The 56,988-nt window shown below is 64.6% G+C and carries 57 protein-coding genes (1 of these 57 only partly in view); 22 read left to right on the top strand and 35 right to left on the bottom strand.

Features of this window, described 5'->3' with window-relative positions:
• Together G455_RS0102885 and G455_RS23200 are read right to left on the bottom strand one after the other, a co-directional pair.
• Positions 1–266 (bottom strand): transposase (locus tag G455_RS0102885; protein WP_028092298.1); only part of this gene is annotated, 266 nt, incomplete at its 3' end.
• A gap of 107 nt (positions 267–373) precedes the next feature.
• Positions 374–1,900 carry an MFS transporter gene (locus tag G455_RS23200; RefSeq protein WP_035366049.1) on the bottom strand — a complete coding sequence of 509 codons (1,527 nt, stop codon included), beginning with the start codon at positions 1,898–1,900 and terminating at the stop codon, positions 374–376.
• A gap of 102 nt (positions 1,901–2,002) precedes the next feature.
• Between G455_RS23200 and G455_RS23205 the strand changes: the two genes are divergently transcribed.
• The 4 genes from G455_RS23205 to pdeM all read left to right on the top strand — a co-directional run bounded on the left by G455_RS23205 (position 2,003) and on the right by pdeM (position 6,645).
• Positions 2,003–2,701 carry a MarR family winged helix-turn-helix transcriptional regulator gene (locus tag G455_RS23205; RefSeq protein ID WP_084436998.1) on the top strand — a complete coding sequence of 233 codons (699 nt, stop codon included), beginning with the start codon at positions 2,003–2,005 and terminating at the stop codon, positions 2,699–2,701.
• Positions 2,702–2,708: 7 nt separating this feature from the next.
• The gene (locus G455_RS0102900) at positions 2,709–5,129 is read left to right on the top strand and encodes a ligase-associated DNA damage response DEXH box helicase (protein ID WP_028092299.1); all 2,421 of its coding nucleotides are present in this window, start codon (positions 2,709–2,711) and stop codon (positions 5,127–5,129) included.
• A gap of 106 nt (positions 5,130–5,235) precedes the next feature.
• Positions 5,236–5,913 carry a ZinT family metal-binding protein gene (locus tag G455_RS0102905; RefSeq protein WP_028092300.1) on the top strand — a complete coding sequence of 226 codons (678 nt, stop codon included), beginning with the start codon at positions 5,236–5,238 and terminating at the stop codon, positions 5,911–5,913.
• A 69-nt stretch (positions 5,914–5,982) separates the two neighbouring features.
• Positions 5,983–6,645: a ligase-associated DNA damage response endonuclease PdeM gene (gene pdeM / locus G455_RS0102910; RefSeq protein ID WP_028092301.1), complete on the top strand. Its 663-nt coding sequence runs from the start codon at positions 5,983–5,985 to the stop codon at positions 6,643–6,645.
• A 71-nt stretch (positions 6,646–6,716) separates the two neighbouring features.
• Here pdeM and G455_RS25480 read toward each other — a convergent pair whose 3' ends face one another.
• From G455_RS25480 to ruvC, 20 genes are all read right to left on the bottom strand, one after another.
• Positions 6,717–7,553 (bottom strand): LytTR family DNA-binding domain-containing protein, encoded by an 837-nt coding sequence (locus tag G455_RS25480; RefSeq protein ID WP_051312122.1) that lies wholly within the window; start codon positions 7,551–7,553, stop codon positions 6,717–6,719.
• 276 nt (positions 7,554–7,829) lie between these two features.
• On the bottom strand, positions 7,830–8,714 hold the full coding sequence (gene folD, locus G455_RS0102920) for a bifunctional methylenetetrahydrofolate dehydrogenase/methenyltetrahydrofolate cyclohydrolase FolD (protein ID WP_028092302.1): 885 nt from the start codon (positions 8,712–8,714) through the stop codon (positions 7,830–7,832).
• Positions 8,711–9,007 carry a chorismate mutase gene (locus G455_RS0102925; RefSeq protein ID WP_084436975.1) on the bottom strand — a complete coding sequence of 99 codons (297 nt, stop codon included), beginning with the start codon at positions 9,005–9,007 and terminating at the stop codon, positions 8,711–8,713. Before G455_RS0102925 ends, folD begins: the two co-directional genes overlap by 4 nt.
• Positions 9,008–9,100: 93 nt before the next feature.
• Entirely contained in the window at positions 9,101–10,771 is a 1,671-nt protein-coding gene (locus tag G455_RS0102930) for a formate--tetrahydrofolate ligase (RefSeq protein WP_035366053.1), read from the bottom strand.
• 82 nt (positions 10,772–10,853) lie between these two features.
• Complete coding sequence (locus tag G455_RS0102935; RefSeq protein WP_161629383.1) at positions 10,854–11,456, bottom strand: hypothetical protein; 603 nt, start codon at positions 11,454–11,456, stop codon at positions 10,854–10,856.
• A 64-nt stretch (positions 11,457–11,520) separates the two neighbouring features.
• Positions 11,521–12,117, bottom strand: a complete 597-nt coding sequence (locus G455_RS0102940) for an MOSC domain-containing protein (RefSeq protein WP_028092306.1) — start codon at positions 12,115–12,117, stop codon at positions 11,521–11,523.
• Positions 12,118–12,156: 39 nt separating this feature from the next.
• Positions 12,157–12,939: a methyltransferase domain-containing protein gene (locus G455_RS0102945; RefSeq protein ID WP_028092307.1), complete on the bottom strand. Its 783-nt coding sequence runs from the start codon at positions 12,937–12,939 to the stop codon at positions 12,157–12,159.
• A 129-nt stretch (positions 12,940–13,068) separates the two neighbouring features.
• Positions 13,069–14,979, bottom strand: a complete 1,911-nt coding sequence (ftsH, locus tag G455_RS0102950; protein WP_028092308.1) for an ATP-dependent zinc metalloprotease FtsH — start codon at positions 14,977–14,979, stop codon at positions 13,069–13,071.
• A gap of 76 nt (positions 14,980–15,055) precedes the next feature.
• Complete coding sequence (gene tilS / locus G455_RS0102955; RefSeq protein WP_051312123.1) at positions 15,056–16,288, bottom strand: tRNA lysidine(34) synthetase TilS; 1,233 nt, start codon at positions 16,286–16,288, stop codon at positions 15,056–15,058.
• 33 nt (positions 16,289–16,321) lie between these two features.
• Positions 16,322–17,158: a tol-pal system protein YbgF gene (gene ybgF, locus G455_RS0102960; RefSeq protein WP_028092310.1), complete on the bottom strand. Its 837-nt coding sequence runs from the start codon at positions 17,156–17,158 to the stop codon at positions 16,322–16,324.
• An 18-nt stretch (positions 17,159–17,176) separates the two neighbouring features.
• On the bottom strand, positions 17,177–17,695 hold the full coding sequence (pal, locus tag G455_RS0102965) for a peptidoglycan-associated lipoprotein Pal (protein ID WP_028092311.1): 519 nt from the start codon (positions 17,693–17,695) through the stop codon (positions 17,177–17,179).
• Positions 17,696–17,769: 74 nt separating this feature from the next.
• Positions 17,770–19,089 carry a Tol-Pal system beta propeller repeat protein TolB gene (gene tolB, locus G455_RS0102970; RefSeq protein ID WP_028092312.1) on the bottom strand — a complete coding sequence of 440 codons (1,320 nt, stop codon included), beginning with the start codon at positions 19,087–19,089 and terminating at the stop codon, positions 17,770–17,772.
• Positions 19,086–20,267 (bottom strand): hypothetical protein, encoded by a 1,182-nt coding sequence (locus tag G455_RS0102975; protein ID WP_028092313.1) that lies wholly within the window; start codon positions 20,265–20,267, stop codon positions 19,086–19,088. The genes tolB and G455_RS0102975 overlap by 4 nt, the downstream gene beginning before the upstream one ends.
• Before the next feature lie 6 nt (positions 20,268–20,273).
• The gene (tolR, locus tag G455_RS0102980; RefSeq protein WP_028092314.1) at positions 20,274–20,747 is read right to left on the bottom strand and encodes a protein TolR; all 474 of its coding nucleotides are present in this window, start codon (positions 20,745–20,747) and stop codon (positions 20,274–20,276) included.
• A gap of 3 nt (positions 20,748–20,750) precedes the next feature.
• Positions 20,751–21,446 (bottom strand): protein TolQ, encoded by a 696-nt coding sequence (tolQ, locus tag G455_RS0102985; RefSeq protein ID WP_028092315.1) that lies wholly within the window; start codon positions 21,444–21,446, stop codon positions 20,751–20,753.
• 92 nt (positions 21,447–21,538) lie between these two features.
• A complete protein-coding gene (gene ybgC / locus G455_RS0102990; protein ID WP_028092316.1) occupies positions 21,539–21,940 on the bottom strand; it encodes a tol-pal system-associated acyl-CoA thioesterase in 402 nt (133 codons plus the stop codon).
• Complete coding sequence (locus tag G455_RS0102995; protein ID WP_028092317.1) at positions 21,937–22,560, bottom strand: hypothetical protein; 624 nt, start codon at positions 22,558–22,560, stop codon at positions 21,937–21,939. The genes ybgC and G455_RS0102995 overlap by 4 nt, the downstream gene beginning before the upstream one ends.
• 339 nt (positions 22,561–22,899) lie before the next feature.
• Positions 22,900–23,928: a Holliday junction branch migration DNA helicase RuvB gene (gene ruvB / locus G455_RS0103000; RefSeq protein WP_028092318.1), complete on the bottom strand. Its 1,029-nt coding sequence runs from the start codon at positions 23,926–23,928 to the stop codon at positions 22,900–22,902.
• 110 nt (positions 23,929–24,038) lie between these two features.
• The gene (ruvA, locus tag G455_RS0103005) at positions 24,039–24,725 is read right to left on the bottom strand and encodes a Holliday junction branch migration protein RuvA (RefSeq protein WP_028092319.1); all 687 of its coding nucleotides are present in this window, start codon (positions 24,723–24,725) and stop codon (positions 24,039–24,041) included.
• On the bottom strand, positions 24,722–25,225 hold the full coding sequence (ruvC, locus tag G455_RS0103010) for a crossover junction endodeoxyribonuclease RuvC (RefSeq protein WP_028092320.1): 504 nt from the start codon (positions 25,223–25,225) through the stop codon (positions 24,722–24,724). The genes ruvA and ruvC overlap by 4 nt, the downstream gene beginning before the upstream one ends.
• 341 nt (positions 25,226–25,566) lie before the next feature.
• Between ruvC and G455_RS0103015 the strand changes: the two genes are divergently transcribed.
• The gene (locus G455_RS0103015) at positions 25,567–25,785 is read left to right on the top strand and encodes a DUF1127 domain-containing protein (protein ID WP_028092321.1); all 219 of its coding nucleotides are present in this window, start codon (positions 25,567–25,569) and stop codon (positions 25,783–25,785) included.
• A 140-nt stretch (positions 25,786–25,925) separates the two neighbouring features.
• On the opposite strand, the gene G455_RS0103020 is transcribed toward G455_RS0103015, so the two are convergent.
• The 4 genes from G455_RS0103020 to G455_RS0103035 all read right to left on the bottom strand — a co-directional run bounded on the left by G455_RS0103020 (position 25,926) and on the right by G455_RS0103035 (position 31,040).
• A complete protein-coding gene (locus G455_RS0103020; RefSeq protein ID WP_028092322.1) occupies positions 25,926–26,270 on the bottom strand; it encodes a hypothetical protein in 345 nt (114 codons plus the stop codon).
• Between the two features lie 105 nt (positions 26,271–26,375).
• Complete coding sequence (locus G455_RS0103025) at positions 26,376–27,248, bottom strand: 50S ribosomal protein L11 methyltransferase (protein WP_028092323.1); 873 nt, start codon at positions 27,246–27,248, stop codon at positions 26,376–26,378.
• Between the two features lie 84 nt (positions 27,249–27,332).
• Entirely contained in the window at positions 27,333–28,568 is a 1,236-nt protein-coding gene (locus G455_RS0103030) for an MFS transporter (protein WP_028092324.1), read from the bottom strand.
• Positions 28,569–28,859: 291 nt separating this feature from the next.
• Positions 28,860–31,040, bottom strand: a complete 2,181-nt coding sequence (locus G455_RS0103035) for a primosomal protein N' (protein ID WP_407636233.1) — start codon at positions 31,038–31,040, stop codon at positions 28,860–28,862.
• Positions 31,041–31,152: 112 nt separating this feature from the next.
• On the opposite strand from G455_RS0103035, the gene fsa reads away from it, so the two are divergent.
• From fsa to G455_RS0103055, 4 genes are all read left to right on the top strand, one after another.
• Positions 31,153–31,806, top strand: a complete 654-nt coding sequence (gene fsa / locus G455_RS0103040) for a fructose-6-phosphate aldolase (RefSeq protein WP_028092326.1) — start codon at positions 31,153–31,155, stop codon at positions 31,804–31,806.
• Positions 31,807–32,036: 230 nt separating this feature from the next.
• Entirely contained in the window at positions 32,037–32,747 is a 711-nt protein-coding gene (locus tag G455_RS0103045; protein WP_028092327.1) for a DUF484 family protein, read from the top strand.
• A complete protein-coding gene (locus tag G455_RS0103050; protein ID WP_028092328.1) occupies positions 32,744–33,667 on the top strand; it encodes a tyrosine recombinase XerC in 924 nt (307 codons plus the stop codon). Before G455_RS0103045 ends, G455_RS0103050 begins: the two co-directional genes overlap by 4 nt.
• 123 nt (positions 33,668–33,790) lie before the next feature.
• A complete protein-coding gene (locus tag G455_RS0103055) occupies positions 33,791–34,495 on the top strand; it encodes a CDP-alcohol phosphatidyltransferase family protein (protein ID WP_028092329.1) in 705 nt (234 codons plus the stop codon).
• A 14-nt stretch (positions 34,496–34,509) separates the two neighbouring features.
• Here G455_RS0103055 and G455_RS0103060 read toward each other — a convergent pair whose 3' ends face one another.
• The 3 genes from G455_RS0103060 to irrA form a co-directional block, all read right to left on the bottom strand.
• A complete protein-coding gene (locus G455_RS0103060; RefSeq protein ID WP_028092330.1) occupies positions 34,510–34,977 on the bottom strand; it encodes a hypothetical protein in 468 nt (155 codons plus the stop codon).
• A gap of 73 nt (positions 34,978–35,050) precedes the next feature.
• Positions 35,051–35,509 (bottom strand): methylated-DNA--[protein]-cysteine S-methyltransferase, encoded by a 459-nt coding sequence (locus G455_RS0103065; RefSeq protein ID WP_028092331.1) that lies wholly within the window; start codon positions 35,507–35,509, stop codon positions 35,051–35,053.
• Between the two features lie 249 nt (positions 35,510–35,758).
• Positions 35,759–36,196 (bottom strand): iron response transcriptional regulator IrrA, encoded by a 438-nt coding sequence (gene irrA, locus G455_RS0103070; RefSeq protein ID WP_028092332.1) that lies wholly within the window; start codon positions 36,194–36,196, stop codon positions 35,759–35,761.
• A 198-nt stretch (positions 36,197–36,394) separates the two neighbouring features.
• On the opposite strand from irrA, the gene fabA reads away from it, so the two are divergent.
• From fabA to G455_RS0103085, 3 genes are all read left to right on the top strand, one after another.
• The gene (gene fabA / locus G455_RS0103075) at positions 36,395–36,907 is read left to right on the top strand and encodes a bifunctional 3-hydroxydecanoyl-ACP dehydratase/trans-2-decenoyl-ACP isomerase (RefSeq protein WP_028092333.1); all 513 of its coding nucleotides are present in this window, start codon (positions 36,395–36,397) and stop codon (positions 36,905–36,907) included.
• Positions 36,908–36,980: 73 nt separating this feature from the next.
• Entirely contained in the window at positions 36,981–38,210 is a 1,230-nt protein-coding gene (fabB, locus tag G455_RS0103080; RefSeq protein ID WP_028092334.1) for a beta-ketoacyl-ACP synthase I, read from the top strand.
• Between the two features lie 8 nt (positions 38,211–38,218).
• Positions 38,219–39,010 (top strand): enoyl-ACP reductase FabI, encoded by a 792-nt coding sequence (locus tag G455_RS0103085; RefSeq protein WP_028092335.1) that lies wholly within the window; start codon positions 38,219–38,221, stop codon positions 39,008–39,010.
• 36 nt (positions 39,011–39,046) lie between these two features.
• On the opposite strand, the gene G455_RS0103090 is transcribed toward G455_RS0103085, so the two are convergent.
• From G455_RS0103090 to G455_RS0103100, 3 genes are all read right to left on the bottom strand, one after another.
• Entirely contained in the window at positions 39,047–40,111 is a 1,065-nt protein-coding gene (locus tag G455_RS0103090) for an NAD(P)H-dependent flavin oxidoreductase (protein ID WP_028092336.1), read from the bottom strand.
• Positions 40,112–40,170: 59 nt separating this feature from the next.
• Positions 40,171–40,758 (bottom strand): hypothetical protein, encoded by a 588-nt coding sequence (locus G455_RS0103095; RefSeq protein ID WP_028092337.1) that lies wholly within the window; start codon positions 40,756–40,758, stop codon positions 40,171–40,173.
• A gap of 101 nt (positions 40,759–40,859) precedes the next feature.
• Positions 40,860–41,291, bottom strand: a complete 432-nt coding sequence (locus G455_RS0103100) for an FKBP-type peptidyl-prolyl cis-trans isomerase (protein WP_028092338.1) — start codon at positions 41,289–41,291, stop codon at positions 40,860–40,862.
• Between the two features lie 153 nt (positions 41,292–41,444).
• Here G455_RS0103100 and G455_RS0103105 point away from each other — a divergent pair, with 153 nt between their 5' ends.
• The 9 genes from G455_RS0103105 to G455_RS0103155 all read left to right on the top strand — a co-directional run bounded on the left by G455_RS0103105 (position 41,445) and on the right by G455_RS0103155 (position 50,632).
• Entirely contained in the window at positions 41,445–42,134 is a 690-nt protein-coding gene (locus tag G455_RS0103105; protein ID WP_028092339.1) for a haloacid dehalogenase type II, read from the top strand.
• Complete coding sequence (locus G455_RS0103110) at positions 42,131–42,970, top strand: alpha/beta fold hydrolase (protein WP_028092340.1); 840 nt, start codon at positions 42,131–42,133, stop codon at positions 42,968–42,970. The genes G455_RS0103105 and G455_RS0103110 overlap by 4 nt, the downstream gene beginning before the upstream one ends.
• A complete protein-coding gene (locus G455_RS0103115; protein ID WP_028092341.1) occupies positions 42,967–43,941 on the top strand; it encodes a threonine ammonia-lyase in 975 nt (324 codons plus the stop codon). Before G455_RS0103110 ends, G455_RS0103115 begins: the two co-directional genes overlap by 4 nt.
• Before the next feature lie 176 nt (positions 43,942–44,117).
• Complete coding sequence (locus G455_RS0103120; protein WP_028092342.1) at positions 44,118–45,329, top strand: calcium-binding protein; 1,212 nt, start codon at positions 44,118–44,120, stop codon at positions 45,327–45,329.
• A gap of 111 nt (positions 45,330–45,440) precedes the next feature.
• Positions 45,441–46,229 carry a 3-oxoadipate enol-lactonase gene (gene pcaD, locus G455_RS0103125; RefSeq protein ID WP_028092343.1) on the top strand — a complete coding sequence of 263 codons (789 nt, stop codon included), beginning with the start codon at positions 45,441–45,443 and terminating at the stop codon, positions 46,227–46,229.
• Positions 46,230–46,257: 28 nt separating this feature from the next.
• On the top strand, positions 46,258–46,971 hold the full coding sequence (locus tag G455_RS0103130) for an alpha/beta fold hydrolase (RefSeq protein ID WP_028092344.1): 714 nt from the start codon (positions 46,258–46,260) through the stop codon (positions 46,969–46,971).
• Positions 46,972–47,088: 117 nt separating this feature from the next.
• Positions 47,089–48,291, top strand: coding sequence for an MFS transporter (locus G455_RS0103135; RefSeq protein ID WP_028092345.1), 1,203 nt, complete (start codon positions 47,089–47,091; stop codon positions 48,289–48,291).
• A gap of 81 nt (positions 48,292–48,372) precedes the next feature.
• Complete coding sequence (locus G455_RS0103140) at positions 48,373–49,461, top strand: Zn-dependent alcohol dehydrogenase (RefSeq protein WP_028092346.1); 1,089 nt, start codon at positions 48,373–48,375, stop codon at positions 49,459–49,461.
• A gap of 868 nt (positions 49,462–50,329) precedes the next feature.
• Positions 50,330–50,632 carry an ArsR/SmtB family transcription factor gene (locus tag G455_RS0103155; protein ID WP_051312124.1) on the top strand — a complete coding sequence of 101 codons (303 nt, stop codon included), beginning with the start codon at positions 50,330–50,332 and terminating at the stop codon, positions 50,630–50,632.
• Between the two features lie 62 nt (positions 50,633–50,694).
• Here the strand turns inward: G455_RS0103155 and G455_RS0103160 are convergent, their stop codons facing one another.
• On the bottom strand, positions 50,695–53,628 hold the full coding sequence (locus G455_RS0103160) for an ABC transporter transmembrane domain-containing protein (protein ID WP_229861730.1): 2,934 nt from the start codon (positions 53,626–53,628) through the stop codon (positions 50,695–50,697).
• A gap of 281 nt (positions 53,629–53,909) precedes the next feature.
• Here G455_RS0103160 and G455_RS0103165 point away from each other — a divergent pair, with 281 nt between their 5' ends.
• Positions 53,910–54,299 (top strand): DUF3307 domain-containing protein, encoded by a 390-nt coding sequence (locus G455_RS0103165; RefSeq protein WP_028092350.1) that lies wholly within the window; start codon positions 53,910–53,912, stop codon positions 54,297–54,299.
• A gap of 57 nt (positions 54,300–54,356) precedes the next feature.
• Here the strand turns inward: G455_RS0103165 and G455_RS25490 are convergent, their stop codons facing one another.
• Positions 54,357–56,069: an adenylate/guanylate cyclase domain-containing protein gene (locus G455_RS25490; protein WP_051312125.1), complete on the bottom strand. Its 1,713-nt coding sequence runs from the start codon at positions 56,067–56,069 to the stop codon at positions 54,357–54,359.
• A gap of 7 nt (positions 56,070–56,076) precedes the next feature.
• On the bottom strand, positions 56,077–56,988 hold the end of the coding sequence (locus G455_RS26335; RefSeq protein ID WP_028092351.1) for a PKD domain-containing protein. The gene runs 3,957 nt beyond the window's last position; 912 of the gene's 4,869 nt are visible here — the last part of the coding sequence; its start codon lies off the right edge, out of view; the stop codon is at positions 56,077–56,079.

The raw sequence follows: 56,988 nt of genomic DNA on the forward strand, positions 1-56,988 counted from the left end.
AGCAGGTTATAGTCCATCTGCTCCATCAACTGCCGTTCCGAGCGGATCGAGAACAGGATCTGGAGAAGGCTCGCCCGGATCAGGCGCTCCGGCGCAATGGAGGGGCGGCCAAAGTCGGTATAGAGCGCGTCAAACTCGGCATCGAGGCTCGTCAGTGCATCGTTCACGATCTGCCGGATCTTGTGAAGCGGATGACCCACAGGGATCCGCTCCTCAAGGTCAACATAGCTGAACAGCGACTCGCTCGCTTCGTCCGTCCCACGCATCGTCACCCTCACCACCGCTGCCGTGCCGGAAGTGAATCATGTTCTCAAAACCGCGTCGAGACCGGCCTTTTTCAGCAGCCTGTTAACCCCCGAGGGCGCGATGCGGATCATTCCGCCGGCGCGGCTTCCTTCGGCAGCGGCACCCGCGCATCCAGCGGCTGTTCGACCATCAGAAGCGAAATCAGACAAGCGATCACCGCCATGACGGCGGCGATCCAGAACACCGGATGCAGCGCCAGGGCGATGCCGTGGGTGACGGTTTCGCGCAATTCCGGTTCCATCGCGGCGATCATCTCATTGCTCAGCGCGCGGGGATTGATGCCCCCCAGGGCCCCGCCCAACTGCCGCGACAGCCCCATGGAGAAAATCGCCCCGAAGATTGCCGTCCCGATCGACCCGCCGATCAGCCGGAACATATTGGCGCTGGCGGTGCCGATGCCGACCATGTTCAGCGGCACCGCGTTCTGGATCGCGGCAACGCTGACGCCCATCACCGGGCCGATGCCGACCCCGGCCAAAATCATCGACAGTGCGATGCGCCAATTCGGCGTCTCGACCGTGGCCGTGGCCAGCGATGCCATCGCCAGCATCAGCAGCAGCGTCGAAAAGACCGGCAACAACCGGTAACGCCCGGTGCGCATCATCATCTGCCCCGCCGCAAAGGAGGAGGAAATGATCCCCAGCATCATCGGAAAGGTGAACATCCCCGACAGCGCCGGCGACATCCCCTTCACCACCTGCATGAAGAAGGGCACGAAGGTGATGGTGCCGAACATGGCGGTGCCGACGATCAGCCCGACGCTATTGGACACCACGAAGTTGTTGATGCGGAACAGGCGCAGCGGCAGGATCGGCTCCTTCGCGCGTGCCTCGACGAAGATGAACAGTGCCAGCGCCAGCAGCACCGCGGCCAAAAGTCCCATCATCTCGGGGCTGGTCCAGGCGAAGGTACTGCCGCCGAGGCTCGCGGTGATGACGGCAAGCGACAGCACCAGCGCCAGGCTGCCGGCGCCGATATAGTCGATCGACGGCTTGCCCCGCGCCCCCGCCGAGGGCAGGCAGATGGTCAGCGTCACCAATGCGGCCAGCCCCAGCGGCAGGTTCATCAGGAACAGCCATTGCCAGGGCGCGTGCTGGACGATGAAGCCGCCCGCCAGGGGGCCGATCACGGTGGACACACCAAAGACGCTGCCCAGCATGCCCTGATAGCGGCCGCGCTGGCGTGGTGGCACCGCGTCAGCGACCGCCGCCATCGACACCACGATCAGCCCACCACCGCCAAGCCCCTGCACCCCGCGCCCCGCCACCAGGACCCAGAGACTGGGCGCCAGCGCACAAAGGATCGAGCCCAGCAGAAACACCCCAATGCCCACCTGCAGCACCGCCTTGCGCCCGAAGAGATCACCCAGCTTGCCGCAGACCGGAGAACCGACGGTGGCCGCCATCAGATAGGCGGTGATCACCCAGGTGATCTGCGACAGCCCGCCCAGATCGCTCAGAATCGCGGGCAATGCGGTGGTGACAACCGTCTGCCCCAGCGACGCGATGAACAGCACCGAGGCCGCGCCGATGATCACAAGACGAATACGCGCGCTCTCAGGTCCTTCGGTCGGGCTTGGGGTCGGGGCGGGCACGTGGTAATCCTTGGCTGTAGGCTGCAATGACGGCGCGGTAACGGCTCTTTTCCGGCGCGCCGCGCAGGCAGGGGACGCACCCCTCGCTTGTTTGTTGCCAGCATGTATGTGCAACTTGCAATTACATGTCAACAACATGTAATTGTCTTCACCATCCGCGGGCGCGGATGCAGTCTGGAGGACGGACCCATAGCCGAGCGCAACGAGGCCCTGGCGGAATTTCTGAAAAACGCCGGAATCGACCGTGAGATCACCCGTGCCGCACTGGAGATCGACGCGACGCTGCAACGCTGGCGCCGTCGGGTGAACAAGCGCGAACTCGGCATCGCCGCGCTGAAGGCGCTGGGGCTGGAAGAGGAAATCGACCTTGCCCAGCTTGACGTGCTGATGGCCACTGATGCGCCGGGCAAGGAGTTCGGCTGCGAGGAAGAACCCGAGACCATGGTCTCGACCATCGCCACGAGGCTCAGGATCGACCCGTCCCGCGCCTCGCGACTGGTGAGCGAGCTGATCGCCAAGGGGCTGGCGCTGCGCACCGTCAGCCAGATGGACGCCCGCCGCACTATTGTAGAGCTGACTGAAAGGGGCGCGGCCATCGTCGAGGCGGTGCGGCGGTTCAAATTCCTGGTGATGGGCGAATTCCTGTCCGGCTGGACGGCAGAGGAGATCGAAACCTTCATCCCCCTGTTCAACCGCTTCGCCGCCTGGACCAGCGACGCAGGCGCCGTCGGCCCCGACCGGTTTCCCGAAGAGATCGGCGAAATCGCCGCGCGGCTGCGCACCATTTCCGCGGTGTCCTGAGACCGCGATGCCCGGCCTACCGCCGCAGATCGCCGGCTGGTTCGCTGCCCGCGGCTGGGACATCCACCCGCACCAGGCCGAGATGCTGGCCCGCGCTGGCGATCCCGCCACGCTGCTGATCGCCCCCACCGGCGGCGGCAAGACCATGGCGGGGTTTCTGCCGACGCTGGCCGAACTGGGCACCGATCCGGCACCGGGGTTGCATACCCTCTATGTCTCGCCGCTCAAGGCGCTGGCGGCAGATATCAAGCGCAACCTGCGCGCCCCGGTCGAGGAGATGGGGCTGAAGATCCGAATCGAGGATCGCACCGGCGACACCACCCAGACGCAGAAAAAGCGCCAGCGCGCCGACCCGCCGCATATCCTGCTGACCACGCCGGAAAGCCTGGTACTTCTGACCTCTTATGAGGACGCGCCGCGGATGTTCGCCGGGCTGAAACGGGTGGTCGTCGACGAAATCCACGCCTTGGCCGAATCGAAGCGTGGCGATCAGCTGTTGTTGGCGCTGGCGCGGCTTCAGCACCTTTGCCCGGGGCTGCGCCGCGTCGGGCTGTCGGCGACAGTGGAGGATCCGGCGGCGATGGCGCGCCTGCTGGCCCGTCACCCCGATCCCTGCGCCATTATCCAGGCCGATCCCGGGCCCGACCCCGATATTACCATGCTGCAGACAGCAGAGCTGCCGCCCTGGTCCGGCGGCGGTGCCGCCTATGCCATCCCGGCGGTACTGGCGCAGATCAAGCAGCACCGCACCACGCTGATCTTTCACAACACACGGGCACAGGCGGAGATCTTCTTTCACAACCTGTGGCTCGCCAATGACGACAGCCTGCCGATCAGCATCCATCACGGCAGTCTCGACCGGGTGCAACGGGAACGGGTTGAGGCGGCGATGACCGCCGGCCAGTTGCGCGCCGTGGTCTGCACCGGCAGCCTCGATCTGGGCATCGACTGGGGCGATGTCGATCTGGTGATCCAGGTCGGCGCGCCGAAGAACGTCAAACGGCTGGTGCAGCGGATCGGCCGGGCCAACCACCGCTATAACGCGCCCTCAAAGGCGCTGCTGGTGCCGGCCAACCGGTTCGAGGTGGTCGAATGCGTCGCGGCGCTGGAGGCGGTGCGCGATCATGCGCTGGATGGCGATCCGCGCGGGCCCGGGCCGCTCGACGTGCTTTGCCAACAGATCCTGATCCTGGCCTGCGCCGGCCCCTTCGATGCCGATCAGCTTTATAAGGAGGTTCGCAGCGCCGGCCCCTATGCCGCCCTGCCGCGTGCCGATTTCGACGATTGCCTGGAGTTCTGCGCTACCGGAGGCTATGCGCTGAAAGCTTATGACAAATGGCGCCGGTTGATGCAGCGGCCCGACGGGCTGTGGCAGCTTCGCGACCCGCGCAGCGCCCAGCGGATCCGGATGAACATCGGCACCATCCAGGACAGCGACCAGTTGAAAGTGCGGATGAGTGGCCGCGGCGGCAAACCCCTGGGCGAAGTGGAGGAGGCCTTTGCCGCCTCTCTCACCGCCGGGGATACCTTCCTGATCGGCGGCCAGATCGTGCGATACGAGGGCCTGCGCGAAATGACCGTGGTGGTCAGTCGCGATGCCGCACGCAAGCCCAAGATCGCCACCTTCTCGGGCACCAAATTCGCCACCTCGACACAGCTCAGCGCGCGAATTCTCGCGCTTTTCGCTGCCGACGACTGGCCACAGCTGCCACGCCATACCGCCGACTGGCTGGCGCTGCAGCGTCAGGTGTCGCGGCTGCCGCAACAGGGCCGGCTGCTGATCGAAAGCTTTCCTCATGAGGGGCGCGCACATCTCTGCGTCTACGGTTTTGCCGGACGCAACGCACAGCAAACGCTGGGCCTGCTCCTGACCAAACGGATGGAAGAGATGGGGCTTGCCCCGATGGGCTTTGTCGCCACCGATTACGCCACGCTGATCTGGGGGCTCGACCCGCTCGACGATCCGGCGCCGCTGTTCGACCGGGCGGCACTGCGCGACGGGCTCGACCATTGGCTGGCGGGCAACGCGGTGATGAAACGCACCTTCCGCGCCAGCGCCACCATCGCCGGGCTGATCGAACGGAACATCCCCGCCGCGCAACGCAAGACCGGGCGGCAGGCGACTTTTTCCTCGGACATCCTTTACGACACCTTGCAGAAATACGACCCCACCCACCTGATGCTGCGGATCACCCGGACCGAAGCGATGCGCGGCTTGGTCGATTTCGGCCGGATCGAAGAGATGCTGGACCGGGTCGGCCACCGGATCGACCACATCCGACTGGATCGCGTCACCCCGTTAGCGGCACCGTTGCTTCTGGAGATCGGCCGGGTGCCCGTCGCCGGCCAGGCTGAGGAACGGCTGATGGCCGAGGAAGCGGCGCGGCTGATGGCTGCGTCCGGGCTGGCCGGCCTGACACAAGGCTAGGCCGCCCGGGGGATTGCCATTCAGGGGCGAGTTCTCTACCCCAACGGATACGTTATAACGTAACGATTCGAATGATCCCCAAGACCACCTGAAAGGGTTGCAAACAATGAAAACCACGATCACGCGGCATGTCGGTGCAATGGCCATCGGGGCGATGACGCTCTTCGCGGTAGAAGCCCAGGCCGAGCAGAGCGCCAAGCCGGCCGACCACACCCACGCCCATGACCACAGCCATGGCGACGACCTGCAAAAGCAGATCTACAACGGCTATTTCGAGGACAGCCAGATCGCCGACCGGCCGCTGTCCGACTGGGAAGGATCCTGGCAATCGGTGTTTCCGCTGCTGATGAACGGCACGCTCGACCCGGTGATGTCGCATAAGGCAGACCACGGGACCAAGACCGCCGCCGATTACAAGGCCTATTACGAAATCGGCTATAAGACCGATGTCGACCGAATCGTGATCAACGGCGATCAGGTCAGCTTTTACACCGGCGACACCGCGGTCACCGGCACCTATGCCAGCGACGGGTTCGAGGTTCTGACCTACAAGAAGGGCAATCGCGGCGTGCGCTTCATCTTCGCCAAGACCGCTGGGGACGCGGACGCACCGGGCTTCATCCAGTTCAGTGACCACGGTATCGCCCCCCGGAAGGCCGACCACTATCACCTCTATTGGGGTGATGACCGCGCCGCGCTGCTGGAGGAGGTCACCAACTGGCCGACCTATTATCCCGCTGCGCTAAGCGCGGATCAGATCGTACACGAGATGATGGCACACTAATCGCCTTCCCCGCAGGGGGCGCGTCGCCGCCCCTTGCCTTTTGCTCCGCCCCGGATCATGGAACGGAGCATGAACGGTTACGACTTCACCCTTGCCGGCGTTTCGCTTGTGGCACTTGGCAGCGGCGCGCTTTGGTGGCCCGATCAGCGGCTGCTCTGCGTTTCCGACCTGCACCTGGGCAAATCCGAGCGGCTCGCCCGGCGCGGCGGCAGCACATTGCCGCCCTATGACACCCGCGACACGCTGAACCGGCTGGCAGCCGATCTGACCCGGATGCAGCCGCGCATCGTAGTCTGCCTGGGCGACAGTTTCGACGATCTCGACGCCGCCCGCGCCCTGCCCCAAGATGAGCGGCAGTGGATTGCCAAACTACAGGCGGGGCGCCGCTGGGTCTGGGTCGAAGGCAATCACGATCCAGGCACCACGGGCTTGGGCGGAACATCCTTGACAGAGCTGCCGGTCGCGCCGCTGACCTTCCGGCACATCGCCCGCCCTGGTGCGAGCGGAGAGATTTCGGGTCATTATCACCCCAAGGCCACGATCCGAAACCGCGGTCGCGCAATCACCCGCCCGGCGTTTCTGATTGACCGTGCGCGCGTATTGCTGCCGGCCTATGGCACCTATACAGGCGGCCTGCGCAGCGCAGACGCCACGCTTGCCACACTCATGCGTCCCGAGGCGCTGGCACTGCTGACCGGCCCCGTCGTCCATGCCATTCCGATGCCGCGTTGACGCATCGGAAAATGAATCATTTCCCGGCCCGGAATTTTCGAAAATTCCGACACCCGCCGGGGGACCGCAGATCAGAGAATACCGGCCTCTTCCAATTTCGGCTTATAGGTCCGACTGACCGGCACCCGGTCTCCATTGGACAACCGCAGGAAAATGCGCGCGCCTTCCCGCTCCACCCCGTCGATCGCATCGCGTGCGACCCAATGCGACCGGTGCACGCTCTGGCCTTCGACCGTATCCATTTCGTCAATCGCGTCGGCCAGACGCATCCGCAGACGTTCGCAGCCGCTGGCCGATGCCACCTCGACAAAATGATCCTCGGCAGACAATCGCAGAATCGGCCCCGGGAAATCCTCGGGCAGACGCCGCAGCAGCCGAGCCGGCTCGGGGACCGGCGCCGAGAGCCCCTCCTCGCGCGTGACCGGCAGACACTCCTCGACAGGGTCGGGTTCCGGCAGTTCTAGCTGAGCCGGGAGAGACAGCGGCGCCAAACCGAAGGACACCCGCCGATCACTGCCCAGCACCAGCGGCGGCAGCACCCTGCGTGTCACCACCACCCCCAGAGAGATGAGCGCCACGAATTGCAACAGATGCAGGAAGACCGCGACGCTCGGCGCCCCCTTCGGCAACAGCCACAGGTTCAACCCCATCAGCACCGGCGTGAAAAACAGGCTCATCAACACAACGACGGTTCCATCCACCACCCAGAACCGCTGTGACAGACGTTGCCCCACACGGGCACAACAGCTTGCCATCAAGGAAGAGATCACCACCACCAGCGACCAGTAGAACAACCTTCGATTGAAACTGAATCCATGAGTTCCGAAGGGAGCACCATAGGCCGCGAGGAAGGAAAACACTGCCCATATCACGACCTCACTGCGTGACACCTGGGGCAGAAAAGACATGCGGGTTGTGTTCCGCTTCGGAAAAATACCCAATAATTCGCCGTTCTATTCTTGTCTCCGGAGACCACCCTAAATGTCTATGCCGGGAGAGAAAATGCGCTTCCGGTAATATTTTCCGCTACGTCAACAATCTTGGCGCAATTTGCATGTCGTTTGGTCAGAAATTACCGCCAGAGGCCAGCCGGGAAAATGACCGCCGCAACCTGAGGCTGAAACAGCGCCAGACGGCGCGGCGCCCCATCCGCCAATGGTCCAGCGGATGGGGCAACCCTCTGATCAGGCGGTCAGCCCATCGGGCTCGGCCAGGCCATGGGCGCGGCTGCAAGCGGTCAGCGTATTGGCCAGCAGGCAGGCGATGGTCATCGGCCCGACACCACCCGGCACCGGGGTGATGGCGCCGGCCACCTCGACACAGCTTTCGAAATGGCAATCGCCCAGCAGGCCGTTGCGCCCCTCGACCCGGTTGATGCCCACGTCGATTACCGTGGCGCCCGGCTTGATCCAGTCGCCGGTCACCATCTCGGGGCGGCCAACGGCGGCGACGACGATATCGGCGCGCTTGACCACCTCTTCGATGTTCTTGGTCCGGGAATGGGCGATGGTCACCGTGCAGCTATCGCGCAACAGCAATTGCGCCATCGGCTTGCCGACGATGTTCGACCGGCCGATCACCACCGCCTCAAGCCCCGAGAGGCTACCGTGATGGTCGCGCAGCATCATCAGGCAGCCCAGCGGCGTGCAGGGCACCATGGCCTTCTGCCCGGTCGCCAGCAGCCCGACGTTCGAGATATGGAATCCGTCGACATCCTTGGCCGGGTCGATCGAGTTGATCACCAGATCCTCGTTCAGATGGCCCGGCAGCGGCAGTTGCACCAAGATGCCATGCACCGCCGGATCGGTGTTGAGCTGGTCGATCAGCGCCAGAAGATCGGCCTCCGACGTCTCGGCCGGCCGCTTGTGCTCATAGGAGTTCATGCCGACCTCGACGGTCATCTTGCCCTTGGACCGGACATAGACCTGGCTGGCCGGATCCTCGCCCACCAGCACCACGGCCAGACCTGGGGTGATCCCGTGATCGGCCTTCAGCCGCGTCACATGTTCGGCCACCTTGCCGCGCACCTTGGCAGCGAAGGCCTTTCCATCAATGATCTGTGCAGTCATGTTCTGTCCTTTCCCTCAGGGCCAGAGGACGGACCCAGCACCGTCTCTTCCCGGGCGATGGCCCATTCGATCATTTCCCGCCAGAGCTTATCTGCCAGATCGGGATCGAGCCCCACCTCGGCGGCATTACGGCGCGCGTTCGCGGCAACTTCCTCTACGCGCGCGGGAATACGCGCCGGCAGATTCTCCAACTGCTTGAGTTCGACCGCACGGTCGATGCAGGCAGCCCGATCGGCAAGGAGGTCAATCAGCTTGCGATCCAGCGCGTCGATGGTCTGGCGCAGCTCCCGCATGGTTCGACAGGTCTTCGGTGAGGTCACCCGGCGTCTCCGTCTGTGATGCTTCCAACGCCCTCATAGGGCAGCGGGGCTGCGGGCTCAAGCCGGTCAGAACAGGCCTTCGATCTGCCCCAGATCGTTCAGGTGGATCGTTTCCGCAGCCGGCACCCGGGGCAAACCCGGCATGGTCATGATCTCGCCGCAGATTGCCACCACGAAGCCCGCGCCGGCCGACAGGCGCACCTCGCGCACCGGGATGACATGCCCCTCGGGCGCGCCCAGCAGGGCCGGGTCGGCGGAAAAGCTGTACTGTGTCTTAGCCATGCAGACCGGCAGATTGCCGTACCCCGCGGCCTCCCATTCCCTGAGCTGGGCCATGACCTGGGGCGGCGCGGTGACCTCGACAGCGTGATAGATGCGCTTGGCGATACAGTCGATCTTGTCGAAAAGGCCAAGATCATCGCCATAGAGCGGCGCGAAATCCGCCACACCGCTGTCGGCGATTTCGGCCACCCGGGTCGCGAGCTCGAGGCTCCCGGCTGAGCCCTGTTCCCAATGACGGCAAAGGATCGCCTCGGCATCCAGAGCGGCAACATAGTCCTTCACCGCGGCGATCTCGTCGTCGGTATCCGAGACGAAATGGTTGATCGCCACCACCACCGGCACGCCATAGTCCTGAAGGTTGCGCAGATGCCGGCCAAGGTTGGCGCAGCCCGCCGTCACCGCCGCCACATTCTCGGCCCCCAGATCGGATTTGGCGACGCCGCCGTTCATCTTCATCGACCGCACCGTCGCCACCAGCACCACGCAATCGGGCGCCAGCCCCGCCTTGCGGCACTTGATATCCAGGAATTTCTCCGCCCCCAGATCGGCGCCGAAGCCGGCTTCGGTCACCACATAATCGGCCAGCTTCAGCGCCGTCCTGGTGGCGATCACGCTGTTGCAGCCATGGGCGATATTGGCGAAGGGGCCGCCATGGACGAAGGCCGGGGTATTCTCCAGCGTCTGCACCAGATTGGGCTGCATCGCATCTTTCAAAAGCACCGTCATTGCCCCGTCGGCCTTCAGGTCGCGGCAGGTGATCGGGCTCTTGTCACTGCGATAGGCAACGATGATATCGCCCAGCCGCTTCTGCAGATCGTCCAGATCGGACGCAAGACAGAGAATCGCCATCACCTCGGAGGCCACGGTGATGTCGAAACCGCCCTGCCGGGGCGAGCCGTTCGTCACGCCACCCAGGCCCACCACTATATCGCGCAGCGCCCGGTCGTTCATGTCCATCACCCGCCGCCAGGTGATGCGGCGGTCGTCGATCTGCAGATCGTTGCCCCAATAGATGTGATTGTCGATCATCGCCGCCAGCAGGTTGTGGGCACTGGTGATGGCGTGGAAATCGCCGGTGAAATGCAGATTCATCGCTTCCATCGGCACCACCTGGGCGCGGCCGCCGCCCGCGGCGCCACCTTTCATGCCGAAGCAGGGGCCAAGGCTGGCCTCGCGGATGCAGATGGCGGCCTGCTTGCCGATCGCCGCCAGCCCGTCACCCAGCCCCACCGTCGTCGTGGTCTTGCCCTCGCCCGCCGGCGTCGGGTTCACCGCCGTCACGAGGATCAGCTTGCCTTCCGGTCGATCCCCCAGCCCTTTGATGAAGTCCTGCGAAATCTTGGCCTTGTCATGCCCGTAGGGGAGCAGCGCCGTATCGGGCATTCCCAGCATCGCGGCAATCTCTGGCATCGGAAGACACCGGGCCTGGCGGGCAATTTCTATATCGGTCTGCATCGTCGCTCCTCTCGGCCTTGTCAGCTTGGCATTCCGATACCCAATCCCACAGGCGGGAAACAACACTTTAAAGGAATGCGCCCTAATCCCTGCGCCAGGCAACATACAGTGCCTGACACAGTCCCAGCGCAAAGAGCGCCTCGAAACCTTCTTCCAGAATATGCAGAGGCACGGACCAGCCTTCCCCCACCACGCCCCGTTTGAGCACCTCTTCACTGAGTTGGGCCAAGATGGCACAAACCACGGCCCGATTGAAATAGGCCAGCCAGGCGCTGTGTTGGCGCAATGCCCGCCACCCCTGAGGCAGCCCCCAGATAAGAAGCGTCAGGACCGACCACAGCGCCACCACCGCATAGAGCCCCCCGATGACACTGGCCAACGACAGCCCTTCAGTGCGATAGAAGGCCAGCGTCAATACCCGCTCGTCGAAGATCCACAAGTCGACAGGTAGCTCTCGCAGACCGAGCTGAAAGAAGCCAAAGGGCAGGAAGAGTTCCTTCCACAGATAGCGCACTGGAATGATCCAAAAGGACAGGCCTGCGGCAAGAAACAGCAGGCAGGCAGACCAGATTTCCAGCGGACCGTCTTCTTCCGCGAACGAGCCGGGTTGTCCCTGAAGCAGCCAAAAAACCAACAGACCAGAGAAAAAAGACAGCAACATTGCTGTCATGTACTTAACCTTCATTGCCCGACCTCAGATCGAATGTGACGGCTGAGTAACAGAATGGCAACGAAGTGCAAGCCAGAGCTCAGCGGTGCAAATTGGACCCCGATTGCCAGGCGCGCTGAGCTGGAATGAAAAGTCCAAGCCGGTCCCCAACCGCCAAAGCGCCCGGACGTTCGACCCAGGCGGTCACCCCGCGCAGCCCCGCCGCCGCCGGCTTGAAGGCGGCGCCCCGCCCCGGTTCTTCGGCTTCGATCTCACGGCCAGGCAGGACGCAGGGCAGGTTCTCCATATCCACGGTGAGCGTCAGCCCACCCGCTGCCTGCAACCGCGACGACGGCGGTACATGGGTGAAATCCGGAATGCCGCGCAGCACCATCGTGGCGCCCAGCAGCGCCGGTTCCAGCCGTTCCATACCCATGCCCTCGGCGATCCGCCCCAGCTCTTCTTCCGAGAGGATCGACAATTGGCGAACGTTGCGGATTTTCGTATTGCGCGGATAGAGGTTCAGCACCCGCGAACAGGACGGGCGGACGGCGCCGCCATGGCGATCCTCGACCAGCCCGTCAAAGCCCAGCTCCAACCGCTCCGCCGACCGCGCTCTGAGCGATCGACCTGCCGCCGGCACATGGCCCAGCCAGATGACCTCGGCCTCGAATTCGGTTTTCACAAGTGCCGCCATCGGCTATTTTCCCCCGTCGCCGCTCGCCCCCTTCGGGTATCACATCCCGGGGGTCCGCAACACGAAGAACAACCGACGGAAGGGGAAAAGCACCGACCCGTCGGCGCGCAGCGGATAGATATGGCGCACCGCATCGTCATAAAGCCGGCAGAGTTCCGCCGCAGCTTCGGACGGCAGGGCATCGAGCACCGGGCGGGCAAAGGTCGAACTGGTGAAAAGCCGTACCGGGTGGCCTTCCCGCTCGGGCGGAAGTTGCTGGAAATAGTCGGTTTCCCACAGCGACAGCTCCCCCAGCGGGGCCAGCATATTGAAATAGTCGGCCGGTTCCAGAATGCCGGGAGAGGTTGCGGGATCGAAATGGCCGGGGAAATGCCGTTCGACCAGATCATGCCACAGCCGGTGCGAAGGCGCCGGGTTCTGATGCGGCATTTGCACCGCCAACACCCCGCCCGGTGCCAGGAGGCCGGCCAGACGCGGCAGCAGCAGGGGATGATCGGGCAGCCAATGCAGCACCGCGTTGGAATAGATCAGCGCGAGCGGCGCTTCAGGGGTCCAGGTCGCGATATCAACCTGCTCCAACCGGTCATAGGCGCCAGTGGCCTCGGCCTTGGCCAGCATCGCCGCCGAATTATCCAGCCCCAGCAATCTGCGCCCGGGGAGTCGATCCCGCAACAGGGACCCCGCCACCCCGGCACCGCAACCCAGATCACACAGTGCCCCCGGCGGCAGGGCTCCGATGCGGTTGGCCAGATCAAAGGCCGGTTGCAAGCGCAGATCGCGAAAACGGGCGTAGAGATCGGGGTTCCAGTCGGTAGCGGTCATGGCGTGGACTCGAAAGATGAATACATAAACTGTATACAACGGCATACAATTCATGTCCAGCCGGGGCCCGCAGCAAAGAAAACGGCCGGGCACTGAGCCCGGCCGTCTGTCTCGTTCATCTTCCGGCGCTCAGGCGCTCGGTTCCGGTTCCATACCGCCGTCGCTGGGCGGGGTCTTGGGCTTGGTCTTCGGGATCGACGTCAGGCTGGCCGTCCCCTGCCCGTCGCCATTGGTGTCGTCGTCGACATTCGGCGGCTCGCCGTTCATCACCCGCTTGATCTCTTCCCCGGTCAGCGTCTCATATTCCAGGAGACCCTGTGCCAGACGTTCCCAATCGTCGCGCTTTTCGGTCAGGATGCGCATCGCCTCTTCATAGCCTGTCTGGATGAAGCTGCGCACCTCTTCCTCGATCAGTTCCTTGGTATGGGCCGAGACCGAGAAACCGGCGGTATTGCCGCTGTAGCCTTCATGTGCCTCGGCATAGTCGATATTGCCGACCTTGTCGGACATGCCCCAGCGCATCACCATGGCCCGCGCCAGCTGGCTGGCCTGCATGATGTCGCCCGAGGGGCCGTTCGACACGTGGTCTTCGCCGTACTTCAGGATTTCCGCCGCCTTGCCGGCCATGGTCATGGCAAGCTTCTGCTGGCATTCGTCCTTGTGATAATTCAGCCGGTCCATCTCGGGCAGGGAAACCACCATCCCCAGCGCGCCGCCGCGCGGGATGATCGTCGCCTTATAGACCGGATCGCACATCGGCAGGCTGAGGCCGACGACAGCATGGCCGGCCTCGTGATAGGCGGTCTTTTCCTTCTGGTCCTGGGTGAGGACCATCGAGCGCCGCTCCGCCCCCATCATCACCTTGTCCTTGGCGTTCTCGAAATCTTCCATGGTGACGAAACGCCGACCGACCCGGGCGGCCATCAGCGCGGCCTCGTTCACCAGGTTGGCCAGATCGGCACCGGAGAAGCCCGGCGTGCCGCGGGCGATGATGCGCAGATCGACATCGGGGCCCAGCGGGGTCTTGCGGGCATGTACGCCCAGGATCTTTTCACGCCCCTTGATGTCGGGGTTGCCGACGGTGACCTGACGGTCGAACCGGCCCGGGCGCAGCAGCGCGGGGTCCAGTACGTCCTTACGGTTGGTCGCAGCGATGATGATCACGCCTTCGTTGGCCTCGAACCCGTCCATCTCGACCAGCAGTTGGTTGAGGGTCTGTTCGCGCTCGTCATTGCCACCGCCATAGCCGGCGCCCCGGTGGCGGCCGACGGCGTCGATTTCGTCGATGAAGACGATGCAGGGCGCGTTCTTCTTGGCCTGCTCGAACATGTCACGCACGCGGGATGCACCGACCCCCACGAACATTTCCACGAAGTCGGAGCCGGAGATGGTGAAGAAGGGAACCCCCGCCTCGCCGGCGATGGCGCGCGCCAGCAACGTCTTACCAGTGCCCGGAGGGCCCACCAGCAGCGCGCCTTTCGGGATCTTGCCGCCCAGGCGGCTGAACTTCTGCGGGTTGCGCAGGAATTCGACGATCTCTTCCAGTTCTTCCTTGGCCTCGTCGATGCCGGCGACATCGTCAAAGGTGACGCGGCCCTGTTTTTCGGTCAGCATCTTGGCCTTGGACTTGCCGAAGCCCATCGCGCCGCCGCGGCCACCGCCCTGCATCCGGTTCATGAAATAGACCCAGACGCCGATCAGCAGAATGAACGGCAGCAGGGTGATCAAGAAGGACTGCAGCCCAGATTGCTGCTGCTTCTCGGCCCGGACCGGAACCTTGTGCTGGATCAGCAGATCGGTGATCTGCGCGTCCTCGGGCTTGATGGTGACATAGTCCTGCCCATCGGTGCCGCGGAAACGGACCTGTTCACCGTCCAGAGTGACCGAGCTGACCTCATTCCCCTGAACCGAGCTGATAAAGTCGGAATAGGTGATCTCGCGGCTTTGCAGGGTGGTACCGGACCCGCTGAACAGGTTGAACAGCACCAGGATCAGCAGGAACAGCACGACCCAGAAGGCGATATTACGTAGGTTGCCCAAGGAAACTCTCTCCTAAATGCGCGGCCACTGGGGCGACCGTCGGTTCCCGCATAAAATAGACATCATTGGATGAGGTTCAATGCGATAAAAGCCCCGCGCGAAAGCCAGCCGCGCCATTTTCCAGACGAAGCGTCCCGCTCTGCCCCATCCCGGCCAATGGTGCCGCGATCAGCCGCCCCCGCAGCCAGAGCGCCGGAGTGCCCTCAAGCACCGCGCCGGGCAGCCCGGACGCGCGCCGATCGGGACACTGGGCCAGCCCCTCGGGGCCAAGGGCGGCGATCTCCGCCCCCTCCGGCGCGCGCCCCAGAAAATGCCAGCGCCCGTCCCAAAGCCCCGTCGCCGGGACCCGATGATCGCGCACGGCATTGTATTCGCGACACACCCAGACGGTGCCGCGCCGGATCATCACCCTGCAACCGCACAGTGCTCCCGCCCCGCCCTGGCGCAGATCGGCCAGCAGTTGCGCGACCGGCGCCCGGCGCGGCGGATAGCCCGCCCCACCGATCCAGCCGATGGCACCAGCGATCAGCCGGCGGGCGATCTCTTCGGGCAGCAGAATAAAGCCGCGCGCCTCGAAAGCCACGGCGCCGGCGCGAATCTGCGCCAGCTCTCCGGCCGCCTGGAAAGCCGCCCACCCCAGCGCCTGATCAACGCGCGCCATGTTGTCGGCCACATCGCCCAGAGACTGGGCGGTAATGCCCAGCGGCGCCAGCTCTGCCAGAACGGCACGGGCGCGCACGCGGGTGTAATGTTCGTCTTCATTCGATGGATCTTCGGCCCAGCCCAGCCCCTGCCGGCGCAGATAGGCCCGCAGATCAGCGCGGGTCAGGCCCAGAAGCGGGCGCAGCAGCAGCAGGCCGTCGCGCAGGCTTTGCCCCGCCATGCCGCGCAACCCTGCGGGCCCGGCAGAACGGCCCAGCCGCATCAGCAAGGTTTCCGCCTGATCGTCGGCGGTATGGCCCAGCGCCAGTGCCGAGACACCCCGCCGCCTTGCCCAATCCGTCATCAGGCCATAACGCGCCTGCCGCGCCCGGTCCTGCAGATTGCCCTGCCCGTCCCAGCCGCGCCAGCGCAGGATGTCATGTGGAATTCCGAGAGTTTCGGACAATCGCCCGGCCTCTTCGGCCTCTTGAGCTGCCTCGGGACGCAGCCCATGATCGACGGTAACGGCAAAAAGCCGAACTGGGGCGCGCGCGAGACACCGCTGCAGAAGATGCAGCAGCGCCACCGAATCGCCGCCGCCCGATAGCGCGATGCCCAAGCTTTCCGGCAGCTCCGGACCCAGCGCGGACCGGACAACGGACATCATCTCGTTGTCTGGACGGCTCACCGGGTCACGAGCTCACTGACAGTTCAGCGCCGTCATCTCCGTTTGGGCACGGCTGACGAAGCTGGAGGCCGGGAAACGCGCACTGACCTGACCAAGAGTGACACAGGCCTGCGCCCCCTGCCCAAGCCGCCCCAGCGCGGCGCCCAGCTCAAACAACGCCTCAGGCGCGGCGGGGCCGGTATCCTCGGCGGTGAAGGCGGCCAGATAGGCCCGGGCCGCCTCTCGGGTGTCCCCGAGCGCATCCAGGGCATGGCCGCGGTTCAGACTGGCCCGCGGCGACAGCGGGCTGCCCGGATAGGTTTGGTTGAACGCCGCGTAAAGCTCGGCGGCGCGGGCATATTCCTTGCTGTCATAGGCCGCGGTCGCAGCATCGAAATCGGCCTTTTCACCCACCGCAAGCTGGCTTTCGTCCACCTCGCCGGAAGGGGCGGATTTGACCGCAGCCGGCGCTGCAGCCTCGGCCGGCATCTCGCCGCCCAGTGTGGTGGTTTCCTTCAGTTGAGAGACATCGCCCCCTTCGAGTTCGACCAGGCGGAATTCGAGATCTCCAATCCGGTTGGTGCCGTCCTCGACCACCTGGTTGACCCGGTGGTCGAGCTGTTCGGTCTTGGCCGTCAAGCGCTGCAGCTCGCTCTCGATATCGGCGACGCGCTCCAACACGGTATTGCCCGAGATCTGGGTCTGCGGCGCCCCGGTGGTGGACAGCTCCCGCTTGAGGCGCTGGACCTCGACGTAGAGAACGTTCAGCTCCTGCCGGATATCGGCAAGCGTCTCATCCCCCGCCGCGCTGACCGGCAGGGCACGCCCGACGATCAGCGCCGACAGGGCCAGCAGAACCAGAACACGCATCACCGATCCTCTTTCGTCTTACCCGGTCAGCCCGGAGGCCAGCACAGTCACCGCACGGCGGTTCTTGGCATAGCAGCTTTCTGCGCTGCAAATCTCGAGCGGGCGTTCCTTGCCGTAACTCACCGTCTTCAGGCGGCTGCCCGACACGCCGCGCGAGATCAGGTATTCGCGTACCGCATTGGCACGGCGGGCGCCGAGCGCAAGGTTGTATTCCCGGGTGCCCTGTTCATCGGCGTGACCTTCGATCACGGCGGTGAAATCGGGATTCTTGGTCAGCCAGTCCGCCTGGGCGGTCAGGGTGGCGCGGGCTTCGTCGCTCAGGCTTTGCTGGTCAACGGCGAACAACACACGATCACCGACGGCCTGCTGGAAATAGGCGGCGGAATGCGGGTCCGAGGGCAGGCCCGAGGCACCATTGCCATAGCCGCTGCCATAACCGCCACTGCCGTCGCCATACATGCCTTCATTCTTCGCATTCGAGCAGGCCGCCACTGCCGCGACAGCACAGGCCAGCATCGTAAACTTCAGGGATTTCATGCCGATTGCCTCTCTGGAATTCTTAGTCTTGCCTGCGTTTCTATCACAGGCGGGGGATGTTGTGAACGTGGGCATCAGTTCTGCAAGGGCGACCATGACGGATCAGACGCCCCGCCCGGGGTCCGCACGGGACGCAGATTTCGCCCAGTGATGTCGACAGTGTAAAGCGTCGCCTGGCCGGCGGCGCCCTTGCTTTCACGGGTGAACATGATCACCCGGCCATTGGGTGCCCAGGTCGGGCCTTCATCCAGGAACGACGCAGTCAGCAGCCGTTCCTCGGAGCCGTCGGTACGCATCACACCAATGTGAAACCGGCCCTGGTTCTGCTTGGTGAAGGCGATCATGTCACCGCGCGGCGACCAGACCGGCGTGCCATAACGGCCCTGGCCGAAACTGATCCGCCGCGCTTCGCCGCCACGCGCCGGCATGATGTAAAGCTGCTGGGTGCCGGACCGATCGCTTTCGAACACGATCTGGCTGCCATCGGGCGAATAGCTTGGCGCGGTTTCGATCGACGGCGCATTGGTCAACCGGGTCTGCTGCCCCGAGGCGATGTCCATTTCATAGATATCGGTATTACCGCCCTGCTCCAGCGAGAACACCACCGTGCGCCCGTTCGGCGAGAACCGCGGCGCAAAGCTCATGGTGCCCTCGCGGGTCTCCAGCACCCGACGCTTCACCTGCCCCACATCCAGCACATAGATGCGCGGAAAGCCGGTCTCGAAACTGGTATAGAGCACCCGATCGCCGGTGGGCGAGAACCGCGGCGCCAGCACGATCGAGGCACTATCGGTCAGATACTGCACGTTGGCGCCATCGTAATCCATGATCGCCAGCCGTTTCTTGCGATCGTTCTTCGGCCCGCTCTCGGACACGAAGACAACCCGGCTGTCGAAATAGCCACCCTCGCCGGTGATCCGGCTATAAACCGCATCGGCCACCTTGTGGGCCATCCGCCGCCAGCCCTCAGAGGTGCCGGAGAACTGCAGCCCGCTGCCCAATTCGGCACCGGAAAACACATCCCAGACCCGGAACCGCACCGTCAGCCGGCTGCCCGAGACGGACACCGCGCCAGTGATCAGCGCCTGCGCATTCACCGCCTTCCAGTCGGCGAACTGGATGGGCGCGTCGAAATTATCGATCTTGCTGATATAGGCGCTGGCCGGGACCTCTCGGAACAGGCCGGTTCCCGACAGGTCGGCGGCGATCACCCGCCCCAATTCGCGCGACAGATCTGCCGCGGCCGGGGTGTCGGGCACAAAGTCGGGCACCGCGTAGGGCATCGGTTCGATCACCCCTTCGGTGATCTCGATCCGCAGGGGGCCGTTCTGCGCCGCGGCCGCCTGGGTCAACACTGCCCAGCCCAGCAAGACAGTCAGCAGAAGTCTGGTCATTTGATCCGCATCCTCTCCGGATTGAATGTCATCTCAATATCGCGCCACTGGTCGTATTTGTCTGCCGGCAACGTGTATCCTTTCGACCCGCAGCGGATGATTGCCCGCCGCGCGGCATCGAATGCCTGTTTTGCCGATCTTTCATCGCCACCGGAACTGTCGACCATCCGGATCGTGCCGATTTCGGGCTTACCGTCCGGTGTTAACGAAACCGCGACAGTCACCGTGGTCGAAAGCGCTGCCGAAGACAGCGACCCGACGTTCCAGCAGGCCGAGACCGCGACGCGCAGCGATTCCTTCTCGCCCGCGCTGAGCGGCGGGCCGGCCGGGGCGCCGCGCGCCGGAGCACGGGTTTCGCCCGCCCCTCCCATTGCCTCGGCCAGGGCCGAGGCCACACCGCTACGCGTCGCGGCGCTTTCCGCCGGGGTTGCCGGTTTCGGCGTCTCGGGCTTGCTGACCGCCGGCTTCGGGGTCTCCGGCTTCGGAGTGTCTGGCTTGGGCGCCTCCGCCGCCGCAGTCTCGACCGGCCCCTCGGGCCGGCGCTGTGGCCGGGTTGCCGGCCGCGGCGAGGCGCTCGGTGCCAGAGCCTGCGGTTCGGGCTCCCTGGTGGTCTCGGGCGTAATCTCGGTCACGGCCTCTTCCGGCGCCGTGGCCTGCTGCTGCTCGCGCGGTGTCTCGACCGAAGGCGCGGCCTCGGCGATCACCTCCTCGCGCAGCACGGGATCAGGCTCCGCCTCAGGTGGCGGCGGCGCGATGGCCTCGGGCGCCACCCGTTCGACCCGGCGTGCCGGCGGACGCGGCGCTTCGGCCACGACCGAGGCAGTCTCGTTCGGGGCCGGCTGCTGCACTGGTGCGACTGGCGGCGGCAAGGGGGCCGGAACGGGCTCTGGCTCTGGCGCAGGCTTCGGCGGGATCGGTCGCGTCGGCGGGGTTTCCGGCACAGGCTCAGGCGCCGCCACCTCGGTGTCGGGCGCAGGCGTGGCCTCGGGCATGCTCACCTCTGCGGCAATGGCCGGCGGGGCTTGCTGCGCCGAAAGCGCGGCATATTCCTCGGCGCTGATCACGGTCACGTCCTGCACCTCGAAAGGTTTCGGATCAGACCGGAACACGCCCCCGAGGAACGCCCAGCCCAGCAGCGTCACATGGACGACCGCCGAAATTTTGGTGCCTGTCTGCACCTTCGCTCACCCGGCCTTGTCCAGCGTCGGCCCGCCGGTATCGGTTACCAGTCCGACATTGGAAAACCCGCCTGCGTTGAGCGCGCCCATCACCTGCATCACGGTCTCATAGGGAATGGACCCGTCGGCGCGCAGATAGACCCGATCGCTGCCGCGCTCGGCGGCAATGGCGCGCAGCTTGCCGATCAATTCGTCACGGGGCACCGGCGTGGTCTGGATCTGTATCTCACCCGCCGCAGTAATGGTGACTGTCAGCGGCTCTTCCTGTTCGCTCGGCAGGGCGCTGGCGGCAGTCTTCGGCAACTCGACCGGCACCCCCACGGTCAGAAGCGGCGCGGCCACCATGAAAATGATCAGCAGAACCAGCATCACGTCGACAAACGGCGTGATATTGATCTCGGCCATCGGCCGTGCCCGGCGCCGACCGCGCCCGCGGCGGCGCCCGCCGCCCGCGTCCTGCGCCTGAACCCCTGCACCCATGGATCAGGCGTCCAGCTGACGGCTGAGGATGGTCGAAAATTCATCAGCGAAGGCCTCATAGCCGCCGATGATACGATCGCTGTCCGCGCTCAGCTTGTTGTAGAAAATCACTGCCGGAATCGCCGCCAGGAGCCCCAGCCCAGTGGCCAGAAGCGCCTCGGCGATGCCCGGCGCCACCACGGCAAGGTTGGTGTTCTGCTGCGCAGCGATCTGGATAAAGGCGTGCATGATGCCCCAAACAGTCCCGAACAATCCGATGAAGGGCGCGGTCGAGCCGACGGTCGCCAGCACCGGCAAGCCCTTTTGCAGCGCCTCCGCCTCCTTGGCGATGGCCACATCCATGCTGCGATCAATCCGGGCATGTGCCCCGGCGATCAAGCCACCATCATTGCGATGCGAGCGCCGCCATTCCACCATGCCCGCGGCAAACACCCGCTGCGCCCCGCCCTGGGGCTGCGGTCCGATCTCATCGAACAAGCCATCAAGCGGCTCGCCCGACCAGAAGGCCTCGTCAAAGGCCGAGCCCTCCGCCCGCGCGGTGCGATAGCCGATAAGTTTCTGAAAAATGATCGACCAGGACCAGAAAGAGGCGAGGATCAGAACCCCCATCACCAGCTTCACGATCAAGGTGGCCCGCGCGAAAAGAGCCCACAGCGAGAAATCCATCTGCTGCGCCAGCGCCAGAGTGTCTGCTTCCATAAGCCTGCTCATGTCTCCTAGGCCGGATTCTGCGCCGGCCCATTTGTACTGAGTCTAGCGCAGTCTGTGGATAAAAGCCATTCCCCCCGCGCCTACTCCAGGTCCGCCTGCAACAATGCGCGAATCTCCGCTGGCAGGCGCACCGGCTTGCCGGCGGCATTCATGCAGACAGCCAGAACCGAGGCGGTAAAGATCGGCTGATCCCCCCGTTTGACCACCTGATCCATGGTCAACCGCACCCCCGACAGCTCCCGCAGACGGGTCTCGACGATCAGCTCGTCCTCGAATTTCGCGGTCGCCAGATATTCCGCCTCGATCTTACGCACCACCCAGACGATGCCCGCCTCGCGCATGGCGTTCTGATCGTTGCCGAGCTGACGCACCCAATCGCTGCGGGCGCGTTCGATATAGCGCAGGTAATTGGCGTGATAGACGATCCCGGCCATATCGGTATCTTCGTAGTAGACCCGAACGGAATAGAGATGTGCTGTCATAGGGCAGGCTCCATCCGGGCGAACAGACGCAACGCATGGGCCGGATCGCGCGCCACCGACGGCAACACGGGATCATAACCCGCCCGGATCAGCCCGGCGACCTCCGGGCGCAGAATGATGGTGTCCCCCGCTACGGCCAGGGGCGAGCGATCCCGAAACGCCCCCTCCGACCAGAGCAGGAAGACCTGCGCCACTTGCGCCAGGGCCAACTCCTCGGCCGGCAGCCGCGACAACGCCTTGTCCATCCGCAGAAAGACAAAGGCCGCCTTGATCGCCCCCTCGGCATCGAAGCGAAACACACGATACTGATTGGCTCCCTCGGCCTCGAGACGCGCCACCAGATCGGCCAAGCCCGGCAACAGACCGTCAAGCCCCGGAACCTGCGGCAGCTCGGCCCAATCACGGAAGAAAAAGACCATGCAGTTGCTGCCCAGCTCGGCGTCGGTCTCGGCCAGCTTGTGACCCGACAGCGCCGCCAGCGCTTCGAAAGCCCCCTTGACGACACTCAATGTCTCATCCTCGACCCCGAAGACGATGGGGGCGATCGGCCGGCCCCAACGCGCAAATAGGAATTCTCCGCTCTCGCGGGTGAACAACGCCTCGATCTCTTGCGGTGTCACTTCCGGGCCTCCTTATTCGTCCCCCAGTCCTACCGCTCCGCGCCCGCGCCCGCAACCGAGGCGCCGCATCGCGGCAATATGGCGCTGCCTTCAGCTTCTCTTCGTCCGAAATACGGCTGCCGGAGGCACGCCCCGCAGGGGCGTTTCACCCTTTCGGCGGAAGCCGCAGCCCTGCCCCCTGCTCCAGAAGCCCCCCCCCCTGGCTTGCATGTCCCCAACCGATCAGCGTCAGCCAGGCCGCCGCCAACTTTCAACGGCTCCCCAGTTAGCGAGCGCGGCCGAAGCGGACGGCGGAGATGCACGCAACCTGCCCCCTGACGATCTTCGCCAGTTCCGCCATCACTTGCCGAAAAGATCGCTTTGCCGCCCGGAGGCGGGCATCGGCAACCCCAGATGATCCCAGGCCTTCTGCGCCAACATCCGGCCGCGCGGCGTGCGCTGGATCAGCCCCTGTTGCAGCAGATAGGGTTCGATCACCTCTTCCAGCGCATCGCGGCTTTCCGACAGTGCCGCCGACAGGGTTTCTATCCCCACCGGGCCACCGGCGTAATTCTCGGCGATCAGGCCCAGATAGCGCCGGTCCGCCCCGTCAAGACCGATCGGGTCCACCCCCAACCTGGTCAGCGCGCTGTCGGCCAATTCGCGCGAGATGGTGCCATCGCCCTCGACCACCGCGAAATCGACCACCCGCCGCAGCAGCCGGCCGGCGATCCGCGGCGTGCCCCGCGCACGCCGGGCAATCTCGCGGGCGCCTTCGGGATCGGCCGGCGCGCCCAGCTTGCGGGCATTGCGGGTGACGATCTCGTACAGCTCGTCCTCGGTGTAGAATTGCAACCGGGTCGGAATACCGAAACGATCACGCAGCGGCGTGGTCAACAGCCCCATCCGCGTCGTCGCCCCGACCAGGGTGAAGGGCTGAAGCTCGATCCGCACGGTACGCGCCGCCGGCCCCTCACCGATCACCAGATCGAGCTCGTAATCCTCCATCGCCGGATAGAGCACCTCTTCCACCGCCGGATTCAGCCGATGGATTTCGTCGATGAAGAGAACGTCGCGCGCCTCGAGATTGGTCAGAATCGCCGCCAGATCGCCGGCCTTGGCCAGCACCGGACCCGAGGTCATGCGGAAATTCACCCCCAGCTCGCGCGCCATGATCTGCGCCAGCGTGGTCTTGCCCAGCCCCGGGGGACCGTGAAACAGCGTGTGGTCCATCGCTTCGCCACGCTGGCGGGCGGATTGGATGAAGATGCGCAGGTTCGCCCGCGCCTCGGCCTGACCGATGAAATCATCCAGCACCTGCGGGCGCAGCGCGCGATCATTATCCTCGGGCAAGGGCTCGGGTCGCAAAGTGGGGTCGGGGTCGGTCATCCTGTCGTCACCTGCGTCACAAGTTCCGCCCGGCGTTTACACCGGGCCGCCACCGGCCGCTCCCCCGGTCCAATATGGCCTGGTGCAATATGGAAAAGATCCGGCATCCCCTATCCCTTCGGCGCCAGGAGCTTCAGGGCCGCCCTGATCAGCGCGGCCTCATTTGCCTCGGGGTTGTCTCCGGCGACCTCCGCCACTGCGGCCGCGGCCTCCGACGGGCCGTAACCGAGGTTCGACAGGGCAGACAGCGCATCCGCCTGCGCGCTGGCCGAGGTCGCGCGGGGCTTGGCGGCGGGCTTTCTGGGCGCCCTCCCCGTCGGCTCGACCACATCGACCACCGGAGCAGGCTCCGGCCCGTCCATCGCTTCGACGACGGAACCGCCCAAAGCCATCACCCCCGGCGCCTTGTCCTTGAGATCCAGCACGATCCGCTGCGCCGTCTTCGGGCCGACCCCCTTGGCCGCCTTGACCGAGGCCCAGTCTCCCAGAGCGATGGCGCGACCAACGCCATCGGGCCCCAGCGTGCCGAGGATCGCCAGAGACACCTTGGCGCCGACCCCCTGCACGCTCATCAGCAGGCGGTGCCATTCCTTTTCCACCAACGTCGGAAAGCCGAAAAGCTGCATCAAATCTTCGCGTACCACCAGATCGGTATAGAGAGAGACGGCCTCCCCCACAGCGGGCAGAGTGGCCAACGTCCGGTCGGAACAATAAACAAGATATCCGACCCCACCGACATCGAGCAGCACATGATCCTCGGCCCGGTAGCCGATCCGCCCGGTCAGCCGCCCGATCATGCGCCCACCTCGCGCAGACGCATCGCACCATGGGTGCCGCCGTAATAGGCATGACAGATCGCGATAGCGAGCGCATCGGCCGCATCGGGCCCCGCCGGCTCGCACCCGGGGAGTTGCAGCTTGACCATGTGAATTACCTGTTCCTTTGCCGCATGCCCCACACCAACCACCGTCTTCTTCACCCGGTTGGGAGCATATTCCCCAATCCTGAGCCCGCCCTGTGCAAGCGTCAGCAGCGCCGCCCCCCGGGCCTGCCCAAGCTTCAGCGTCGCCACCCCATCCTTGTTGACGAAAGTCTGTTCGATCGCAGCCTCGTCCGGGGCGAAATCGCCGATCACCCGGTCCAGTTGCCGGTGCAGCGACAGCAACCGCGCGGCCAGATCATCCGAGGCCTGAGACTTGCACAACCCGTTCGCAACGTGCCTGAGCCGCCCGTTTTGCGATTCGATCACGCCCCAGCCAAGGGTTCTCAACCCCGGATCAATGCCCAAAATCCGCATGCCTGCCCGGCTCCGCCCGGTATTGTTGCTTTTTGGATGCAGTAGCACGAAAGGCGAACATCGTCCAAGAAATTCGGCCCGCCAAAAAGCTCGGAGAAGATTTCCGCGCAATATCGCACGATACGCTCGTTTCTTCGACCACAAGACCCGCCGCATCGAACACACGCCGGTTTCTTCGCAGTTTCGCAGGCTGTTTCACAGCGCTTCGCTGCAACGCAGAAGTCATGCACAAATCGCATATGAACTATGCAGACAGCCCAGATTGCGCACTCAATTTGGTCAGATTATGTGCGCCGCAGAAACGAAACACACTTCACTCTTGTTAAGAAGGACCTGGTCAAATGGCTGCATTCGACTCCCACCGCACTACCTATGGCTCGGCCGCCCTGTTCGGCCGTATCGGCGCTGTTATCTGCAACGTGATCGCCGCTGTTGCATCCTGGAACGACACCCGCGTTACTCGCAACGCGCTCTCTGCTCTGAGCGATCGTGAGCTGGAAGACATCGGCCTGAATCGCGCCGACATCGAGTTCGTCGCCCAGCGTAAAGCACTGTCGTAAGACAGGCCCAAAGTGCTGCGGCCCCGGGCTCCGGGGCAAAATCGAAACGCCACGCGACCAGAGAAGTCGCGCGGCGTTTCCTTGTTTTTAGGGGGCCCCACCGCAATCCGGCGCTTGGCGACCTGGGAAAGGTGGAGAATTCAGAACGTCCAGCTGCGGATTTCCTGCGCGACCCGGTCCGACAATGGCTCACGCCGCATGACCCAGGCCCCTGCGGCCTCTGCCAGAGTGCCCCGCGCCAGACGATCGACCCGGCTGTCATAGGTTACCGGCCCGACAGCTGCGATCAGCCCCGCCTTGAACAACAAGAACACAAGCAGGCAAAGCACCAGCCCCTTCAGCGGCAGGCCCGACCGGCGGCGACGCGGCGCGGCGATCAGCAAACCGTCGGCGCGCAGACAGGCATCGGCACCGTGCCGCAGTGCCTGACGCTTGCGGTTCAACCGCTCCACGCGGTGATGAAACTCGATCTCCTGATGCACCACGGCGGCCTCTCCTTTGAGAGCCCCGCTTGTCGGTGGGGCAAAGGTCAGGCTGAAGTATGGCAGAAATCGAGCAATTATCTCAAATTATTCTAAAACCCGCCCGATTTACGCCGTCTTTTGCAAAAGCAGCGTAGTCCAGTCACCAATCCTTTCGTCTTCGACGAAATTGACACCGGATTGGAAATAAACCTCACGCACTTCATCGGCTTGCTCATTCAACAGCCCCGACAGGATCGCATAGCCGCCGGGACGCAGATGCGCCGCCAGATCAGGGGCCAGGGCGACCAGCGGCCCCTTGAGGATATTGGCAAAGATCAGATCGTAAGGCGCGTTTGCCTCGATATCGGGATGAGCGAAGCCGGCGGCCTCGACGCAATGCACCTGCCCCTCCATGCCATTGGCCTTGAGGTTGGCCTCGGCCACATCCACCGCGACTTGGTCGATATCGCTGGCGATGAAGGTGCCGTCCCAGACCCGCGCCGCGGCCATGGCCAGCACGGCAGTGCCGCAGCCGATATCGGCAACCTTGTCGGCCTTGAACCCTTGCGTCACCAGCCGGTCCAACGCACGCAGGCAGCCCAGAGTGGTGCCGTGGTGGCCGGTGCCAAAGGCCATTGCGGCCTCGATCAACAGCGGAATGCGGTCGGCGGGCACTTTGTCGGCATCGTGGCTGCCGTAAAGGAAGAACCGCCCGGCCTCGACGGGGGCCAGTTCGCGGCGCACATGGGCAACCCAGTCGGTTTCCGGCAGTTCCGAGATCGCGAAATCCTTCGCGCCATAGGCCGCCGCCAGCAGCGCCAGTTCGACCGTATCGGGGCTTTCGGTGAAATAACCGCCGACTTCCCACAGGCCCGACCCGTCCTCAAGTTCGAAGACACCGACGCCGGTAGGTTCGGGCTCCATGCCTTCCATCGCCTCGGCCAGCGCCTCGGCCTGTTTCTTTCCGGTCAGGGTGGTCAGGGCGGTAAAGGTCGGCATCGGAAACTCCTGATAACTGTCGCGCCGGGCCTAGGGCCGCGCGGGCGCGACGTCAAGCATGCTGCGCGCCTCACCGGATGACAGCTATTCCGCGGCCGACGGTGCCAACCCACGGCTCAGCCGGGTTTCATGCCCCGGCTCGGGGTGCCGCGGCACCAGCAGTCCAAGGCAGAGCGACACGCCCGCCATTCCCGCCGCCAGTCCGAAGACCGCACCCGGCGAGACCATCCACAGATAGCCCAACGTCGCCGGCAACACGACCGCCGCGATGTGGTTGATGGTAAAGGCCACCGCCGCAGTGGGGGCGATATCGGCCGGATCAGCGATCTTCTGGAAATAGGTCTTCAACGCCAGCGCCATGGCAAAGAAGATATGGTCGATCACGTAGAGCGCGGCGGCCAGCACCACGCCCCAGCCGAAGAAATAGATGCCACCATAGGCCAGGAACACCATCACCAGCCCGGCGTATTCGAAGATCAGCGCCCGCCGTTCGCCCCATCGGATCACGGCACGCCCCACCAGCGGCGCGAAGATCATGTTCGCTACGAGGTTGATCATATAGAGCGAGGTGACTTCATGCACGTTGAAGCCGAAACGTTCGACCATCATGAAGCCGGCAAAAACCACGAAGATCTGCCGCCGCGCCCCGGCCATGAACTGCAGCGCGTAATAGAGCCAGTAACGCCGGCGCAGCACCATCTTCTTGCTTTGTACCGTATCCGCCTTGAACTGCGGGAACAGCAAATAGGCCAGCACTGCCACCACCGCCGTGGCGCCACCAGCCACCATGTAGACGATGTTATAGGTCAGCCCCAGGGGCTCCCACAGCAGCACGATCGCCGCATAGGAGACCAAGGTGGCCCCCGATCCCGCCGTCAAGAGCCAGCCCAGCATCTTGGGCGCCCGATCCTTCGGCAACCATTGCAGTTGCAACGACTGGTTCACCGTCTCGTAATAATGAAAGCCGATCGAACTGAGGAAGGTGATGATCAGAATGCCACCGAGCGAGGGGAAATAGGCGGTCAGCGCCGTCGCCACCCCCAGCAGGACAAGAGATATCACTGCCAACACCTGTTCACGCACGATCAGCAGCACGGCGATCACGCCAATTGCCAGGAACCCCGGTATCTCGCGGATCGTATGCAGCCAGCCGATATCGCTGCCGTTGAACCTCGCCACTTCGATGACGAAGTTGTTCAGCAGGGCGGACCAGGTGGAAAAGGCCACCGGCATTGCCAGGGCCATCAGGAACAGCAAAGCGGCGGGACGACGCCAGAGCGGCAGCTCGCGGGCCTCGGCAAGGGTCACGACAGGTCTCATGAACTCGCTCTTACGCCGGTTTGCAAGATCTGACGAGATGCAAAATGATGCGTCGCGCAACATGATGCTTTCGACATGCATTTTCCCTCTCCTTCCGGCGATCGAGGCCGGCCGGGAAACAAGGCGCCCTGACATCTGCCGCACCGCCATGCCGGCGCCCGGATGCAAGGCAGCCGATGAGGGACTGAAAGCCCAGCCTATCTGCCAACGAGCCAACGGCAGGCTGCGGGAGCCTCCGGCGGGGATATTTCCAGCCAGAAAAAGGCGGCAGCTCTGCGAGGGCCGGAGCGGTCAGAGAAAGCTCTGCGGGTCGATATCGACGGCGAGGCGCAGATCGCCCTTCAGACGCAGGGGCGCCAGCCAGCGGCTGATCGCCTCTTGCAGCGGCGCCCCCTTGGCGGCCTTGATCAGCAACCGGATGCGATGGCGACCACGGACCCGGGCGATCGGCGCCGGCGCCGGACCGAAGACCTGGGCGCCGATCGCCCGCAGGGGCGCATCGTTGCGCGCCAGCGCATTGCCCAGATCGAAGACCGCCGCCAGATCGGAGCCGGAGATCACGATACCAGCCATCCGCCCATAGGGGGGCACGCCGGCGGCCTGACGTTCCGCCGCCTCAGCACGCCAGAAACCTTCCTCGTCGCCCGAGAGGATGGCGCGGATCACCGGGTGCTCCGGCTGGAAGGTCTGCAACAGCGCCAGGCCCGGCAGCTCCGCCCGCCCGGCGCGGCCAGCGACCTGGCGCATCAGCTGGAAGGTATGTTCGGCGGCACGCAGGTCCGATCCCTGCAGGCCGAGATCGGCGTCGATCACCCCCACCAGGGTCAGGAGTGGAAAGTTATGACCCTTGGCGACCAGCTGGGTGCCGATGACGATATCGGCGGCGCCGGCGGCGATCTCCTCGATCTTCTCCTTCAGGGCGCGGGCCGAGCCGAAGAGATCGGAGCTGAGCACCGCCAAACGCGCCTCGGGGAAAGCCGCCGCCGCCTCCTCGGCCAGCCGCTCGATACCAGGGCCCACGGGGGCGAGCTTGCCCTCCACCCCGCAGGAGGGGCAGACGGTCGGCATCGGCTTGGTCTCGCCACATTGGTGGCAGATCAGCCGATTCTGGAACCGGTGCTCCACCATCCGCGCGTCGCAGTGATCGCAGCCGATCTGGTGGCCGCAGGCGCGGCAGATGGTGACCGGGGCATAGCCGCGACGGTTGAGAAACAGCAGAGACTGTTCGCCCGCCTCCAGCCGCGCCCGCACCGCCTGGCGCAGGCTGGGGGAAATCCAGGTCGAGGGCTGGAGCTTTTCGGCGCGCATGTCGATGGCGCGCATTTCCGGCAGCACGGCAGCACCGAACCGCGCCTTAAGGTCGAGCCGGTCGTATTTTCCGGCCTCGGCATTGGCCCAGCTTTCCAGCGACGGCGTGGCGCTGGCCAGCACCACCCGGGCGCCGGCGCCGGCAGCGCGCAGCACCGCCATGTCGCGAGCATTATAAAGGACACCGTCTTCCTGCTTGTAAGAACTGTCGTGCTCCTCATCGACGATGATCAGCCCCAGTTCACGAAATGGCAGGAACAGGGCAGATCGCGCCCCGACCACCACCTGAGCGCCACCCTGGCCGATCATGCGCCAGATGCGGCGGCGTTCGGTCATGGTCACACCGGAATGCCATTCGGCGGGACGCGCGCCAAAGCGCGCCTCGACCCGGGTGATGAAGCCGGCGGTCAGGGCAATCTCGGGCAATAGCACCAGCGCCTGCTTGCCCATCGCCAGGCATTCGGCGACTGCCTCCATATAAACCTCGGTCTTGCCCGATCCGGTCACCCCCTTGAGCAGGGTGGTACCGTAACGCCCCGATCGCAGATGTTCGCGCAGCGCGGCGGCGGCAGCGGCCTGATCCTCTGTCAGTTCCTTGCTGGGCAGGCTGGGGTCCATCGGCGGAAACGGCAGATCGCGCGGAGAGTCCTCCTCCCGCACGGCGCCAAGCTTGACCAGCCCCTTGATGACCGAGGTGGTCACACCGGCCATTTCCGATAGTTCATGCAGAGTGAAGGCGAGCCCGCCGTATTCCTCCAGCACCTCGAGCACCCGGCGGCGCGCATCGGTCATCCGGTCGGGAGCGGCACCGCCCTTGCGGTAAATCTTGCGCATCGAGGGCGGATCACCCAACCCCGGCGCCCGGGTCGCCAGCCGGAGCATCGCCGGCATCGGTGTCAGCGTGTAATCGGCGGCGCGAGTCAGGAAATGGCGCAGCTCCTCGCGCATTGGCGCGGCGTCGAGCACCCGGTTGACGGGGCGGATTTTCGACCGGTCGAAATCGCCGCGCCCCGGCCCCCAGACCACGCCCAGCACCTTGCGCGGGCCCAGCGGCACCTCGACGAAATCGCCGGTGACGCAGCCGCCCTCGGGCGCGCGGTAATCGAGCGTGCGGTCCAGCGGCTGGGTGGTCTGCACCGCCACCAGATCGCCTTGGTCGAACATGTCCCGCTCTGCCGCCATAATCCGTCTTCCGCCCGCCGCCGGGGCTTTTCGCATTCCGCCCTATGGGGTAAAGCCAAGCTGAACCAAGGCCAACCCATCAAAGGAGGCACTTATGAAATTCTTCGTCGACACCGCCGAGATCGACGCCATTGCCGAGCTGAACGAGCTGGGCATGGTGGACGGGGTCACCACCAACCCGTCGCTGATCATGAAATCGGGCCGCGACATCCTCGAGGTCACCAAGGAGATCTGTGATCTGGTCTCGGGGCCCGTCTCGGCCGAAGTCGTCGCCACCGAGGCCGACGCGATGATTGCCGAAGGCCGCAAGCTGGCCGAGATCGCCGAGAACATCGCCGTCAAGGTGCCGCTGACCTGGGACGGGCTTAAGGCCTGCAAGGTGCTGTCGGGCGAAGGCCGCATGGTCAATGTGACGCTCTGCTTCTCGGCCAACCAGGCGCTGCTGGCCGCCAAGGCGGGGGCGAGCTTCATTTCGCCTTTCATCGGGCGGCTGGACGACGTCAACCTCGACGGTCTGCAACTGATCGAGGATATCCGCTCCATCTATGACAACTACGGGTTCGAGACCGAGATCCTCGCCGCCTCGATCCGCACGGTGAATCACATCACCGAATGCGCCAAGATCGGCGCCGATGTGATCACCGCGCCGCCCGCAGTGATCAAGGCGATGGCCAGCCACCCGCTGACCGACAAGGGCCTGGCCACCTTCATGGCCGATTGGGCCAAGACCGGCCAGAAGATCCTGTAAGACAAAGGGCCCGCGCAGGCGGCCGGTTCCGGCCTTCTGCGCGGGCTTGGCGCCCCTCGGTGCCGCGATAGCCTGGGGCCGTTGCCCCCAGGCGGGCGTCCTTTCGCCGGCAGCAAGGTCCCGACCCCACGACTGCGCATGGTTTCGCCAGACCCAAGTCCGGACCTGCAGTTTTCCCGGGCAATCCCGGAAACCCATGCTATAACGCCTCCAGACGACACGAGGCCGACATGAGCAGTAGCCCGAAACTCGATGATACTCTCCGCGCGGCGATCATTGCCCGTCCCGACGCGATTCTCGAAGACCGCGATCTTATGCATGCGCTGATCGACGCCAACGAACGGTCAATGGGCGGCAATATCGTCGACCTGCGCGGCATCGCCATGGACCGGCTGGAGGCGCGGCTCGACCGGCTGGAGGATACTCACCGCAGTGTCATCGCTGCAGCCTATGACAACCTCGCCGGCACCAACATCATCCACCGCGCCATCCTTCGCCTGCTGGAGCCGATGGAATTCGAGGTCTTCCTGCGGGATCTGGGCGGCGAGGTGGCAGAGATCCTGCGCATCGACGCGATCCGGCTGGTGCTCGAATCCAACGAAAACGGCACTGAAGATCCGGCGATCAGCCGGCTCGACAGTGTACTTACCGTGGCCGAGGCCGGCTTTGTCGACCGCTATATCAGCCACGGCCGCCCCAGCCAGCCGCGCCCGGTGACCCTGCGCCAGTTGCAGCGCGGGTCGGACCGGCTCTATGGCCCCGCCGCCGACTGGATGCGATCCGAAGCCTGCCTGCGGCTGGATTTCGGCGCCGGGCGGCTACCCGGCCTGCTGGTGATGGGATCGGAAGACCCGCATCAGTTCACCCCGCAACATGGCACCGACCTGCTGGCCTTCTTCGCGGGGGTCTTCGAACGCAGGATGCGCCTCTGGTTGGCATGAGCCTCGAGATCTCTCCGGCCTGCCGCGACGCGCTGCAGCACTGGCTGGATCGCCAGGGCGCGCTGGCCGATGCCTCGGATCATACGCTTGCGGCCTATCGCACCGATGTGGCCGGCTTCCTGTCGTTCATGGCTGTCCATCGCGGCGGCCCGCAGGGGCTGGGGGCGCTGGAGCGGGTCACCACACCGGAAATCCGCGCCTGGATGGCGCAGGCCCGCAGCACCGGAATTTCCGCCCGCTCACTGGCCCGCAAATTGTCCGCGGTGAAAAGCTTCTATCGCTGGCTGGCCGAACGCGAAGGGTTCGATCCAACCGCCGTGCTGACGGCGCGGGCTCCGAAATTCCAGAAGAAACTACCGCGGCCATTGGCCCCCGACGCCGCACGCGCGGTGATCGACACGGTCGAGATGCAATCACAAACCCCCTGGGTCGCGGCCCGCGACGTGGCGGTGGTGACGCTGCTCTACGGCTGTGGGCTGCGTATTTCCGAGGCGCTGGGGCTGAGCGGCGCTGACGCCCCCTTGGGGCCGTCACTGCGCATTCTGGGCAAGGGACAGAAGGAACGCGTGGTGCCGGTACTGCCGGCGGCACGCGGTGCGGTCGATCATTACCTGAGCCTCTGCCCTTATTCGAAGGAGCCCGCCGCGCCGCTGTTTCGCGGCGTTCGGGGCGGCGCGCTGAACGCCCGCAGCATCCAGGGCGTGATGGCGCAGGTACGGATGCAGCTGGGCCTGCCCGCCACCGCCACGCCGCACGCCCTGCGCCACAGCTTTGCCACCCACCTGCTGGAGGCTGGCGGCGATCTGCGTGCGATTCAGGAACTTTTGGGCCACGCCTCGCTCTCGACCACGCAGGCCTATACCGCGGTCGACACCGCCCGGCTGATGGAAGTTTATGACCGGACCCACCCCAAGGCGTGACGGCAGCACCGCGCCCCCGAGCCCCCCCCCAAGAGGCAACGCCCCGACGCGATGCCGCGACTGCCCAGGTTTTCCCAGTCGCAATTGTTTGCGCTTTTTCCCGATCTGCGGCATGACGGGGTCATGACTCCACAGATCCGCGCCCTCACCGTCCACCTCTTCACCGCCACCGGCGCGGTCTTCGCAATGCTGGCGATGCTCGCCGCAGTTGAGGAGAAATGGAGCCTGATGTTCCTCTGGCTGGTCGTCGCCTTCTTCGTCGACGGCATCGACGGCCCGATGGCGCGCCGCTATCATGTCAAACGCTTCGCCCCCGAATTCGACGGCGTGCTGCTCGATCTGATCATCGACTATCTGACCTATGTGTTCATCCCGGCCTTTGCCCTGTTCAAATCCGGACTGATGGATGGCTGGACCGGTTGGGTGGCGATCATCGTGATCACCTTCACCAGCGCCATGTATTTCGCCGATACCCGGATGAAGACGAAGGACAATTCCTTCAAGGGCTTTCCCGGCTGCTGGAACATGGCAGTGCTGGTGATCTTCGCGCTGGAGCCGAATTTCTGGCTGATTCTGGCCTTTGTCGCGGCCCTGGCCGTGGCGATGTTCCTGCCGCTGAAATTCGTCCATCCGGTGCGGACCGAACGCTGGCGCGCCGTGACCCTGCCGATGGCCCTGGCCTGGACCTTCTTCGCCGGCTGGGCCGCACTGGTCGATTTCCACCCTGAAAGCTGGGCCCATTGGGGGTTGTTGCTGACAACCGTCTACCTGCTGTTCGCCGGCATCGCCCAACAGGTGATCCCGGCCCGCCATGGGCAGACCGGGTAAATTCCATCACCGGATCAAAGGACATCCTCGATCGTGATGTCCTTGCCATGGAAGGTAAAGCTTTCGCCCGCCTTCAGTCCGGCCATCGCCTTGTAGATCGGGCTTTCTTCGGAGATCCCCATATAGGTCACCCCGTCGACGTCAAAGCGGTGGGTCGAGACCACGACGATCAGGCATTTGCCGCCGAAGGACACCACCGCCCCGGGCGCAACCACATCGGTCGGGGCGAAATCCATGTTCTCGATCACGTCGATCTTGGCGTGATGGGTCATCACCGGGTGATCGAAGGCCGCCGCCAGATCGGCGCTTTCGCGCGAGGCGGCCAGATCGCCGGTGTCATGTTCTTCCCCCGCGCCCAGAATGCTTTCCTTCACAAAGGCTTCCTGATGCGCTTCGGCTTCTTCAAGCTCGTTCGCCTCCAGCGCCATCAGCTGCTCCACGATCACCTTCTTGCGTGCCGCGCGTTCTGCCGTCTCGCTCATCTTGAGTATCCTTCTCCTCGGAATCTCGCCTAACCTGCTGTGCGGCGGCGACAAATGCAACGGGGATCGGTGCTCAGATCAGAAAGCCGCCCGCGCCCTCGTGCCGCAGCAGCGCCAGCTTGGTCTCGACCCCGCCGGCGCCAGAGAACCCGGTCAGACGGCCACCGGCGCCCATTACCCGATGGCAGGGGATCAGCACCGGGATCGGATTTCCACCGCAGGCACCGCCCACCGCACGCGCGGGCGCGCCCAGCTCTGCCGCGATATCGCCATAGGTTCGGATTTCGCCGAAGGGGATCGCCGCCATTGCATCGCAGACAGCGCACTGAAAGGCGGTTCCCTCAACTCGCAGCGGCAGATCGAAACAGATCAACCGCCCGGCGTCATAGGCCGCAATCTGCGCCGCAGCCTCGCGCAACAGGGCACTTTGCTCCCCCTCTGCCTGAGCGTCCCAGGTCACGCGCACGATCGCTTCGCCCTCCGCCGTGACGGAAAGCACACCGAACTGCGTAGGGACCCGGATCGTTGCCATACCTCAGCTTGACCAATCGCTCCCCGGCGCGCAAGCTCCGTCTCGGGGCGTTTCCCTTGCTGCAACAAGAGCATCCTCCCCGCCCCATGTCAGGCCCGCAATCCCCCCGGCCAGATCGCGCCGCTCCGCGACGCCCCTGTCAAGCGCGGGCAACGCTTGGCCCTCCCCTACCGGGGCGCCGGGTTCAGACGGCATCGCCCGCCCGGTTAAAGTGACGGAGATGGATGGCGCCCACTCTGGCGCCGCGCCTCAGCGCTTGCGGCGCAGACGGATCACCACTTCGACCGCGGCAATCTCAGCCCCGTCGGGAATCTCGGGCAGGCAGTTGATCTGCAACTGATCCGCCGGAGCATCCGACAGCCGACCCTCGTCTTCCCAATAGAAATGCGGGTGGTCGTGGGTGTTGGTATCGAAATAGCTTTTCGATCCATCAACGGTGATTTCATGCAGGACACCGGCCTCGCAGAAGGCGCGCAACGTGTTGTAGACCGTGGCCAGCGACACCGCTGCCCCTTTGGCCTTGGCGGCTTCGAACAGGCTCTCGGCCGTGACGTGACGATGCTGACCATCGCCGATCAGAAGCTCTGCCAACGCCAGCCGCTGCCGGGTTGGGCGCAGCCCGGCGCCAGACAACCAGTCTGTCGCAAACTCCGTTTCCGTGGCGTATGCCGTCGTGTCCGACGTCATTTTGCGGCTCCGTTGATCATGATGACCGTATATATAGGCGGCGGCCCTCGTGAAACACAAATGATTTTCAATCGCAACAAGCCCGCAACACCTTCTGCGCTGAAAGAGCGCGCCCCGCGCAGCAGACTTGCAGGACCCTTCCGACGGGTGTTAGAGGGACCGTCAATGTCCACCACGCGCCAAGGGAGACGCGGCAGAATGGCCCAATTCGCCAGCAGCTTTGAAAAAGAGGACTTGCTGAAATGCGCCCGAGGGGAGCTTTTCGGCCCCGGCAACGCGCAGCTGCCCGAACCGCCGATGTTGATGATGGATCGCATCACCGAGATCAGCGCCGACGGCGGAGAGCACGGCAAAGGTCATGTGGTGGCGGAATTCGACATCCACCCCGACCTGTGGTTCTTTAAATGCCACTTCCCCGGAAATCCGATCATGCCGGGCTGTCTGGGCCTGGACGGGCTGTGGCAGCTGACCGGGTTCAACCTGGGCTGGCGCGGCATGAAGGGGCTGGGCATGGCGCTCGGCGTTGGCGAGGTGAAGCTGACCGGCATGGTCACCCCCGCCCGCAAGATGCTGACCTATTATGTCGACTTCGTCCGCGTCATCGACCGCAAGCTGAAACTCGGCGTTGCCGACGGCCGGGTTGTCGCCGACGGGGAAGAGATTTATTCGGTTAAGGGAATGAAGGTCGGTCTGTCCGCCGCGGGCACCTAAGATCGCCTGAAACGGGGCCGGCGATTCGTCGTGCCCGACCGCGCTTTCGCGCCATATTACGAGGAGACCGCCGATGCGTCGCGTCGTCGTCACAGGGCTTGGGATCGTTTCCTCCATCGGGAACAATGCCGCTGAGGTTCTGGAGTCGCTGAAAACCGGACGATCCGGCATCACCGCGAACCCGGAAATGGCCGAACATGGCTTCCGCAGCCAGGTCGCCGGAGCCATTGATCTCGATGTCAGCCAGCATATCGACAAGCGCGTGCTGCGATTCATGGGACCCGGGGCCGCCTATGCCTATATCGCCATGGCCGAGGCCATCGCCGATGCGGGGCTGGGCCAGGCCGATGTGGTCAACCCGCGCACCGGGCTTGTGGCTGGCTCTGGCGGGCCCTCGACCAGCGCCATGCTGACGGCGCATCAAAGCGTACTGAACACCGGCGCCACCAAGCGAATCGGGCCCTTCGCAGTGCCCAAATGCATGTCCTCGACGATCTCGGCCAATCTGGCGACCGCTTATAAGATCAAGGGCATCAACTATTCCATCACCTCGGCCTGCTCGACCTCGCTGCATTGCATCGGCAATGCCGCCGAACAGATCATGATGGGCAAGCAGGACGTGATGTTCGCCGGCGGCGGTGAGGAACTGGACTGGACCCTGTCCTGCCTGTTCGACGCCATGGGCGCGATGTCCTCGAAATACAACGATACCCCGGCGACCGCCTCGCGCGCCTTCGACCAAAGCCGCGACGGCTTCGTGATCTCTGGCGGCGGCGGTATCGTCGTGCTGGAAGAGCTGGAGCACGCCAAGGCCCGCGGCGCCAAGATCTATGCCGAGGTGACCGGTTACGCTGCGACGTCCGACGGCCATGACATGGTGGCGCCTTCGGGCGAGGGCGGCGAACGCGCCATGCGGCTGGCGATGCAGACCCTGCCTGAGAATCGCAAGATCGGCTATATCAATGCTCATGGCACCTCGACCCAGGTCGGCGATGTGGGTGAAGTCGAGGCGGTGCGCCGCCTCTTCGGCGAAGGCCATACGCCGCCGATCAGTTCGACGAAGTCGATGACCGGGCACGCCCAGGGTGCCGCCGGTGCATTGGAGGCGATTTTCTGCCTGCTGATGCTGGAACATGACTTTATCGCTCCCTCGATCAACGTCGAAACACTGGATCCCGCGATCCATCCCGGCGAAATTGCGCTTGAAACAGTCTTGAATGCCGGGCTCGACAGCGTCATGACCAACAGCTTCGGCTTCGGCGGCACCAACGGATCCATGATCCTGTCGAAATATCACGGGTAACTCAGAACATGTCGGACATTTTGAAGGGCAAACGCGGGCTGATCATGGGCGTCGCCAATGACCGCTCGATTGCGTGGGGCATCGCCAAGGCCATGCACGAGGCCGGGGCGGAGCTTGCCTTCAGCTATCAGGGCGAGGCCTTCGGCAAGCGGCTGGAACCGCTGGCGGCGCAGGTCGGATCGGATTTCATGGTCGATATGGACGTGACCGATGACGCATCACTTGATGCCGGCTTCGCGGCACTGGCCTCCCGCTGGCCCACCATCGACTTTCTGGTGCATGCCATCGCCTATTCCGATAAATCGGAACTGACGGGCCGGATCCTCAACACCACCCGGGCGAATTTCAAACATTCTATGGATGTCAGCGCCTATTCCTTCATCGAGGTAGCGCGCCGCGCCTATCCGATGATGAAGGGCAACGGCGGTACGCTGCTGACGCTGACCTATCAGGGCTCCACCCGCGTGGTGCCGAATTACAATGTGATGGGGGCCGCCAAGGCGGCGCTGGAATCGCTCACCCGCTACCTGGCCGCCGATCTGGGCCCCGATGGCATCCGCGTCAACGCAATCTCGCCCGGCCCGATGCGGACGCTGGCAGGCGCCGCCATCGGTGGGGCACGCAAGACTTACCGCTTCACCGATCACAACGCCCCGCTGGGATCGAACGCGACGCTGGATGCTGTGGGCGGCACTGCAGTCTATCTGACCTCGGATGCCGGTGCCTGCACCACCGGCGAAATCATCCGCGTCGACGGCGGCTATCACGTGCTGGGCATGCCCAAAGCGGAAAACCTCTAAGCGTCCCCTCATACGGGGAGGAAAGGCGCGGGCGGATCACTCCCCCCGCGCCTTTTGCATTTCGGCGACGAGTTGCGCCACCAGATCGGCTGCCGGCAGCTCCCGCGCCAGCGGCGCCCCCTGCCCGGCCCATTGGGCGCCAAACCCGGTTTCGCCTTCGGCCTTGGCCGCCGCATTCAGCGCCTTGCCGGCATCATAGGCAATCGGATAGGCCGGCGGGACCAGATCGGCATGGGCCTGCGCCCAATCGGTGAACCGGTTCTGCAGGCAACGCGCCGGCCGTCCGGAGATCGCCGCGACCATCCGGGTATGTGTCGCGCTCTCGCTGCTCAGCGCCGCACGATAGGCCGCATCGGCAGCACTTTCGGGACAGCCGATGAAGGCGGTGCCAAGCTGCGCCGCCGACGCCCCCGCCGCCAGCACCGCAGCGATGCCGCCGCCGGTCATGATACCGCCGGCCGCCACCACCGGAACGAAAAGAGATGCCGCCAGAATCTGCGTCAGCGCCAGCGTTCCCAGCCGGTCGTCAGAGCCTTCTGGATCGAAGATGCCGCGATGCCCGCCGGCCTCATACCCCTGCGCCACCACCACGTCGATGCCGGCGGCCTCGACCTGGCGCGCCTCGGCCAGAGAGGTCGCCGAAGCCATCAGCAGGATACCCGCCGCCTTCAGCGCGGCGATCCGCCGGCGATCCGGCAGGCCGAAATGGAAACTGACCACGGCGGGGCGTTCTTCCAGCAAGACCGCCAGCATCGCGTCGTCGACCAGAAAGCTGCGGTAGATTTCCGACAGCTCGACCGGGGGTTCAGCCCCGAACCGCGCGAACAGCGGCGCCAGCGCAGCAAGCCACCGCGCCTCGGTCCCCGCATCGGCACGCGCCGGCGAATGGCAGAACAGATTGACGTTGAAGGGCCGGTCGGTCGCCGCCCTTGTGGCACGGATCGCCTGCCGCGCGACCTCCGGCGTCGAAGCACCGAGCCCCAGCGCCCCGAGGCCACCAGCCCTGCACACCGCTGCCGCCATCGCCGGGGTCGACACCCCCGCCATGGGCGCCTGAAAGATCGGCCAGTCGATTCCGATCCGCTTGCATAAATCCCGCATCTCCGCTCCTCCTTCGGACGTTTATCAGATCGCGACAGCGACCGAAGCGCAAGAGGCGGTCATTCCCCCTTCTGAACCTTCTCGCGCGAGGCCTCCCAATCCTGCCGCAGGGTTTCTGCCGCGCCATAGTCGGCAAAATCACTGTAATGCCTGTGGGTGCCGGACAGTCGTCGCGCGTGCTTTATCGGGCACCAATAGCTTTCGGTACGCGCCGCCACTTCGCGCACGAAGGAAATCAGCCCGTTGCCATATCCGCAATAGACGCAATTCAGCTTTTGCAGCCCGTTGAGATAGGCCAGATGCTGGCGATCTATGGCAATGTGGTCGCGCCGGCGCACCTTGGGAATGCCATAGACCGGAAAGCAGATCGCCTGATAGAGCGTCACGAAGATATCGAGGATCACGAAGGGGATGATCAGCGAATAGATCACCGGAGCAGTCAACACGACCAAAAACCGGGTCCGCGACAGAAAGCTGATCCAGCCTTCGCGCAGCGCACGGTGGCGACGATGGATTTCGGCATCGAATTTCACCCGCCCGTGATCGACGCGATAGCGGAATTCTGCCCGGCCCTTTTCAACCTCCTGCTGGACCGCCTCCTCGATCTCGTGAAGACGCACCAACAACTCATTCAGCTTTTCCGACATCACGTTCTCCCTTCGCGCGGCTCGATGCATATATCAGCACAGCGCGCATCCAGGGGCCATGGCGGAATGGCCCCGGCCCGATGACCGGGGCCGAAGCGATCTTACGGGTTGATCGCGACCAGTTCGATGGCAAAGATCAGATCCTGCCCCGCCAGCGGATGGTTCGCGTCAAGCGTCACAGTCTCTTCGTTTGCCTCTACGACAACCACCGGCACGACCTGGCCTTCAGGGGTCTGCATCTGAAGCTGCGTGCCCGGATCGAGCGGGATATCCGCCGGAATGCCCGCGCGCGGCACCGCCTGGCGGGCGTCGGGGTTCACCGGCCCATAGGCCTCGGCGCAGGGCACTTCGACGGTTTTCGCCTCGCCCATCGCCATGCCGGGCAGCGCGATGTCGAGCCCGGGAATGATCTGGCCCGACCCGACGGTAAATTCCAGCGGCTCACGCCCCTCAGAGCTGTCGAACCGGCTGCCGTCCTTCAGCGTTCCCGTATAGTGGATGCGGACCGTGTCTCCGGTTTTAACTGTGGTCATGAAATCTCCCATCATAGGCTCATTGGGGTGAATTGAGCCGACCAACCTAGAGCCTGTGCCCCGGATGTAAACCCGATGGGCAAATTCGCGCCATTCCGCCCCTTTTCCCTTCGGCGTCGCTGTGCAACTGTTCGCCGCGAGAGGAGGCCCGCGATGGCGTTCAGCACCTATGTCTTCGATGCCTATGGCACGCTGTTCGACGTGGCCGCCGCAGCCCGACAAACAGCAGACGACCCCGCCTTTCCCGCCCTGGCCGGCCGCTGGGCCAAGCTGGCCGAGGACTGGCGGCAGAAACAGTTGCAATACAGTTGGTTGCGCGCCGTCACCGGCGCCCACACCGATTTCTGGGAGGTGACGCAAAACGGGCTCGACTGGGCGCTGGAGGCCTCGGGGCTGGCCGGCGACGCCGCCCTGCGCGATCGTCTTCTGGCCCTGTACTGGGAGCTTCAGGCCTATCCCGAAGTGCCCGCGATGCTGGCCACGTTGAAACAGCGCGGCAAGGCGACGGCGATCCTGTCCAATGGTTCGCCCGACATGCTGGCCGGCGCGGTGAGCTCCGCGGGAATCGACGATCTTCTGGACGATGTGCTCTCGGTCGAGAGCGTCGGCGTCTTCAAGCCCGATGCCCGGGTCTACGATCTGGTCGGCGCCCGCTTTGGCTGCCCCCCGGCCGAGGTTCTCTTTGTCTCTTCCAATGGCTGGGACGCGGCAGCGGCGGCGGGCTATGGCTTTGGCACCGCCTGGGTCAATCGCGCCGGCCTGCCGATGGACCGGCTGCCCTGGCGCCCGGACCGTGTTCTTTCCGATCTGACCACCATCCCCGAACTGACAGGCAATACATGAGCTTTTTCACCACCTCCGACGGCAAGCGGCTGTATTATACCGACACCGGCCCCGAGGGCGCCCGCCCAATCCTCTGCCTCGCCGGGCTGACCCGCAACAGCGATGACTTTTCCTTCGTTGCGCCGCATCTGTCCGACTATAGGCTGATCGCGCTGGACACCCGCGGCCGGGGCCAATCGGAACACGACCCAGATTACATGAACTATAATGTCATCCGCGAAAGCCATGACGCGATCGAACTGCTGGATCACCTGGGCCTGGACAAGGCCACCGTGCTGGGCACCTCGCGCGGGGGGCTGATCGCCATGGCGCTGGCCGCCAGCCATCCGGAACGGCTGACAGCGGTGGTGCTGAACGACATCGGCCCGGTGGTCGGTGCCGGCGGCATCGCCCGGATCATGGATTACGTCGGCAGAAAACCCAAGGCCAAGACGCTGGAGCAGGCCGCCGTCGACATGAAGACAGCGCTGGAGCACGAATTCCCCGGCGTACCGCTGGAGGTCTGGCGCCGGCAGGCGGCGTTCCAATATCAGGAGGTCCCCGGCGGGCTTGAGCTGCGCTATGACGGTGTGGCCCTGCACAAGGCACTGCTGGAACAGGGTGCGACCGGCGCCACCCCCGACATGTGGATGTTCTTCGAGGCGCTGGCGAAACTGCCGCTGGCAGTGATCCGGGGCGCCAATTCCGACATCCTCAGCCATGACACGCTGGAAGAGATGAAGCGCCGTCACCCGGGCCTGATCCCTGCCGAAGTAGCTGACCGGGGCCATCCGCCGTTCCTGGACGAACCCGAGGCGCTGGCCGCGATCCGGGCGCTGCTGGAGCAGACCGTATGACCGATATCGCGATGATCGAGGCCGCCGCCGCGCGACTGGCCGGCCATGCCCGGCGCACACCGATCCTGACCTCTCCCTTCCTGGACGAGATTGCCGGGCGGCGGCTGCTGGTGAAGCCGGAATGCCTGCAGCACACTGGTAGCTTCAAGTTCCGCGGCGGCTGGTCGGCGATTTCCGCCCTGCCGCCCGACGTGCGGGCGAAGGGTGTCATCGCCTATTCCAGCGGCAACCATGCCCAGGGCGTGGCGCTGGCGGCCAAGCTGCATGGGGTGGCGGCGGTGATCATCATGCCGTCGGATGCGCCGAAGATGAAGATCGACAACACCCGCGCGCTGGGGGCCGAGGTGGTGCTTTATGACCGCGCCAAGGAGGACCGCGACGCCATCGGCCAAGCGCTCGCCGCCGAACGCGGGCTGACGCTGGTAAAGCCCTTCGACGATCCACAGGTGATCGCCGGTCAGGGCACCACCGGGCTGGAGATCGCCGAACAGGCGACCGAGATGGGGGTGACCCGCGCCGACGTGCTGGTGCCCTGCGGCGGCGGCGGGCTGACCGCCGGCATTGCGCTGGCGCTGGAGGCCCGGGCGCCAGGGCTGCGGGTGCGCCCGTCAGAGCCCGAGGGCTTTGACGATACCGCTCGTTCGCTCGCCTCGGGCAGGATCGAAATCAACGCCCGGCTGTCCGGGTCGCTTTGCGATGCCATCGTGACCCCGCATCCGGGAGAGATCACCTTTCCGATCAACAAGCGGCTCTGCGGCCCCGGTCTGGTGGTGACCGAGGACGAAGCGCTGCACGCCATGGCGCTGGCCTTCTCGCGGTTGAAGATCGTGGTCGAACCCGGCGGCGCCGTGGCGCTGGCGGCGGCGCTGTTCCACCCCGATCAGATCGAGGGCGAGGCGGTGATCGCTGTCACCTCGGGCGGCAATGTCGATGCAGAAGTCTTCCGCATGGCCTTGGAGAAATTCCCCTGATAACCGCGCCGGCCCCAGTTTTCGCCGCAATGGCCGCCCCGAGGGGCGGCCTTTCTTTTGATCAGCTTCAGGACAGCCCAATCTGAACAGTGATTTAGATCAAAGATTCATATTTCAGAATGTAAATTCTGAGGCAGAAGATTCGAGACGTTTTGAATCGCAGCGGGAGAGTAGATATGACTGATTTCACGGTTCATGGACCGGTTCTGAAGACCATCGTGGGGACAGCGGGGGATGATCGCCTGACTTATTACCTCGATGGTGGCCCCGGCGGTATGCTGCTGCAGATGCCGACACCGAATGTCGGCGGCGGCTACGACGGGGTCTTCCTGCCAAACGGCGGTGATCCCACCCACTTTCTGGGTATCGAGAACATCAGCTTCATCGACCGTGTCGGCGGCGATGACACCCTGACCACGGCGGGCGGCGACGATGTGCTGACCGGACGCGGCGGTCGGGACATGCTGTCGGGCGGCGGCGGCAGCGACTCGCTCTATGGCGGCAGTCAACAGGATGCCCTTTATGGCGGCGACGATGGCGATTACGTCGCGGGCGGCAAGGGCAACGACAGGCTGTTCGGTCAGAGCGGTCACGACAGCCTGTTCGGCGACACCGGCAACGACAAGATCTATGGCGGCGACGATAATGATTTCATCGATGGTGGCCTTGGAAACGACAAGCTGTTCGGTGGCAGGGGCGACGATTTCATTATCGCCGATCAGGGTGCCGATAGGGTCGACGCCGGCAACGGCAAGGATCAGGTCGAAATCTCTTTCGATACCGTCAAGACCGTCGACGGCGGGGCGGGGCACGATATGCTGATGGCCTTCTTCGAACCCGAGGTCCCGGTCGCCGCCACACTGACCTTCGACATGGCCACCGGCGTTTTCCGCTCTGCGGAAGCGTCCATCTCGGGCAGCACCGCAATCAATTTCGAGGATTTCGCCTTTCAGGGCGAAATCGACATCAAGGTACTGGGCACCAATGGCGCAAACCAGCTTTTCGCCAGCGCCGGCGATGATATCCTGCGCGGCAATGGCGGGAGCGACGCGCTTTTCGGCGAGGCTGGCAACGACAAGCTGGTGGGTGGCGCCAAGGCCGATACGCTGAATGGCGGCGACGGCGACGATCTGCTGATCGGTGGTTCCGGCTGGGATATGTTCATCTTCGCGGGTGGGGCTGACACCATCGCCGACTTCAAGGATGATGCCGACACCATCCTGATCCTCGGCGGGCTGGTGCCGTTCGGCACCACGGTCGAGGATATCGTCGACAGCGCCACGGTCGAGGCAGGCAATACCATCATCGACCTCGGCGACGGCAATGTGCTGACCATCGCGGGGCTGACCGATACATCGCTACTGCTCAACGATCTAGAACTGGGCTGATCGCCCTGCTCCCCCCGGCGCGGTTTGGCCCAGCCGGGGGCTTTCTGTGTCACCCCCTTTGCTCCGCCTCTTCCCGGGTCTAAAACGCCCCCGACACCGGAGGAGGCCCAAATGCCGATTGCCGATCTGGGCGAGGTTCAGCTTCATTATCGTTTCGACGGTGCCCCGGATGGGCAGCCGTTGGTTTTTGCCAATGCGCTCGGCACCGATCTGCGGCTCTGGGACCGGATGCTGCCCCTGCTGCCCGAGGGGCTGCACATCCTGCGCTATGACATCCGCGGACAGGGGCAATCCTCGATCCCCGTGGGGCCTTATGCGATGGGGACACTGGTGCGGGATGCCGAACGGCTGCTCGACCTCTTGAACATTCGCGACTGTGCCTTCGTGGGTCTCGGTCTCGGCGGGATGATCGCTCAGGGGCTGGCCGTAAAGCGGCTGGATCAGATCCGCGCGCTGGTGCTGTCGAACACGGCAGCCAAGCTCGGGCTCAAGCCCATGTGGGACGACCGGATCGCACGAACCCGGGCGCTTGGGCTCAGCGGCATGGCGAATGAGGTGATGGAGCGCTGGTTCCCCAAACCCGCGCTGAGCGGCCCGGAGGCCACCACCGCCCGCGCCATGCTGGAGAGCCAACCGCTCGAAGGCTATCTCGGCTGCGCCGCGGCCATCGGCGGCACCGATTTTTACACGCCGACCAGCGGGCTCAGGCTGTCCGCGCTCGGCATAGCCGGGGACCGCGACCGCGCCACCCCGCCCGATCTGCTGCGCGAAACGATAGACTTGATCCCAGGTGCGAAATTCCATCTGATCCGGGGCGCGGGGCATCTGCCCTGCCTTGATCGGCCCGAAGCCTTCGCCACCGCGTTGACGAGTTTTCTGAAGGAGATCGGCCATATCTGACTGGCCGAGACAGGGGAGGGAGACCCACATGTCCGACTTTTTGCTGATCCACGGTTCCTGCCACGGGGCCTGGTGCTGGCGCGATGTCATTCCCGAGCTCGAAGCGCTGGGACATACCGCACGCGCCATCGACCTGCCCGGGCACGGAAAGGACCAAATCCCGGCAGGGGCCCAGACACTCGATGCCTGCGCCGAGGCAATCCTGACCGCCAGCACCCCGGATACCGTGGTGGTTGGCCATTCCTGGGGTGGTTATCCGATCAGCGCCGCCGCCGAGGCGGTTCCCGAACAGATGCGTGGGCTGATATATCTCTGTGCCTATGTCCCGGTCTCGGGCCTGTCGATGATCGACATGCGCAAACGCGGGCCACGCCAGCCGCTGATGCCCCATGTGCGCCGCGCCGAGGACGGCCAAAGCTATACCTTCGACCCCGAAGCGGTGCCCACGCTTTTCTATCATGACTGCCCCGAGGCCTCGGTCACCCATGCGCTGTCCCGGCTGAGCCCCCAGGCGACAGCGCCGCAGGCGACGCCTTTGACCCTTTCGGCGCGTTGGGAAAGCGTGCCAAAGGCTTATATCCGCTGCACCGAGGATCGGGCGATCCCGCCGGAATATCAGGCCGAAATGGTGCGCGACTGGCCTGATCACCGGGTTCATTCTATGCCCAGTTCGCATTCCCCCTTCTTCGCCGACCCGTCCGGGCTGGCGCGACTGACGGACCGGATAGCCGCCACGCTCTGATCCGTCGGGCAGCGGACCTGGCGGATGACACACAGCCACACCGCCTAAGCGCCTTTTCACCCGCCGCGCCGACAGGTAGCGTCTGCCCGAACATCCCGTTGCCTTCCGGTCCCCGCCTTGCCCAGATTGCCCGTCATCTTCCTGCTGATCACCGTCATGCTCGACGCGATGGGGATCGGCCTGGTAATCCCGGTGATGCCGGCGCTGATCGTCGATGTCGAAGGTGGCACCCTGGCCCAGGCGGCGGTCTGGGGCGGCGTGCTGTCGACCGTTTTCGCGGTGATGCAATTCCTGCTCAGTCCCGCGCTTGGCAATCTGTCGGATGCCTTCGGGCGGCGGCCGGTGCTTCTGATCTCGCTCTGCGTGCTGACCTTCGACTATCTGGTGATGGCGCTGGCCGGGTCGATGTGGCTGCTGCTGCTGGGCCGGCTGATCGCCGGCATCTGTTCCGCCACCCCGGCGACGGCGGCGGCCTATATGGCCGATCTGTCCCCACCTGAGCGCAAGACCGCCAATTTCGGTCTGATCGGCGCGGCCTTCGGCGCCGGTTTTGTGATCGGCCCGCTGGCGGGCGGCGCCCTTGGCACCCTGGGTCCGCGGGCGCCGTTCTATGCCGCGGCGGCACTGGCGGCGCTGAACCTGATCTTCGGTCTGCTGGTGATGCGCGAAACGGTGACGGATACGATCCGCCGCCCCTTCTGCTGGTCCCGCGCCAATCCCCTCAGCGCCTTTCGCGCGGTAGGGCAGTTGCCCGGGCTGGTGCCCCTGCTGACAGTGTTTCTGTTGTTCGGTGTGGCACTTTTCGTCTATCCGGCGGTCTGGGCCTTTTTCGCGCAGGAACGCTTCGGCTGGGGCGCGCGCGAGATCGGCTTTTCCCTCGCCGCCTTCGGGATCACCATCGCGGTGGTTCAGGGTGGGCTGATCCGTGTGGCACTTCATTGCCTGGGAGACCGGGGAACGGTGATCTACGGGCTGATCCTGAACGCCGCCGGGCTGGGGCTGGTGGCAACAATCACCGATGGCCGGCTGGCCCTGCTGCTGACCCCGATCGCCGGATTGGGCGCGGTGGTGATGCCGGCGCTGCAGGGGATCATGTCGCGCATCGCCCCTGACAATGCACAGGGGGAACTGCAAGGCGTGCTGACCGCAACCAACGCGTTGGCCATGATCCTTTCGCCTCTGCTGATGACCGGCGCCTTCGCCGCCTTCACCGGCGCCGCAGCCCCGATCTATCTTCCCTCTGCCCCCTTCCTGCTGGCGATCCTGCTGCTGATCGTCGCCTTCGTCGTGTTCCTGCGCAGCCGTTTTGCCGTGACGTAAACGCCAGGGCTCCCCGGTACATTCCGGCTTGCTCCAGACCGGGCGCTGGGTCAGGCTGCGACGAAAGAGGGGAGAGACTTCATGCAAACCATCAAAGCCGCCGTGTGCCACGAATTCGGCCAGCCTCTGGTCATCGAGGATATCCAGATCGCCCCGCCCGGCATGGGCGAGGTCGAGGTCGAGATCGACGCCGTGGCGATCTGCCATTCCGATATCAGCTATGCCGAGGGCGGCTTCGGCGGCGCTCTGCCCGCCGTCTATGGCCACGAGGCCGCCGGCCATGTGACCGCGCTGGGAGAGGGCGTGCAGGGGCTCGCCGTCGGCGATCCGGTCTGTGTCACCCTGATCCGTGCCTGCGGCCACTGCATTTCCTGCGGGTCAGGCCATCCCACCACCTGCGAAACCCCCTATGACGGCACCAAGGGGCCGATCCAGACCACCGCAGGCGATGCGCTGTTTCAGGCCATGGCCACCGGCGCCTTCGCCGAAAAGGTGGTAGTCGATCACAGCCAGGTGGTGAAAATCCCCGAAGACATGCCGATGGACGTGGCCTCGGTCATCTCCTGCGGCGTGATCACCGGCGTCGGCGCGGCAACCCTCGCCGCCGAGATGCGGGTGGGCCAGGACGCCGTGGTGATCGGCGCCGGCGGCGTCGGGCTGAACGCCATTCAGGGCGCCCGCATCGCCGGCGCCCGCCGCATCGTCGCGGTCGACATGCTGGACGAAAAGCTCGAGGTCGCCAAGGAATTCGGCGCCACTGATGTCGTTTCCGCCACCGAGGCGAAACCATGGAATTCGGTGAAGAAAATCCTCGGGCGTGGGGCCGATGTGGTGCTGGTCACCGTCGGCGTGGCCGAAGTTTATTCGATGGCGCCCCGCTATCTGGCCGCGGGTGGCCGGGTGGTGATGGTCGGCATGCCACATGGCGACAAGGTGGCGACCTATTCGCCGCTGATCATGGCCGATGCCGGCCAGGGGCTGACCGGCTCGAAGATGGGCAATGTCGTGATCAAGCGGGATATTCCCTGGATCATCGACCTCTACAAGCAGGGCCGGCTGAAGCTGGACGAACTGGTATCCCGCCGCTGGAGCTTCGATCAGATCAACGAGGCGATTGCCGACACCAGGACCGGCGCCGCCCGACGCAACGTGATCGTCCTGAAAAAATAAGCGCAGTGTATGGAGGGCCCTGCCCCTACCCATGGTGATCGCAGCCTTTTCAAGGCTGACGATCGCCAGCTGGGGCGGCCAGGACGAGGATCGCGGCGGCCCAGTCCAGGCCTGATCGTCACGCGAAGTGGCCGAAGACCGCACCGACCCGCAGTTCGGCCGCATGACCGGTTCACCATCTCCGGGGCGATTCGCCTCGGCCAGGCGCAGAAACCCCATGGCTGCTCCGGTTCAAGGAACCGGCGCCTCCCGACAATGTGATAGAAATGGCACATGTCGCTGCCGGCGAACGGCTGACTTCCAAGATGGAATTCGCCGCCATGCCGCAAAGCCGGCGCCATCGGCCCCCTGCAGCCGGCGCAGGGACACAGCGGGGGATTGGGAAAATCGGGAAAATCGCCGCCCGGGCCGAGTTCCACAACGCCCTGATGGCTCCACATCTTTGCGACCGCCCGAGCGAATGAACCGCAGATATACATTTTTCCGCCCCTAGCCCCAATATCTTGATGGACGAGACCATCGAAACGTCATTCCAGGACGCGCGGATCAAGGGCTCGATCTGGGTCGAAGCGGGCCTTGTGCCCCCACCCCCGGCCCTGGTCTCGGGGGAGAGCTGGACGAGGCGCTGGCCCAGCCCCCTATGCCGGCACGGTGCTGCATCTGCAGATGCGGGAGGTGGCTTGTGACCATGTAGACGAGAATATGTTTCAAGGTGACGCCCCCGCCCCGACCGCCAAGCCATGGATGTCGGACAGAGGTGGCTTGACCCGCATTTCTGAGCCACTATGTCACATTACAACAACCAGAGGTTTCCTGAAACTTGACTGCCCAGACTGCCATCGAGCTACCGCCTGAAACACCCGTCGACATGGCTACCCGTGCCAGCGAGGCTGCGGCCTTTCTCAAGACGCTGTCTCATGAAGGGCGGCTTATGATCCTGTGCCATCTCAGCGCCGGAGAACGGTCCGTGGGAGAGCTGGAAAACCTGCTGAACATCCGTCAGGCAGCCGTCAGCCAGATGCTGGCGCGGTTGCGCGACGAAGGTCTGGTGACCCCGCGCCGGGACGGCAAGACGATCTATTATTCGCTGGCCGACCGAAATACCGAGCAGATGATCGGGCTGCTTTACAAGCTGTTCTGCGACAACACCGAAGCCGTTCCCACCGCCTGACCGCAAGCCCCCCGCCGCGAACGCCCGGGCATCGTCACCGTGCAGACCACGGCCCCGCGCCGTCAGTTCGACACATAGCCAGACACCACCTGCAACAGCTTGAACGAGGTGGCGGCGTCGTTTTCGACCACGGCGAGGAATTCCTCCTCGCCGATCCGAAGACAGACCAGATCCGTCTCAGCCACCATGCTCAGCGCGCGCGGCACCTTGCGGATCAACCCCAGCTCTCCCACCAGAGTGCCGGGCCCCACCCGGTTGATCAGCCGATCGACCTGCCCTTCCTGCGGCAGGTAAAGGCCGGCCTCGCCCTCGATGACCATATAGGCGCCATCCTTGGGCTGATCGCCCTTCAGAAAGATCACCTCGCCCGCCGTCGCCTTGTACCAGCGCGCTCCGAAGGCCAGCAGCCGAAGCTGCTTGCGGTTCAGCCCCGAAAACAGCGCGGTCCGCTCCAGCGCCCTCAGCTTGCGGGCCAGATCGGCGCTGGACCCGTGATCCTGCGCCACACCGACGCCCAGTTCCTCGCTGACGATCTGCCCCTGACGCAGCTCAAGAAAGCTGTCGAAGATGCTGTTATCCTCGAACCGCTCGCCCAGGAAGATAATCGTGGTTTCCGGCAAAAGTGCGCGCAGGTTTTCCAGCACCCGCGCCTGGGCATCCCCGTCGGCGCCAGACAGCGCCTGATCCAGGATCAGCAGATCGGGCTTTTTGATCGTAGCACGGCAGAAGGACAGCGGCGCGGCGAAGATTGCCGGCAGGTTCTGTCCACCGATGGCAATCGGCAAATCGAAGATCAACTCCATGGCCAGCTCCTGAGCACCATTGTCCAGCAGCACCTGGGCGATGACCCGGCGGATCTCATCTCCCTTGCTGCCTGCCGCGTCCGAGATCTTGCCAAACAGGGCATTTTCCAGAACGGTGAACCCCGGGGCGAATTCGTCGATATCAAGCGGCGTGAACAGATCGCCCAGCGACCGCAACAGCTCCTCCGCGTGGGTGGCGCGCAGTTCCAGAATCCGCGCCTTGAGATCGTCCGAGAAGGCCGGGCCGATCTGTTCCGCCGAAATCCGGAACGGCACCATCATGAACAGCGCCATCTCTTCGTCGCTGAGGGCCGCGGCCCCGCCGGCGCGGGTCTTTTCGACCAGATCCAGCGCGGTTTCATATATGCTGCCGTCAATGCCCAGCTTGCGGAACAGCGGATGGTCGCTGCCATCCAGCCCGAAGATCTGGCGCAACATCTCGATCACGTCGCGGGTCAGTTCCACCAGCGTCTGATCCAACCCGAGCTCGCGCAATTGCGCCATGAAGCCGATCTGCTCGGGCAGCAGCTCGGGAGAGATCGTCTTGCGCGGCGAGGCGAACAACAGGTTTTCGCCCACCGGCAGGGCCGGATTGTACATCTCGCGCAGGCATAGGAACACCTGCCCGCGCAGCCCTGCGGCTTCGACAGCCTGCTGCACCTTGGGCCGCAGGCTGACCAGCCGCGCCGCCAGTTCAGGGTGATCGCCTGCGTCAAAACGCTGATCCAGCCCACGCTGGAACAACGCCTCACCCGCGCCCATCGCCTGGACAAGCTGCATCCACCAGCCCCTGAGCTCTTCGGGCGTCTCGCAACCGGCAAGCCTGGGATCGAGCCATTCGGCATCGTAGGGGTCCGAGCTGTTTCCGGCCTTGAGCGCCTCGGCAAGGCGGCGCGTATCCTCCGGCGCCCCCCGAGGTCTCAGGCGCATCGGCATCATGACATTGTCGCCGAAACTGCCCTGGAACATCACCGGGCGCGATCCGGCCAGGCCGATCCGCGTCGCGATCACCGCCTGATGCAGGCCAGACAGATCCTGACCACCGATCCGCACATGGCCACCAGCCGGCAGAACCTCGCGGGTCAGCAGTTCGGCCAGAGCCCGCCGGTCCTCTTCGCTGGCTGCGGCGATGCCGATGGTGCTACCGCCGGTCAGCGTCACGTTCAGCTCCTCCAGAACCAGATTGCCGTCCCCGTCGCGCACGGTCACCCCGTCCAGCTCCACATCGCCCGCCAGACGCGGCAAGACGCCGGGTTCACCAAAGAACAGGCTTTCGTCCACCATGCCCGGCGGCGCGAACCGTTCGATGATCACTTCCCAGCGCAGCGACATGTCCTGTGTCTGGTTGTAGTAATCGAGCAGCTCCTTCCAGGGGGAGCTCAGATCCTTGTAAGCGCCCAATGCCGCCACCAGCGCGCCCAGAGACACCGTTCCCTGGATCACCAGATACCCGCCAACCGAATAGAAAAAGAACGGTGTCATCTGGCCTATGAAGTTATTGAGAAACTTCATGAAGAACTTTTTCTTATAAATTTCGAAACGAATATCGTAGAGCCGCCCCAACTGCGTGGTAATCGACGCCAGCCGACGCCGCCAACCGCCGTTGACCCGCAGTGTTCTGGCCCCTGCCGCGCTTTCGCCAATCGCCGCCGACAGGACACGAACCTCCTGAATCCGGGTCTTGTTCAGCTGGTTGATCTGACGCTGCAGCTTTGGAATCAGCCATCCCTGAACCGGAATCAGCGCCACCGCCGCCAGGCCGAACCAGACGTTCTGCACGAACAGGAAGCTGAGGATGGTGATCATCTGCCCCGCCTGCAGCACCGGCTGGCTGATGGCATCCCCCATCAACCCACCCATCGGCTCGCTTTCGGCGGTGACCATGGACACAAGCTCGCCCTGGCTGACGCGTTCGAAATAGGGCTGGGGGAATCGCAGCACCCGCGCGATCATCTCGTAGCGAAAGCGCCTCAGCATGCGTTCAGACAACACCCCTTTCATGGTGTTGATCCGCATTTTCAAAAGGCCATGCGCCAGCACCGAGGCCAGGAAAGCCAGACACAGAAGCCCCAGAAAGGTCACCTGTTCAAACGTATAGCCGAAATAGGTGATCGTCGCGCTTTGCGCACCGATGGCATCGTTGATGATCCGCTTCGGCAGTTCCAGCGTCAGGTAGAGCATCGGAAACAGCATCGCCGTCACCACCAGCAGGATGAACTGGTCGCGCTTCGAGTATTTCCAGATGAAGCTGAACAGAGAGGGTTCTATGGACAAAGCTCCCGTGGCAGGCAAACGGCGGGCCAACCGTTCCGGCACGATATGCGGCGGGCGCGAATGTGACAAGAGAGCCAGCCCACCCGGGCGGCACCTCACCCCGGCGGCGCCTGGGAACAAACGCGAATTCCAGGCACAGCAATTGCAGCCTCGATCCGAAACCCGTAAGCTCATCGGCGACTCTGTTGGGGGATCCGCGTTTGACCGTACCGATCGGCTCTTTGCTGCTTCTGCTCTGCTTGCTGCAGATCAAGCACATGTTTGCCGATTATTTCCTGCAAACCCCGCGCATGTTGTCCGGACGCGGCGAATACTGGCACCTGGGTCGGGCAGAGCACGCCGGGGTGCATGCGATCGGGTCGATCATCACATTCCTGCTGGTCGGCGCGCCGCTGGTCTTCACCCTGATCCTGGCCGTGCTGGAATGGGGCGTGCATTTCAACATTGATTTCTGGAAAGCGCGACAATGCGACCAGAAGCAGCTCGACCCCTACAAGGCGGCGTTCTGGCGCGCGTCCGGCGTCGATCAGGCGCTGCATCAGTTCACCTATATCGCGATGATCTGGGCCTGGGCCACTTTCGCACTCTGATCCGGGAACCTCTTCAGGGCCGAGCCGCTCGCCCCGTTTCCGACCCCACCGTTCCGTTCAGCTTCGCGATGCCGAAAAGGCCGGTACCGGCTGGGCATAGCCCTTCAGCCGCACCGGCGGCAATTCCTCGAAGTGCAGCTTTCCATTGCCGACCGAAGCGTCACGCGTGGCACGATCGACCAGCGCCTGCCCCGGCTCGGCTTCGGAACACAGCCGCGCCGACAGGTTCACCGTCGACCCCAGCGCGGTGAAATCCATCCGTGCCTTGGCGCCCATCGCCCCCATCACCACCTCGCCCGACGCCACGCCGATCCCGACGTGAAGCTGATACTCGGGATAATCATCAAGCATCCGCGCCATCGCTTCGAGGATCTCCACGGCGCAGGCAGCGGCGCGGCACTCCATCGCCTCGCCCTCGAACACAGCAACCAGCGCATCGCCGACGAATTTGTCGACGTCGCCGCCATGCTTCTCGACGATATCGGTCTGCACGTCGAAATAGCTGTTCAGCGCCTCGATCACCACCTCGGGTGCAACCCGTTCGGAAAAGGCGGTATAGCCGCGAATATCTGTGAACAGGACCGACACTCGCCGCCGCTCCCCACCGCGCAGCATCCCCTTCTCATCCGCCTTCTGGATCGCCGAAACCGTCCCGCGTGAGACGAATTTCATCAACTCCAGCCGTTCGCCCAATTCTCCGATCATCCGATTGAACCGGGCGGCGAGATCGCCGATCTCGTCACGCACCCGGACCCCTTCGACCCGGGCCGAGAAATCCCCCTCCCCCACCCGTTCGGCCACCGCGCCGATCTGCAGGATCGGTCGGGTCAGCTGGCGGGCAAAGATCAGCGCGCCAAGCCCCGCGATGACGAAGCCGATCAGCCCCACGATCAGAATCTGCCGGGTGATCGCATTGACCACCGCATAGGCGCTCGTCTCTTTCAATTCGGTGATCACCGCCCAGGGGAACCAATCCGGAAAGGCATAAGCACCCAACATGGCCGTGCCATCGGATCGCATATAGGGCTCCAGCGCCTCGGCGCGGGCTCCGGCGACGATCAGCGGCTGAACCGAGGCGACGATCTGACGATCGGTCAGCAAGGCCGGCTCGGCCTCCAGCACCCGGCGACCGGCCTGATCGACGACCGATATCTCGCCCCGCTGGGCGAAGGGATGCCGCCGGACCATCTCGCCCAGACTGGACAGGTCGATCTTCGCCGCCATCACCACCCGCCGCCCGGCGATCCGGCTGTTCAGCGGCAGTGCAAGGGTGGCGATCCAATCACCGGTTTCGCCGATCCGGCTGATCACCGGGCGGCCGTATTGCCCGGTCGTGGCAATCGCCTTGATCAGGTCGGCCGGTGTCGAGAGGGTCTTGACCGGGTCCAGTCCCGCCGCCGACAGAGACGCCGCAAATGCCTCTCCGGTGACCAGAATGGGCAGGTCGGACCCTTCGACCGAAAGCTGCAACGCAACCACATGGGGCAATTGCTCCAACCCCAGGGTCAGCAGTGACACTTTCTGCTGCACCCCCAACTCGGCGCTGTCGATACCGTTGCGGATCACCGTCAGCGGCGTCAGCCAGCGGCCTTCGAATGTCGTGTCGAAAGCGGCACGCAATTCTGCCGCGACGGTGGTCAGATCCTCATTCGCCGCGCTCTTCAGCTCGTCCCGCGTCAACCGGGTCAGGTTCAACCCCACCAATGCGAGTGGGGCCACCGCAAGCAAAGCGGCGAAGACGAAGAATTTGAGACGGAGGGGGAATCGCATGGCCGGATTATGGGCTGCGCGGCACCGCCTCTACAAGCGCCGTATCGCGTGCCACGCCACAGGCCAGCCCGGTGGCGTCACGCGCCTCGACCGTCACGGTATAGCTGCCCGGCACCGCATAACGATGACGCACCCGCGCCCCACTGGCGGTGGCGCCATCGCCAAAATCCCAGCTCAGGCTCAGCCCCTGGCCTTCCGGATCCCGGGCAATGGCTGCATCGAACATGATGTCGTCATGTGCGCCGCCGACGAACAGCCTGCGATCAGGACCGGCGTCCACCACCGGCGGTGCGTTGACCAGCACCCGGGCGCTATCGCTGCCGTGATTACAGGCTGCGGCACCGCTGTCGTCACGCACGTTCAACCGCACCTCCAGCGCGCCAGGACTGTCAAAGCTGCGCTCGACCCGGGCGCCCGACAGGGTGATCCCATCACTGAACACCCATTCGAAGGCATCAATCGCGCCATCGGGGTCGAACGACCCGCCCGCATCGAAGACAATGCTGTCTCCAGGGCAAACCAGCCGATCCGGTCCGGCCTGGGCCACCGGCGCGACATTCACACGCTGATAGATCTCCTCTACGCTCCGGCTCCCGGCCAGCCCGGCGCCATCATCCAGAATGACGCGCAGCGGATAGAGTCCCGGATGATCATAGGCATGGCTCACCTCGTTCCCCTCGGCGGTCTTGCCATCGCCAAACCTCCAGCTTGCCGCAGCTTCCGGAGCGGTGGCAAGCGTCCAACTGATCGGCTGCCCCGGGCAGGCCGGCGCCGGCGCGGCCAATGCCGCCTGCGGCACCGGCGCGACCTTGATCTTGCGCGTCATGCTGGCCAGGCTGTTGCCCACCCCGGCATCGTCCAGCACGCTCAACCGCAGCAGATACTCACCCGGCGCAGCATAGCTGTGCTCCGCCATCAC

The organism is Pseudodonghicola xiamenensis DSM 18339 (assembly GCF_000429365.1).
In the GTDB taxonomy this organism is placed as follows: domain Bacteria; phylum Pseudomonadota; class Alphaproteobacteria; order Rhodobacterales; family Rhodobacteraceae; genus Pseudodonghicola; species Pseudodonghicola xiamenensis.

Coding starts and splice junctions, on each gene's coding strand:
- ruvA (WP_028092319.1), bottom strand. CDS start 24,725: ATGATCGGGCGGCTGACCGGGCGGATCGGCTACCGGGCCGAGGATCAT.
- G455_RS0102945 (WP_028092307.1), bottom strand. CDS start 12,939: ATGACCGCTACCGACTGGAACCCCGATCTCTACGCCCGTTTTCGCGAT.
- G455_RS0102905 (WP_028092300.1), top strand. CDS start 5,236: ATGAAAACCACGATCACGCGGCATGTCGGTGCAATGGCCATCGGGGCG.
- G455_RS0103035 (WP_407636233.1), bottom strand. CDS start 31,040: ATGTTCGACCAAGGCGATCTGGTGGCGGTGCAGACCACCCAGCCGCTG.
- tilS (WP_051312123.1), bottom strand. CDS start 16,288: ATGATGTCCGTTGTCCGGTCCGCGCTGGGTCCGGAGCTGCCGGAAAGC.
- pdeM (WP_028092301.1), top strand. CDS start 5,983: ATGAACGGTTACGACTTCACCCTTGCCGGCGTTTCGCTTGTGGCACTT.
- G455_RS0103085 (WP_028092335.1), top strand. CDS start 38,219: ATGTCGGACATTTTGAAGGGCAAACGCGGGCTGATCATGGGCGTCGCC.
- G455_RS0103095 (WP_028092337.1), bottom strand. CDS start 40,758: ATGTCGGAAAAGCTGAATGAGTTGTTGGTGCGTCTTCACGAGATCGAG.
- G455_RS25490 (WP_051312125.1), bottom strand. CDS start 56,069: ATGCGATTCCCCCTCCGTCTCAAATTCTTCGTCTTCGCCGCTTTGCTT.
- G455_RS0103050 (WP_028092328.1), top strand. CDS start 32,744: ATGAGCCTCGAGATCTCTCCGGCCTGCCGCGACGCGCTGCAGCACTGG.
- G455_RS0103155 (WP_051312124.1), top strand. CDS start 50,330: ATGGCTACCCGTGCCAGCGAGGCTGCGGCCTTTCTCAAGACGCTGTCT.
- G455_RS0102900 (WP_028092299.1), top strand. CDS start 2,709: ATGCCCGGCCTACCGCCGCAGATCGCCGGCTGGTTCGCTGCCCGCGGC.
- G455_RS0102935 (WP_161629383.1), bottom strand. CDS start 11,456: ATGAAGGTTAAGTACATGACAGCAATGTTGCTGTCTTTTTTCTCTGGT.
- G455_RS0102925 (WP_084436975.1), bottom strand. CDS start 9,007: ATGCGGGAGCTGCGCCAGACCATCGACGCGCTGGATCGCAAGCTGATT.
- G455_RS0103100 (WP_028092338.1), bottom strand. CDS start 41,291: ATGACCACAGTTAAAACCGGAGACACGGTCCGCATCCACTATACGGGA.
- G455_RS0103160 (WP_229861730.1), bottom strand. CDS start 53,628: ATGCTGTTTCCGATGCTCTACCTGACGCTGGAACTGCCGAAGCGGATC.
- G455_RS0103065 (WP_028092331.1), bottom strand. CDS start 35,509: ATGGCAACGATCCGGGTCCCTACGCAGTTCGGTGTGCTTTCCGTCACG.
- pal (WP_028092311.1), bottom strand. CDS start 17,695: ATGAAATCCCTGAAGTTTACGATGCTGGCCTGTGCTGTCGCGGCAGTG.
- G455_RS0103130 (WP_028092344.1), top strand. CDS start 46,258: ATGTCCGACTTTTTGCTGATCCACGGTTCCTGCCACGGGGCCTGGTGC.
- G455_RS0103045 (WP_028092327.1), top strand. CDS start 32,037: ATGAGCAGTAGCCCGAAACTCGATGATACTCTCCGCGCGGCGATCATT.
- G455_RS25480 (WP_051312122.1), bottom strand. CDS start 7,553: ATGTCTTTTCTGCCCCAGGTGTCACGCAGTGAGGTCGTGATATGGGCA.
- G455_RS0103140 (WP_028092346.1), top strand. CDS start 48,373: ATGCAAACCATCAAAGCCGCCGTGTGCCACGAATTCGGCCAGCCTCTG.
- G455_RS0102940 (WP_028092306.1), bottom strand. CDS start 12,117: ATGGCGGCACTTGTGAAAACCGAATTCGAGGCCGAGGTCATCTGGCTG.
- G455_RS0103105 (WP_028092339.1), top strand. CDS start 41,445: ATGGCGTTCAGCACCTATGTCTTCGATGCCTATGGCACGCTGTTCGAC.
- tolQ (WP_028092315.1), bottom strand. CDS start 21,446: ATGGAAGCAGACACTCTGGCGCTGGCGCAGCAGATGGATTTCTCGCTG.
- fsa (WP_028092326.1), top strand. CDS start 31,153: ATGAAATTCTTCGTCGACACCGCCGAGATCGACGCCATTGCCGAGCTG.
- G455_RS0103030 (WP_028092324.1), bottom strand. CDS start 28,568: ATGAGACCTGTCGTGACCCTTGCCGAGGCCCGCGAGCTGCCGCTCTGG.
- G455_RS0103015 (WP_028092321.1), top strand. CDS start 25,567: ATGGCTGCATTCGACTCCCACCGCACTACCTATGGCTCGGCCGCCCTG.
- G455_RS0103060 (WP_028092330.1), bottom strand. CDS start 34,977: ATGAGCGAGACGGCAGAACGCGCGGCACGCAAGAAGGTGATCGTGGAG.
- ruvB (WP_028092318.1), bottom strand. CDS start 23,928: ATGACCGACCCCGACCCCACTTTGCGACCCGAGCCCTTGCCCGAGGAT.
- folD (WP_028092302.1), bottom strand. CDS start 8,714: ATGACTGCACAGATCATTGATGGAAAGGCCTTCGCTGCCAAGGTGCGC.
- G455_RS0102930 (WP_035366053.1), bottom strand. CDS start 10,771: ATGCAGACCGATATAGAAATTGCCCGCCAGGCCCGGTGTCTTCCGATG.
- ybgF (WP_028092310.1), bottom strand. CDS start 17,158: ATGCGTGTTCTGGTTCTGCTGGCCCTGTCGGCGCTGATCGTCGGGCGT.
- G455_RS0103090 (WP_028092336.1), bottom strand. CDS start 40,111: ATGCGGGATTTATGCAAGCGGATCGGAATCGACTGGCCGATCTTTCAG.
- tolB (WP_028092312.1), bottom strand. CDS start 19,089: ATGACCAGACTTCTGCTGACTGTCTTGCTGGGCTGGGCAGTGTTGACC.
- G455_RS0103025 (WP_028092323.1), bottom strand. CDS start 27,248: ATGCCGACCTTTACCGCCCTGACCACCCTGACCGGAAAGAAACAGGCC.
- G455_RS0103120 (WP_028092342.1), top strand. CDS start 44,118: ATGACTGATTTCACGGTTCATGGACCGGTTCTGAAGACCATCGTGGGG.
- ruvC (WP_028092320.1), bottom strand. CDS start 25,225: ATGCGGATTTTGGGCATTGATCCGGGGTTGAGAACCCTTGGCTGGGGC.
- fabA (WP_028092333.1), top strand. CDS start 36,395: ATGGCCCAATTCGCCAGCAGCTTTGAAAAAGAGGACTTGCTGAAATGC.
- G455_RS0103115 (WP_028092341.1), top strand. CDS start 42,967: ATGACCGATATCGCGATGATCGAGGCCGCCGCCGCGCGACTGGCCGGC.
- irrA (WP_028092332.1), bottom strand. CDS start 36,196: ATGACGTCGGACACGACGGCATACGCCACGGAAACGGAGTTTGCGACA.
- G455_RS0103110 (WP_028092340.1), top strand. CDS start 42,131: ATGAGCTTTTTCACCACCTCCGACGGCAAGCGGCTGTATTATACCGAC.
- G455_RS0103055 (WP_028092329.1), top strand. CDS start 33,791: ATGACTCCACAGATCCGCGCCCTCACCGTCCACCTCTTCACCGCCACC.
- pcaD (WP_028092343.1), top strand. CDS start 45,441: ATGCCGATTGCCGATCTGGGCGAGGTTCAGCTTCATTATCGTTTCGAC.
- tolR (WP_028092314.1), bottom strand. CDS start 20,747: ATGGGTGCAGGGGTTCAGGCGCAGGACGCGGGCGGCGGGCGCCGCCGC.
- G455_RS23205 (WP_084436998.1), top strand. CDS start 2,003: ATGTATGTGCAACTTGCAATTACATGTCAACAACATGTAATTGTCTTC.
- fabB (WP_028092334.1), top strand. CDS start 36,981: ATGCGTCGCGTCGTCGTCACAGGGCTTGGGATCGTTTCCTCCATCGGG.
- ybgC (WP_028092316.1), bottom strand. CDS start 21,940: ATGACAGCACATCTCTATTCCGTTCGGGTCTACTACGAAGATACCGAT.